General features: G+C 53.4%; 55 protein-coding genes and 1 riboswitch (1 of these 56 running past the window's edge). Of the genes, 39 read left to right on the top strand and 16 right to left on the bottom strand.

Going from position 1 to position 57,178, the window contains the following annotated elements:
- Positions 1–314 precede the first annotated feature (314 nt).
- A riboswitch (cobalamin riboswitch) is annotated at positions 315–518 on the top strand.
- A 184-nt stretch (positions 519–702) separates the two neighbouring features.
- The 11 genes from AC27N8_RS05080 (at position 703) to AC27N8_RS05030 (ending at position 12,714) form a co-directional block, all read left to right on the top strand.
- Positions 703–1,362 carry a precorrin-8X methylmutase gene (locus tag AC27N8_RS05080; RefSeq protein WP_487064603.1) on the top strand — a complete coding sequence of 220 codons (660 nt, stop codon included), beginning with the start codon at positions 703–705 and terminating at the stop codon, positions 1,360–1,362.
- A 27-nt stretch (positions 1,363–1,389) separates the two neighbouring features.
- On the top strand, positions 1,390–2,532 hold the full coding sequence (locus tag AC27N8_RS05075; protein ID WP_487064601.1) for a cobalt-precorrin-5B (C(1))-methyltransferase: 1,143 nt from the start codon (positions 1,390–1,392) through the stop codon (positions 2,530–2,532).
- Positions 2,529–3,170: a precorrin-6Y C5,15-methyltransferase (decarboxylating) subunit CbiT gene (gene cbiT / locus AC27N8_RS05070; RefSeq protein ID WP_487064599.1), complete on the top strand. Its 642-nt coding sequence runs from the start codon at positions 2,529–2,531 to the stop codon at positions 3,168–3,170. The genes AC27N8_RS05075 and cbiT overlap by 4 nt, the downstream gene beginning before the upstream one ends.
- Positions 3,167–3,940 (top strand): precorrin-2 C(20)-methyltransferase, encoded by a 774-nt coding sequence (cobI, locus tag AC27N8_RS05065; protein ID WP_487064597.1) that lies wholly within the window; start codon positions 3,167–3,169, stop codon positions 3,938–3,940. Before cbiT ends, cobI begins: the two co-directional genes overlap by 4 nt.
- Positions 3,921–4,754, top strand: coding sequence for a precorrin-4 C(11)-methyltransferase (gene cobM, locus AC27N8_RS05060; protein ID WP_487064595.1), 834 nt, complete (start codon positions 3,921–3,923; stop codon positions 4,752–4,754). Before cobI ends, cobM begins: the two co-directional genes overlap by 20 nt.
- Before the next feature lie 12 nt (positions 4,755–4,766).
- Entirely contained in the window at positions 4,767–5,915 is a 1,149-nt protein-coding gene (locus AC27N8_RS05055) for a cobalt-precorrin 5A hydrolase (RefSeq protein WP_487064593.1), read from the top strand.
- Positions 5,905–6,687, top strand: a complete 783-nt coding sequence (gene cobJ / locus AC27N8_RS05050) for a precorrin-3B C(17)-methyltransferase (RefSeq protein ID WP_487064591.1) — start codon at positions 5,905–5,907, stop codon at positions 6,685–6,687. Before AC27N8_RS05055 ends, cobJ begins: the two co-directional genes overlap by 11 nt.
- Before the next feature lie 192 nt (positions 6,688–6,879).
- Positions 6,880–8,421: a sirohydrochlorin chelatase gene (locus AC27N8_RS05045; RefSeq protein ID WP_487064589.1), complete on the top strand. Its 1,542-nt coding sequence runs from the start codon at positions 6,880–6,882 to the stop codon at positions 8,419–8,421.
- Positions 8,422–8,460: 39 nt separating this feature from the next.
- Complete coding sequence (locus tag AC27N8_RS05040; RefSeq protein WP_487064587.1) at positions 8,461–10,602, top strand: magnesium chelatase subunit D family protein; 2,142 nt, start codon at positions 8,461–8,463, stop codon at positions 10,600–10,602.
- Positions 10,603–10,621: 19 nt separating this feature from the next.
- Positions 10,622–11,305, top strand: coding sequence for a precorrin-6y C5,15-methyltransferase (decarboxylating) subunit CbiE (gene cbiE / locus AC27N8_RS05035; protein ID WP_487064585.1), 684 nt, complete (start codon positions 10,622–10,624; stop codon positions 11,303–11,305).
- Positions 11,306–11,331: 26 nt separating this feature from the next.
- A complete protein-coding gene (locus tag AC27N8_RS05030) occupies positions 11,332–12,714 on the top strand; it encodes a cobyrinic acid a,c-diamide synthase CobB (RefSeq protein WP_487064583.1) in 1,383 nt (460 codons plus the stop codon).
- Here the strand turns inward: AC27N8_RS05030 and AC27N8_RS05025 are convergent.
- A complete protein-coding gene (locus AC27N8_RS05025; protein ID WP_487064581.1) occupies positions 12,706–13,416 on the bottom strand; it encodes a restriction endonuclease in 711 nt (236 codons plus the stop codon). The two genes, AC27N8_RS05030 and AC27N8_RS05025, sit on opposite strands and share 9 nt — an antisense overlap.
- A gap of 249 nt (positions 13,417–13,665) precedes the next feature.
- Between AC27N8_RS05025 and AC27N8_RS05020 the strand changes: the two genes are divergently transcribed.
- The 3 genes from AC27N8_RS05020 (at position 13,666) to AC27N8_RS05010 (ending at position 15,622) form a co-directional block, all read left to right on the top strand.
- Positions 13,666–13,992 carry an ArsR/SmtB family transcription factor gene (locus tag AC27N8_RS05020; protein ID WP_487064579.1) on the top strand — a complete coding sequence of 109 codons (327 nt, stop codon included), beginning with the start codon at positions 13,666–13,668 and terminating at the stop codon, positions 13,990–13,992.
- Positions 13,993–13,997: 5 nt separating this feature from the next.
- The gene (locus tag AC27N8_RS05015) at positions 13,998–14,561 is read left to right on the top strand and encodes an SRPBCC family protein (protein ID WP_487064577.1); all 564 of its coding nucleotides are present in this window, start codon (positions 13,998–14,000) and stop codon (positions 14,559–14,561) included.
- 242 nt (positions 14,562–14,803) lie between these two features.
- The gene (locus tag AC27N8_RS05010) at positions 14,804–15,622 is read left to right on the top strand and encodes a hypothetical protein (RefSeq protein WP_487064576.1); all 819 of its coding nucleotides are present in this window, start codon (positions 14,804–14,806) and stop codon (positions 15,620–15,622) included.
- Between the two features lie 215 nt (positions 15,623–15,837).
- Here the strand turns inward: AC27N8_RS05010 and AC27N8_RS05005 are convergent, their stop codons facing one another.
- The 9 genes from AC27N8_RS05005 to AC27N8_RS04965 all read right to left on the bottom strand — a co-directional run bounded on the left by AC27N8_RS05005 (position 15,838) and on the right by AC27N8_RS04965 (position 27,508).
- Positions 15,838–16,590 carry an SDR family NAD(P)-dependent oxidoreductase gene (locus AC27N8_RS05005; RefSeq protein WP_487064574.1) on the bottom strand — a complete coding sequence of 251 codons (753 nt, stop codon included), beginning with the start codon at positions 16,588–16,590 and terminating at the stop codon, positions 15,838–15,840.
- A 22-nt stretch (positions 16,591–16,612) separates the two neighbouring features.
- Positions 16,613–17,077 carry a MerR family transcriptional regulator gene (locus tag AC27N8_RS05000; protein ID WP_487064572.1) on the bottom strand — a complete coding sequence of 155 codons (465 nt, stop codon included), beginning with the start codon at positions 17,075–17,077 and terminating at the stop codon, positions 16,613–16,615.
- Positions 17,078–17,273: 196 nt separating this feature from the next.
- Positions 17,274–18,311 (bottom strand): aldo/keto reductase, encoded by a 1,038-nt coding sequence (locus tag AC27N8_RS04995; RefSeq protein WP_487064570.1) that lies wholly within the window; start codon positions 18,309–18,311, stop codon positions 17,274–17,276.
- 351 nt (positions 18,312–18,662) lie between these two features.
- The gene (locus AC27N8_RS04990) at positions 18,663–19,163 is read right to left on the bottom strand and encodes a DUF2690 domain-containing protein (protein ID WP_487064568.1); all 501 of its coding nucleotides are present in this window, start codon (positions 19,161–19,163) and stop codon (positions 18,663–18,665) included.
- 97 nt (positions 19,164–19,260) lie between these two features.
- Complete coding sequence (locus AC27N8_RS04985) at positions 19,261–23,043, bottom strand: leucine-rich repeat domain-containing protein (protein WP_487064566.1); 3,783 nt, start codon at positions 23,041–23,043, stop codon at positions 19,261–19,263.
- 140 nt (positions 23,044–23,183) lie between these two features.
- Positions 23,184–25,688, bottom strand: a complete 2,505-nt coding sequence (locus AC27N8_RS04980; RefSeq protein WP_487064564.1) for a family 78 glycoside hydrolase catalytic domain — start codon at positions 25,686–25,688, stop codon at positions 23,184–23,186.
- Positions 25,679–25,804 (bottom strand): hypothetical protein, encoded by a 126-nt coding sequence (locus tag AC27N8_RS04975; RefSeq protein ID WP_487064562.1) that lies wholly within the window; start codon positions 25,802–25,804, stop codon positions 25,679–25,681. The genes AC27N8_RS04980 and AC27N8_RS04975 overlap by 10 nt, the downstream gene beginning before the upstream one ends.
- A gap of 113 nt (positions 25,805–25,917) precedes the next feature.
- Positions 25,918–26,178, bottom strand: coding sequence for a hypothetical protein (locus AC27N8_RS04970; protein ID WP_487064560.1), 261 nt, complete (start codon positions 26,176–26,178; stop codon positions 25,918–25,920).
- Between the two features lie 7 nt (positions 26,179–26,185).
- Positions 26,186–27,508 (bottom strand): MFS transporter, encoded by a 1,323-nt coding sequence (locus tag AC27N8_RS04965; protein ID WP_487064558.1) that lies wholly within the window; start codon positions 27,506–27,508, stop codon positions 26,186–26,188.
- A gap of 254 nt (positions 27,509–27,762) precedes the next feature.
- Here AC27N8_RS04965 and AC27N8_RS04960 point away from each other — a divergent pair, with 254 nt between their 5' ends.
- The 5 genes from AC27N8_RS04960 to AC27N8_RS04940 all read left to right on the top strand — a co-directional run bounded on the left by AC27N8_RS04960 (position 27,763) and on the right by AC27N8_RS04940 (position 32,151).
- Entirely contained in the window at positions 27,763–28,821 is a 1,059-nt protein-coding gene (locus AC27N8_RS04960; protein ID WP_487064557.1) for a LacI family DNA-binding transcriptional regulator, read from the top strand.
- A 47-nt stretch (positions 28,822–28,868) separates the two neighbouring features.
- Positions 28,869–29,570, top strand: coding sequence for a DUF998 domain-containing protein (locus tag AC27N8_RS04955; RefSeq protein ID WP_487064556.1), 702 nt, complete (start codon positions 28,869–28,871; stop codon positions 29,568–29,570).
- 25 nt (positions 29,571–29,595) lie between these two features.
- Positions 29,596–30,528 carry an alpha/beta hydrolase gene (locus tag AC27N8_RS04950; RefSeq protein WP_487064554.1) on the top strand — a complete coding sequence of 311 codons (933 nt, stop codon included), beginning with the start codon at positions 29,596–29,598 and terminating at the stop codon, positions 30,526–30,528.
- 97 nt (positions 30,529–30,625) lie between these two features.
- Positions 30,626–31,147, top strand: a complete 522-nt coding sequence (locus AC27N8_RS04945; RefSeq protein ID WP_487064552.1) for a MarR family winged helix-turn-helix transcriptional regulator — start codon at positions 30,626–30,628, stop codon at positions 31,145–31,147.
- Positions 31,148–31,203: 56 nt separating this feature from the next.
- The gene (locus AC27N8_RS04940; protein ID WP_487064550.1) at positions 31,204–32,151 is read left to right on the top strand and encodes an oxidoreductase; all 948 of its coding nucleotides are present in this window, start codon (positions 31,204–31,206) and stop codon (positions 32,149–32,151) included.
- Positions 32,152–32,340: 189 nt separating this feature from the next.
- Here the strand turns inward: AC27N8_RS04940 and AC27N8_RS04935 are convergent, their stop codons facing one another.
- Positions 32,341–33,444: a WD40 repeat domain-containing protein gene (locus tag AC27N8_RS04935; RefSeq protein ID WP_487064548.1), complete on the bottom strand. Its 1,104-nt coding sequence runs from the start codon at positions 33,442–33,444 to the stop codon at positions 32,341–32,343.
- Between the two features lie 186 nt (positions 33,445–33,630).
- Entirely contained in the window at positions 33,631–34,248 is a 618-nt protein-coding gene (locus tag AC27N8_RS04930) for a TetR/AcrR family transcriptional regulator (protein WP_487064546.1), read from the bottom strand.
- Between the two features lie 125 nt (positions 34,249–34,373).
- Between AC27N8_RS04930 and AC27N8_RS04925 the strand changes: the two genes are divergently transcribed.
- Together AC27N8_RS04925 and AC27N8_RS04920 are read left to right on the top strand one after the other, a co-directional pair.
- Positions 34,374–35,291, top strand: a complete 918-nt coding sequence (locus AC27N8_RS04925; RefSeq protein ID WP_487064544.1) for an SDR family oxidoreductase — start codon at positions 34,374–34,376, stop codon at positions 35,289–35,291.
- A 174-nt stretch (positions 35,292–35,465) separates the two neighbouring features.
- Complete coding sequence (locus tag AC27N8_RS04920) at positions 35,466–35,975, top strand: GNAT family N-acetyltransferase (RefSeq protein ID WP_487064542.1); 510 nt, start codon at positions 35,466–35,468, stop codon at positions 35,973–35,975.
- A 20-nt stretch (positions 35,976–35,995) separates the two neighbouring features.
- Here the strand turns inward: AC27N8_RS04920 and AC27N8_RS04915 are convergent, their stop codons facing one another.
- Positions 35,996–36,757, bottom strand: coding sequence for an alpha/beta hydrolase family protein (locus AC27N8_RS04915; protein WP_487064540.1), 762 nt, complete (start codon positions 36,755–36,757; stop codon positions 35,996–35,998).
- 186 nt (positions 36,758–36,943) lie between these two features.
- Here AC27N8_RS04915 and AC27N8_RS04910 point away from each other — a divergent pair, with 186 nt between their 5' ends.
- A complete protein-coding gene (locus AC27N8_RS04910) occupies positions 36,944–37,297 on the top strand; it encodes a hypothetical protein (protein WP_487064538.1) in 354 nt (117 codons plus the stop codon).
- A 54-nt stretch (positions 37,298–37,351) separates the two neighbouring features.
- Here the strand turns inward: AC27N8_RS04910 and AC27N8_RS04905 are convergent, their stop codons facing one another.
- Complete coding sequence (locus tag AC27N8_RS04905; RefSeq protein ID WP_487064536.1) at positions 37,352–37,948, bottom strand: TetR/AcrR family transcriptional regulator; 597 nt, start codon at positions 37,946–37,948, stop codon at positions 37,352–37,354.
- 419 nt (positions 37,949–38,367) lie between these two features.
- Here AC27N8_RS04905 and AC27N8_RS04900 point away from each other — a divergent pair, with 419 nt between their 5' ends.
- Positions 38,368–38,784: a TIGR03618 family F420-dependent PPOX class oxidoreductase gene (locus AC27N8_RS04900; RefSeq protein ID WP_487064534.1), complete on the top strand. Its 417-nt coding sequence runs from the start codon at positions 38,368–38,370 to the stop codon at positions 38,782–38,784.
- Positions 38,785–39,038: 254 nt separating this feature from the next.
- On the opposite strand, the gene AC27N8_RS04895 is transcribed toward AC27N8_RS04900, so the two are convergent.
- Together AC27N8_RS04895 and AC27N8_RS04890 are read right to left on the bottom strand one after the other, a co-directional pair.
- Positions 39,039–40,304 carry an MFS transporter gene (locus tag AC27N8_RS04895; protein ID WP_487064532.1) on the bottom strand — a complete coding sequence of 422 codons (1,266 nt, stop codon included), beginning with the start codon at positions 40,302–40,304 and terminating at the stop codon, positions 39,039–39,041.
- A gap of 332 nt (positions 40,305–40,636) precedes the next feature.
- Positions 40,637–41,446 (bottom strand): hypothetical protein, encoded by an 810-nt coding sequence (locus AC27N8_RS04890; protein WP_487064530.1) that lies wholly within the window; start codon positions 41,444–41,446, stop codon positions 40,637–40,639.
- Between the two features lie 533 nt (positions 41,447–41,979).
- Between AC27N8_RS04890 and AC27N8_RS04885 the strand changes: the two genes are divergently transcribed.
- From AC27N8_RS04885 to AC27N8_RS04810, 16 genes are all read left to right on the top strand, one after another.
- Positions 41,980–42,657 (top strand): carboxypeptidase-like regulatory domain-containing protein, encoded by a 678-nt coding sequence (locus tag AC27N8_RS04885; RefSeq protein WP_487064528.1) that lies wholly within the window; start codon positions 41,980–41,982, stop codon positions 42,655–42,657.
- 19 nt (positions 42,658–42,676) lie between these two features.
- Positions 42,677–43,900 (top strand): phage tail sheath family protein, encoded by a 1,224-nt coding sequence (locus AC27N8_RS04880; RefSeq protein ID WP_487064526.1) that lies wholly within the window; start codon positions 42,677–42,679, stop codon positions 43,898–43,900.
- Positions 43,893–44,375, top strand: a complete 483-nt coding sequence (locus tag AC27N8_RS04875) for a phage tail protein (protein WP_487064524.1) — start codon at positions 43,893–43,895, stop codon at positions 44,373–44,375. Before AC27N8_RS04880 ends, AC27N8_RS04875 begins: the two co-directional genes overlap by 8 nt.
- Position 44,376: 1 nt before the next feature.
- On the top strand, positions 44,377–45,255 hold the full coding sequence (locus AC27N8_RS04870; protein WP_487064522.1) for a hypothetical protein: 879 nt from the start codon (positions 44,377–44,379) through the stop codon (positions 45,253–45,255).
- Complete coding sequence (locus AC27N8_RS04865; protein WP_487064520.1) at positions 45,243–45,998, top strand: CIS tube protein; 756 nt, start codon at positions 45,243–45,245, stop codon at positions 45,996–45,998. The genes AC27N8_RS04870 and AC27N8_RS04865 overlap by 13 nt, the downstream gene beginning before the upstream one ends.
- The gene (locus AC27N8_RS04860; protein WP_487064518.1) at positions 45,995–47,515 is read left to right on the top strand and encodes a phage baseplate assembly protein V; all 1,521 of its coding nucleotides are present in this window, start codon (positions 45,995–45,997) and stop codon (positions 47,513–47,515) included. The genes AC27N8_RS04865 and AC27N8_RS04860 overlap by 4 nt, the downstream gene beginning before the upstream one ends.
- Positions 47,516–47,520: 5 nt before the next feature.
- Entirely contained in the window at positions 47,521–47,865 is a 345-nt protein-coding gene (locus tag AC27N8_RS04855; RefSeq protein ID WP_487064516.1) for a hypothetical protein, read from the top strand.
- Positions 47,862–48,293, top strand: a complete 432-nt coding sequence (locus AC27N8_RS04850; protein WP_487064515.1) for a GPW/gp25 family protein — start codon at positions 47,862–47,864, stop codon at positions 48,291–48,293. Before AC27N8_RS04855 ends, AC27N8_RS04850 begins: the two co-directional genes overlap by 4 nt.
- Positions 48,293–50,884 carry a hypothetical protein gene (locus AC27N8_RS04845; RefSeq protein ID WP_487064513.1) on the top strand — a complete coding sequence of 864 codons (2,592 nt, stop codon included), beginning with the start codon at positions 48,293–48,295 and terminating at the stop codon, positions 50,882–50,884. The genes AC27N8_RS04850 and AC27N8_RS04845 overlap by 1 nt, the downstream gene beginning before the upstream one ends.
- Entirely contained in the window at positions 50,871–51,440 is a 570-nt protein-coding gene (locus tag AC27N8_RS04840; protein ID WP_487064511.1) for a phage tail protein, read from the top strand. The genes AC27N8_RS04845 and AC27N8_RS04840 overlap by 14 nt, the downstream gene beginning before the upstream one ends.
- A 42-nt stretch (positions 51,441–51,482) precedes the next feature.
- Positions 51,483–51,965, top strand: coding sequence for a hypothetical protein (locus tag AC27N8_RS04835; protein ID WP_487064509.1), 483 nt, complete (start codon positions 51,483–51,485; stop codon positions 51,963–51,965).
- A gap of 39 nt (positions 51,966–52,004) precedes the next feature.
- Positions 52,005–52,910 (top strand): hypothetical protein, encoded by a 906-nt coding sequence (locus tag AC27N8_RS04830; RefSeq protein WP_487064507.1) that lies wholly within the window; start codon positions 52,005–52,007, stop codon positions 52,908–52,910.
- Positions 52,911–53,230: 320 nt separating this feature from the next.
- The gene (locus AC27N8_RS04825; protein ID WP_487064505.1) at positions 53,231–54,148 is read left to right on the top strand and encodes a COG1470 family protein; all 918 of its coding nucleotides are present in this window, start codon (positions 53,231–53,233) and stop codon (positions 54,146–54,148) included.
- Between the two features lie 82 nt (positions 54,149–54,230).
- A complete protein-coding gene (locus AC27N8_RS04820) occupies positions 54,231–55,583 on the top strand; it encodes a GAF domain-containing sensor histidine kinase (RefSeq protein ID WP_487064503.1) in 1,353 nt (450 codons plus the stop codon).
- A complete protein-coding gene (locus AC27N8_RS04815; RefSeq protein ID WP_487064501.1) occupies positions 55,580–56,227 on the top strand; it encodes a response regulator in 648 nt (215 codons plus the stop codon). The genes AC27N8_RS04820 and AC27N8_RS04815 overlap by 4 nt, the downstream gene beginning before the upstream one ends.
- Positions 56,228–56,338: 111 nt before the next feature.
- Positions 56,339–57,178 carry the 5' portion of an FAD binding domain-containing protein gene (locus AC27N8_RS04810; RefSeq protein ID WP_487064499.1) on the top strand. It continues 72 nt past the right edge of the window, so the window shows 840 of its 912 coding nt (coding positions 1–840); its start codon is at positions 56,339–56,341; the stop codon falls past the right edge of the window.

The following is a 57,178-nucleotide window of genomic DNA, read 5'->3' as shown; positions in this document are numbered from 1 at the left end:
AGGAAGTCTTCTGTCCATTGTATCTCTATGCTTTCTTTAGTTGTCTGTCGTGGTATTCTGCTAGTTACTTGTCATAAACAGATCTGATCTATTTTATAGCAATGCTGCGAAATCTTGTCTATCCGCTTTTATCCCTCACATCTATCAGGATGGAGATCAGACTATGCTGATTGCTTGATCTTTATTTTTCATGACTATATAAGAGCTTATCCATAAACACAAGAATTTAGTTTCTGACTAGTCAATATTTACTACTTTTCTTGAGTTGACAAAAAAAAACCTGCTGGTTATACTTGACTGAGGAAATGATCTTATAGATCATATGATTGCCAGGTGGCTCTTATCGAAGAGCAGAATAGGGAAGTTGGTGAAAATCCAACGCAGTCGCGCTACTGTAACCAGTGTTATTGTTTCTCATTGCATTAATCGCATGCCACTGTCTGTCAGGGATGGGAAGGCCAGAGAAAACAATCTTTGTCGCTGGAAGTCAGGAGACCTGCCTGGTCGATATTGCTTATGGTCCTTCGCGTCAGAGGAACAAGCGCCGAAAATATGCATGTGCACTTTACCCTATTGCGACAATCTGTCTTCGGTTTCTGCCCCTTTAACTCGACAAGACCATAGCACCAGCTAGAAATGGTTTTGTATGCATCCAATGTTCTCACATCTATTGACGACAGAAAGCTCGGCGCAATGAGCCTGATGCAACAATATGCTCTGCTGCCCGACGAGATTTATCGGCGTAGCTTTGCTACCGTCGATGCTCTGCTTCCCAAAGATAGCTGGTCTCCTGCCGAACGAGCAATCGTCACGCGCATCGTTCATGCGACCGGCGATGTGCAGCTATCCGAGCACGTGCTTTTCAAAACGGATGCGATTGCTCAAGGGATGGCTGCTATCGCCGCTCATGCCAGAATTTTTACCGATGTCTCGATGGTTGCGGCAGGCATCAACAAAGCGCTGGTGCACTTCCATCAATGTGCTATCGAGAGCCTGCTCGATCAGCCAGGACTGGACAAGCAGGCAGCGACACAGCAGATGACGCGCTCGGCGGCGGCTGTGCTGGCGGCGCTACCGCTTCTGGGCGGGAACATCATCGTGATTGGCAACGCTCCGACTGCCCTGCTGGCCCTGCTCGACGCGCTGGACGAGGGTCGTTGTGAACCTCCTGCTTTGATTATTGGCATGCCCGTGGGATTTATTGCGACCAGAGAAGCAAAAGAAGCGCTCTGGCAACGATCGTATCCAGCGATCACGATCGACGGGACACGCGGAGGCAGTCCGGCGGCGGCGGCCACCATCAACGCCTTACTGGCACTTGTCAGGAAGCAGGCAGAGGCTCACGTCTCGGTCGGCGATTGATGATTTCACGTGGATAGAGGTATCGTCATGAGCAGAGAACCAGATGCATCAGGCCAGAGCATGATGGCGCTACGTGGGCGTAAGCGCGGTATGCGCACTGGATATACGACCGGGAGCTGTGCGACTGCGGCTACCCGCATCGCTCTCTTATGCCTGCTTGGCGAGCCGAGACCTGAGCATGTGACGATCTCTTTGCCGATTGGGGAGCAGGCGACCTTTGAGGTGCATCATCAGGAATATCACGCTGATGGCAGCAGCTCGGCCAGCGTGATCAAAGATGCTGGCGATGATCCCGATGTGACGCATGGAGCGCAGATCTGTGCGACCGTCCGCTGGAGCGAGCGGCCGGGGATTGAGATCGATGGCGGAGTGGGCGTTGGACGTGTTACAAAGCCCGGCTTAGGTCTGGACGTGGGGACGGCCGCGATCAATGCCGTCCCACGCTTGATGATCGAAGGCGTGGCTCGTGAGCTTCTCAGTGAGCACGGCGAGACACGAGGAGTACACATCCTTATCGCGGTCCCTGATGGACTGGAGCGTTCTCGTAAGACGCTGAATGCGCGTCTGGGTGTGATTGGCGGGATTTCTATTCTGGGGACAACCGGGATCGTCAAACCGTACTCGACGGCCGCTTATAAGGCCAGTATCAGTAAGGCGGTCGACGTCGCTGTAGCTTGCGGACATGCCCGGCATATCGTGCTCACGACCGGGAGTCGGAGCGAGAAGTTTGCGCGTCGCTATATCAGCCTGGCCGAAGAGGCGTACATCCAGATGGGCGAGTTTACGGGACACGGCTTGAAGGATTGCGTGAGCAAAGGTGTGGAGGAGATTACGCTGGTGGGCATGATCGGCAAGCTTTCGAAGATCGGCGATGGACGCATGCAAACGCACGTCGCCGGAGCCGAAGTCAATCTGCGTAGCCTGGCCGCCGTCGCGCAGTCCTGTGGAGGAGACGCCACCGTTGTTGATCAGGTCCTGCACGCCAATACGGCCCGTCATTTTCAGGAGCTGATGATGGAACATCACCTGCTGAGTGTCTTTCCCACCATCTGCGAGCGTGCGCGTCAGGTGTCAGCAGCATATATCCAGCATAAAGCCGAGGTGGATGTCCTGATGTGCGATTTTGATGGCAGTTTTCTCGGTTATGCGGGTGAAAGAGATATCAATTGAAGGAACTACATGCATCGTCTGAGCCAGCCGGTCTGGTTCTGGGTATACCCGATGAGGAGTTTGTTCCTTGTCGTGAAGGGCGTCAGGTGATCACGAAAAGCGAGGTGAGAGCCATCTCGCTCTCCCAACTCGGGCTGCATTATGACAGCGTGCTCTGGGACGTTGGTAGCGGCACGGGATCGGTAGCGATTGAAGCGGCTCGTCTCGCCCGCGAGGGTCAGGTCTTTGCTATCGAGGATGATAGTCGGTCTCTTCAGGCGCTTGAGCAGAACTGCCAGCGCTTCGCAGCATACAACGTCACGATCGTGGCACAGCGTGCTCCCGATGCTTTGTCGCTGCTGCCTGATCCTGATGCGGTCTTCATTGGAGGCAGTGGAGGCGAGCTGGTTCAGATCCTGCATCACACCATGACGCGCTTACGACCAGATGGACGTATCGTGATCAATCTGGCCAGCCTGGAGCATCTGACCGAAGCCATGCGTATTTTGCAGCAAGCACAATGGATCACTGCTTGCACGCTGGTGAGCATTGCCCGCTCCAAAGAATTGCTGGACCTGACGCGTTTTGCCGCACTCAATCCTGTCTTTGTGATCATGGCTCGACGACCTTTGATATCGGGAGAAGAGGCATCGTTATGATGTCAGATGCAGTGCCGCAGCAGCGTCATGGAACGTTGTACGGGATCGGTGTTGGTCCAGGTGCCCCTGATCTGTTGACGCTGCGAGCGGAGCGTATCTTGAAGCAAGCTCAGGTTATCTGCCTGCCTGCCAGTATAGGACGTCGTAGCTATGCAGGGACGATCATTGATGCCTGTATAGATCCTGACCGGCAGGAGATTATCTCGGTAAAATTTCCGATGCAAAACGTCTGGGAGCAGGCAGTGCCAGCGCGTAACGCAGCGGTTACAACCTTACTCGGCTATTTGCAGGCCGGTCGCGATGTGGCCTTTGTCACCGAGGGTGATCCATTGCTCTACAGCACCTTTGGCTACGTACTTGAAGCTATCAGGCAAAGTGAGCAGGAGATCCCGATTGAAGTGATACCGGGCATCACATCGATCACTGCGGCTGCCGCCTCGGCGCGACTACCTCTGGCGGCCTGGGATGAGCGTCTGGCGGTCCTGCCCGCCTTTCACGTATTGGAGCAGAGCAGCTTCGCTGTAGAGAATCCTTTGCGCAGTATTTTTCAACTCTTTGACACTGTCGTACTGCTCAAGATAAACAAAGTTTTTGATCCTCTGCTTGATCTGCTGGAAGAGCTGGAGTTAGTGCAGCACGCGGTCTTTGTGCGTCGCTGTAGTACAGATCAGGAAGAGGTTATTTTTGACATTCAGCGCCTACGTGGTCAGACCCTGGACTACTTCTCGCTGTTGATTGTGAGGAAGACGCATGCCATTTATCACAGATGAAGCCTCCGCGCAGGTCGCCTTTATCGGAGCTGGCCCAGGAGATCCAGACTTACTGACCATCAAAGCGATGAGGCTCATCGGTCGCGCAGATTGTATTATCTACGCTGACTCGTTAGTCAATCCTGAAGTTTGTCAGTACGCCAAAGCGGGAGCGCAGATCCACGGCAGCTCCACGCTGACGCTGGAAGCGATGATGGAGCTGATGCTCAACGCTGCCGCACAAAACCAATTTGTGGTGCGTTTGCAGAGTGGAGATCCAGGCATCTATGGCGCCATGCACGAGCAACGACGTATCCTGGATCAAGCCGGTGTGAGTTATATCATCGTGCCGGGAGTCTCATCAGTCTTTGCCGCCGCCGCCGTCGCGGGAGTAGAGTTGACCGTTCCCGATGTGGCGCAATCGCTGATTCTTACGCGCCGCGAGGGACGAGTCGAGATGCCGGAAAAGGAGACGCTCCGAGCCTTTGCCAGTCATGGAACCACACTGGCTATCTTTATGAGTATCACGCGTGTGCGCCAGGTAGTCGAGGACCTGCTGGCGGGTGGCTATACGGAAGATACGCCCGCAATGGTGGTCTATCGTGCGACCTGGCCGGAGCAGCAGATTATTCGTGCGCCCCTGGCGACCCTGGTCCAGGCAGTCAAACAAGCGCGTATCTCGCGTCAGGCATTGATCATCGTCGGGCGAGCATTAGCCTCTTCTGCAGACGTACAGGATGCCGAGATTATGCATCGCTCGCATCTCTACTCTCCCGATTACAAGCACCTCTTCCGGGGTGGTGTCTCGGATGCTCAAAAAGCGCCGCCAGCATGAGAGGTTGAGGAAATGTCAGTGCCAGGAGCGGGAAAGATCGGCTGTATTGTCATCACGCATGCGGGCCTGGATATTGCCTTGCGCCTGCGTATGGTGCTGCCCATGTCAATGGATATTTATGTATGCGAGCGGGTTGCACAGCGGCTTGCCGAGCAGGATAGCACTGCTGATTTGCATATAGTCAAGAATGTAGCCGAAGCGCTGCATCGTGGTTGGGATACCAGCGAGCAGCTGATTTTCTGTCTGGCTTTAGGGGCGGTGGTGCGTTTGATTGCGCCGTTCTTGCGGGACAAGCATCATGATCCCGGCGTCGTGGTGATTGACGATGCCGCTACATTTGTGATCAGTCTTCTGTCAGGACATGCTGGAGGAGCCAACGCACTGACATACTCTGCGGCTCGCATTTTGGACGCTATCCCGGTGGTTACCACGGCTTCAGATGTTCACGCCACGCTGGCGATAGATCTATTGGGAATTGAGCAGCACTGGAGGCTTGATCCGGTGTCTGATCTGACCCGCGTGGCCGCCGCGATCGTCAATGACGAGCCGGTTGCGATCCTCCAGGAGGCGGGAGCTCGAGATTGGTGGATGCAATATGCAGGGCGAAAAGCTCATCTTTTCTATAGCGAAGACCGACAGGCTCATCGTAGTCAAGGAGCTTTCGCCGCTCAGGTGCTCATCACCGATCGTCTGACCGAAGATCTGGATCTCTCGGACATACCTACCGTCCTCTATCGCCCTGCGACACTGGTGCTAGGCATAGGATGTCGGCGGGGAGTCGCTTTTGCCGAGCTTGCAGCGTTTGTGCGGACGGCCTTAGTGGAACATAGATTGTCCATCGAGAGCGTGGCCACGCTGGCTACCGCCGATATCAAGGGGGACGAGCCAGCAATCCTGGAGCTAATTCAGCGTTACGGTTGGACGCTAGAGACACATACAGTTGAGGAACTAAGCGCCGTAAAAGACATTCCATCGCCATCGGAGCGTGTCCGGCATCTGATTGGAACCGCGAGTGTCAGCGAAGCCTCGGCATTGCTCTCCTCTGCCGATGGAGAACTGCTGGTGTGTAAGCAGAAGGGAGTGGGAATGACTATTGCCATCGCTCGTCGCAGTGGCGTAGCGGATCACTCAGGGAAGGATCGTGAGAAAAATGAAGACTGATGCCCGGGCAGGCACGCTAATCATTGTTGGTCTGGGACCAGGAGATCATGAGCTGCTGGCACCGATGGCGCTCCAGGCGCTCCAGACCAGCGACATCGTGATTGGATATCGCTACTACATCGAGCAGATTCAAGATCTCTTAAATGGACAGGAGATCCACACCTCGGAGTTATCGCAGGAAGTTGAACGGGCCAGGCAAGCGGTCGATCTGGCCTGGCAAGGTGCTACCGTCTGCATGATCTCCAGTGGAGATGCGGGTATCTATGCCATGGCGGGCCTGGTCCTTGACATATTTACGCAGAGCATCGAGCAGATGGCTACAACTTCTGATGCTGTGCGCATTGAACCAGACATCAGGATCATCCCTGGGATCTCTGCACTCAACGCTGCCGCCGCCTTGCTGGGAGCGCCGTTAATGCACGATTTCGCAGTGATCAGCCTGAGCGACCTGCTCACGCCCTGGGAGACCATCACTCGACGCCTCGCCGCAGCAGCGGCGGCGGACTTCGTCATCGTGATCTACAATCCAACCAGCCGCAAAAGGAACTGGCAACTGCCAGCCGCCTTTCAACTCATCGGAGAGCAGCGCTCGCCCCAGACGCCGGTCGGATTTGTACGCAACGCCTATCGACCAGAGCAGACCGTGATCAGAACAACGCTAGAGCACGCGCTCACATACGAGGTCGACATGTTTACCACCGTCATCATCGGCAACTCGCAGACCAGCCTGCGCCATAATCTCATGATCACCCCGCGTGGTTATGGAGTGTAATTCATTTTTACCATTGCATAAGTGTCGAGCGCAGCGAGGACACCGTAGCGTCGCACGCTCGCGTGCGATGTCCCAGTGACTCGTACGAGACGGCAGGATTTCGGCGCACTACGCTGACCTGCCTGATCGTACGTCGAGTGGGACATCGCACGCGAGCGTGCAACGCTACGGTGTGATAAAAAGGAGGACGCATTGAGAGATCAGATACACATCACCAGCGTAGCGCCGTTATTGAAGATACCTGAGGATGAGGCCATTGTCCTGATGGGACATGGTTCCCGTGATAAGAAGGGAGCTGAAGAATTTCTTGCCTTCGCGCAACGCCTCTCCTCCCGTCTGGGCTGTCCCGTCTATCCGGGCTTTCTGGAACTGGCCGATCCTCCGCTGGCCCGGGCGATCGATGACGCTGTCGCAGGCGGAGCCAGAACCATTATTGCGCTGCCCTGGCTGCTGCTCAGTGCTGGCCACGCCAAGAATGATATGCCAGTGGCGTTGGACTGGGCCAGACAGCGTCATCCAGAGGTAACGATACGCTATGGGACTCCAATTGAGCTCCAGTCAGAGATCCTGGATGTGCTTGGAGATCGGCTTGCAGCCATTGATCCAAACCGTGGCATGGGATCTCCAGATACCGCCGTACTCTTGATCCAGCGTGGCAGTAGTGATCCACAGGCGAACGCGGACGTCTATCGTGTGGCGCGCTTTTTGTGGGAGGGGAGAAACTTCAGCACGGTCGAGGTTGGATTTTCAGGCGTGACGCATCCCACAGTCGAAGAAGGCATCGAGCGCTGTTTGAAATATAACGCCCGCCACGTTTTGGTCGTGCCATATTATCTTTATCCAGGCATCCTGGTGGATCGCATCTCCAGCGTGGTCGAGACATTTGCAGCGGCCCATCCAGAGATCAACTTTCGAGTTGCGCCTCACCTTGGACTTGATCCGCGCCTGGAAGTATTAGCGCAACGTATGATCCAGCAGACCCAGATCGGCAAGGCCCCAATGAACTGCGACCTCTGCCAATATCGTGTGGCGCTCTTTGGACGTCAATCGCGGGTCGGCATGCCCCAGATGTCGGATCAGTCGCACGGACTGCGCGGCATGGATACCTCTCATGACGAGCATACGCACGATCATGAGCATCACCACACGCACGACGAGCACAGTCACAGCCATGATCATGGAGCCGGACACGAACATCATCACCATCAGCCCGCTGATCCATTGGACGAGCTGCGGCAGAGCGTGATCAACGCTGGCATCATGACCTCTCAAGAGATTGAGTCCGCCTTGCAGGATTGGTATCAGAAGCGCAAAGCCTGGAGCAATCTGCCGCCTCCGTATCTACTGACTGCCCTGCCCGGACAAGCGGCTACGGCCGCGCTCCGCTGGGATTGGCAGCAGCAAAATGTGCAGGAGTTCATCGCCTGGAGTCGTCAGGCGTTGTGCGAGCGCTTTGGGATTGAGCTACAGATTGTGGTCGAGGCAGAGACCGATGAAGCTGCTACGCCACGCTATCTACGCATACAGTTAGGCGAGCAGCAGGAGCGTTGTGACTGGCAATATCTCAATCAGAATCGCTGGATGGGAGCATTTTGCACGATCATCGAGCGTCTGTTATTGCCTCGGGGCGTGACTGCGCTGAGTCTGGACACTGGCTGGTTCGATACCGTCCTGGCCTTTTGTCACACTGCGCATGTGGAAGAGATTACGCGCTTCTTTCCAGAAGTTGAATAGTTGTCAGAGAGAGTAATCCAGGAGCGAGAGGAACAAATCATGGCATCATTTGCGTCGCAGAAGCATGGGCTGCGTGCGATCTACCCATTTAGTGCTCTGGTCGGTCAGGATGAAATGCGGCTGGCGCTACTGCTTAACGCGGTCTCGCCGCATATTTCGGGAGTCCTTATCCGTGGAGAGAAAGGGACAGCTAAATCGACGGCGGTACGTGCGCTACAACATCTGCTGCCGGATATCGCCGTTGTCGAGGGCTGTCCTTTTGCCTGTGATCCGGAGCAGCCCGAGCAGATGTGTGATGCCTGCGCTGCACGAGATACCCATACGATCCAGCGGCGTCCTGTCCGCCTGGTCGAGTTGCCGCTGGGAGCGACCGAAGATCGCTTACTGGGGACGCTTGATCTAGAGCGTGCCATCAAGGATGGTGAGCGTCATTTTGAGCCCGGCCTGTTAGCGGCGGCGCATCGAGGCATCCTCTACATCGACGAAGTCAACCTGCTGCCCGACCATCTGGTCGATGCGCTCCTCGACGTGGCAGCATCGCGTGTCAACGTGATCGAGCGTGAAGGCATCTCATTTGCGCATCCGGCCGATTTTATCCTGATCGGAACCATGAATCCGGAGGAAGGAGACCTGCGTCCGCAGCTACTGGATCGTTTTGGTTTGTCGGTAGAGATACAGGGGATGAAAGATCCAGCCTTGCGAGCCGAGATTGTGCGTCGCAACATCGCTTTTGAAGCTGATCCCGCTCGTTTTGCTGCGCAATGGAGTGAGGCCGGCGCCGCGCTGCGCGTCCAGATCGTGCAAGCGCGTCAGCTCCTCACCGACGTGACAATCTCGGAAGCCATACTGGGATTGATTACACATATCTGCGCGTCGCTCGACATCGATGGACTGCGTGCGGACATAACCATCTACAAGGCGGCGGCGGCCCTGGCGGCTCTGGAGCAGCGCCTGATCGTCACCGAAGATGATGTCAGGCGTGTGGCGATGCTTGTGCTCCCGCATCGGCGCAGGCGGCAACCATTTGAGCAGCCCGGACTGGATCGACAAGAGTTGGAACAAGTCATGCACGAGTATCAGCCTCCGCAGGTAGTGCCGCCTCAAAATGAACCGGCTCAGACATCCTCAGAGCGGCCATCGACGGCTGGCCCAACTGATGAACTACCAGATAATAACGACGGCTCCGAGACAGAGAGACTGCATAACTCACCGCCGCCGCAAAGCGCAGGCGGCCAGCCTCAGGAAAAAGAAGAGATGATCCCTCCAGGCCGCCCGACTGCTCTTGCGACGCTTGATCCGCAGCAATCCGTACGAGTGCCGAGGCAGAAAACCTCCTCGAAACAGTGGATGCCGCTTGCCTCACGTGCCATGCGGCGAGCCTCGCAGACACTGCAACTCAGAGGCTGTCGCGTCGGGACACGACGAGGATCGCTTCATACACAGGCGCTGGCGCTCTCTGCCACGATCCATGCCGCCGCCCCTTATCAGAGGCAGCGCAAGCAGAGAGCGGTTCGGGCAGGATCGTCACTGGGCAAGGAGAAGCGTCTCTGGCTGGAGCGTTGGGATATCTTTGAAGTTGTGCGACAGCAAAAGAAGAGTGCCCTCATCCTCTTTGTCGTCGACGCCAGCGGATCGATGTCCGCCCGCCAGCGGATGGCGAGCGCAAAAAGTGCCGTCCTGGTGCTCCTCCAGCGAGCCTATCAGGAACGCGATCGGATCGGCTTCGTGCAATTTCGAGGCCCGCAAGCGACACTCTTGCTGCCGCCCACCAACAGCACCAGTCTGGCTGCACAGCTCCTGACGCATCTCCCGACCGGCGGACGGACTCCGCTGGCATCGGGTCTGCGCCTGGCGTTGCGTACCTTCCAGATCTCTCAACGCCGAGATCCTGGCTTACAACCGATGCTCGTGCTGGTAACCGACGGCCGAGCGAATGTCCACGATCCCGACCGTCGCGCTTCGCCAGAGCACAGTCCCGTCCAGGATGCGATCGAAGTCGCGCACCTGTTGCGTGACGCTGGCATTAGCGCATTGGTGATCGGCACCGAAGAGGGAGTAGTGCGTACCGGATTGGCTCAGACCATGTCCGAAGAACTCAATGGAACATACATCGAGCTATCCGAGCTCGAAGGAACATCGATCGAGCGTACCGTGCGGAATGCATTGGAAGATTTACGATAAATGAAAAGGTATGTATAAAATGACATTGCAAGAGAGAGCGCGTCCCGTTATATTGGTTGGCGTTGGCCCAGGAGATCCGGAGTATGTCACGGCGCGTGTCGCCCGCGAGATCGCGGAGGCCGATGTGGTCGCTGGCTTTGCGACCGTGCTGGCTGTCGTCGATCAACATATCAAGGGTGAACGTGTCGTGCTCACCTATCGCAATCAGGAAGAGCAACTGGCTGAAGTGGGCAAAGCGTATGCAGCCGGCAAGCGTTGTGTGGTGTGTTGTTATGGAGATCTCAATTTTTCGGCGCAAGAATTGATCACGCGTGTTGAGAGGCATTGTGGAAAGGGTGAGCGCATCCCGGGTATCAGCTCTGTCCAGGTTGCCAGTGCGCGTGCGGGTCTGGCGATGGAGGAAACCTTATTTTTTACCCTGCATGCTCGCGGTGGCATTGAGGCTTCTCAGGTAGAGATTGTCTCTGCGGCGCTTGAGAATAAGCGCAATCTGATCGTTTTGCCGCTGCCCTGGTCGTTTATGCCTGCCGCTATGGGAGCTATGTTCCTGCATGGAGGTGTCGCGGAGCAGCGTCCAGTGATCGTTTATCAAAAACTGACCCTGGCGGGAGAGTCTGCCCTGCATACGACGGTCGGAGAACTGGCGGCGACGACGCAGGAGTTCAGTGATCTCTCGATCGTTGTTTTGCCGCGTGCCGAGTAATGGCGAAAGTGAGCAGCGAGAGCATCATGAGAACAGATCAACTATGTATTATGATTGCAGGAGTGTCCAGTGGTGTTGGCAAGACAACCGTCGCTACCGGCCTGATGTATGCTCTGGTGGCGCGAGGATTGCGTGTCCAGGGATTTAAGGTCGGTCCCGATTATATCGATCCGACGCATCATCGTCATGCCACCGGACGCCCATCTTATAATCTGGACACCTGGCTGAATGGGTCGGAGGATGTTCTGCGCTGCTTCGCGTCCGCTATGCACGCTGCTGATGTGGCGATCGTTGAGGGAGTAATGGGTCTCTTCGATGGTCGTAAGCAGACCCGCGACGAGTCCAGTACCGCCGAGATGGCTCGTCTGCTGGATGTGCCTGTTTTTCTGGTCGTTGATGCTTCTCGGATGGGGCAAAGTGTGGCGGCAGTGATCCATGGTTACCAAACGCTCGACCCTCGTGTGCGCCTTGCAGGCGTAATCTTGAATCAGGTCGCCAGCGAGAGCCACGAAAACACGCTACGCCACGCGATCGCCGCATGGACCAATGTGCCAGTAGTCGGAGTAATCCGTCGAGGCGAGATGCCATCCTTGCCTGAAAGACATCTTGGACTGGTACCCAACTCTGAGCATCAACTTGATCTTAAGCAGCTAGGCAGTGCCATTGAGCGCACGATCCAGATAGATCTGCTTTTGACCATGGCCCACCAGATCGCCAGCCAGCGAGCGCCTATAAACGTCATGGCAGAAGAGATAGTGGAACCGCTTCATCCTCTCGTGCGCAAGGATCGTCCATATCGGCTTGGACTGGCTTTAGACCGCGCATTTTCCTTTTATTATCCCGAAGTCCTGGAGCACTTCACTGCGCGAGGGATTGAAGTTATCCCTTTTAGTCCTTTAGAAGACGATGCTCCTCCCAAGGATATCGACGTTTGCTATCTGGGAGGAGGATTCCCAGAGCTATTCGCGGCCCAGCTATCCGCCAACGCAGGGATGCTGACTGGCTTGCGCTCGATGATTGCTAATGGTACACGCATCTATGGAGAGTGTGGCGGCTATATGTATTTAGGCCAGGCGTGTATTGATCAGGAAGGAAGATCGCATCCGCTACTGGGAGTCGTGCCCTATGAATTCCGCATGGGCAAGCAGCGTGCGCAGCTTGGATATCGCGAGGTTGTGACGCGACGCAAAACGTTGTTAGGACCAGCCAATCTGCGCTTGCGTGGACACGAATTCCACTGGTCCTATATCCAGGAGCCCTTGCTTACCGAGCACAGCATCTATGAGGTCCAGGACGAGCAAGGATACACTGAAGAAGGCTTTGCCAATCACGCCATCGTGGCTTCCTATATTCATTTACCCTTTAGATCGTTTGCCACCGTGCTCACCAACCTGTTGCGCTCATTGTGACTTGCTTAATCGATCAGGTATGAAGAGGACATCATTCTCTTTGTTGGCCTGTACCTCAACCCAGGCCAGTGCAATCTCACGATAGCGCAACCGCACATAGGTCCCAAGGCGATTTCCATCGATGGGACGAATTTGCCAATTCGCATGTGCAAGCACACGTTCAGCCTCGCGAGAGAACGTCGATGTGGTGACAAAATAGCCGTAAGCGGCATTGTAGATGCGTATAGAGGACCAGAAGTCGCGAACTTCTTCGGATCCAACTGGATTGTTGGTATACCGTTTACATTGCACGACAACTCTCTGATTCCGTTCGTTGAGCAAAAGAACATCTGTACCTTGATCGTTTGTACCTCCACAGCGCCGTAAAAAGCGATGCCCCAGACCAAGCCCCATAATGACGGCCGCCGTAAAAAGTTCAAACTCTGTTGGATCTTGCGTCGCCAGGATTTCTGGCACCGAGCGTGGTATCGCAGGCAAATTCTCCCCACGGGGCATCGCCAGTGACGGCGAACTGACACTTGTATGGGGTGTATATCTGTAGGCATGGGCCGATTCGGTAACATAAAAGGAGAGTGCTGTAAGAAAACCAAAGATGTCGACAACTATTAACACAAAGGCTAGAGTTTGAAAATATACACTGAACACAAGTAATACTGGTAGTGCTATCATTGAAGCCAATAGCCAGAGTAAAGAGCTCCTCATGTAAAATCCCTCCTTTATATGTTTCTACTGATATATTGACACCTATCCTCTCAATTTATTAAAAATCGGTAGCAACTGACTTGTATTTTCAATCCAGGTAGTAGCATATCTTCGCTGGCAGTAGAAGAATATCTGCCATGACACCACACATTTTCATTTGCCTGCTGAAGCTTTAGCCAGACGACGCGTTGGGGATTTAATAGTTATATGCCTTGACGGTTATATAACTTATATGGTATATTCATTATTATGATGACAACCTTTGATGCCTTAGCCGAGCCGCTGCGTCGGCGTATCCTGGATTTGCTACGCGAGCGTCCCCGTCTGGTTGGCGAACTGGTCGTATTACTTGACATGAGCCAGCCAGGTATCTCGAAGCATCTACGTGTGTTGCGCGAGGTGGGGCTGGTTAAAGTGCGTCAGGATGCGCAGCGGCACTGGTATGAACTGCGTTCCGAGCCGCTTGTCGAGATCGACAGCTGGCTGGAGCCTTATCGCCAGCTCTGGGGAGAGCGCCTGGATGCCCTGGAGCGTCACTTGAACGAAAAGAGCGAAAAGGACGAAGAGAAGGAGTAGCTTTGATGTCCACACCGTACCAAGCACAACCAACCGATGATAGTTCCGCCGATGGCACTGTCGAAAAACATGCTGACTCTTATGTTCTGCGTTTCGAGCGCCATCTTGCTCATCCCATCGAACGCGTCTGGGCGGCGCTCACCGAGCCAGAGCAGCTCGTCACCTGGCTGGCCGAAGCCGAGATCGATCTCCGTATGGGGGGACGCGTGCGGTTACACTGGCTCAATACTGACGCCGATGGGAATGGCGCCACTATGAATGCGCTTATCACACAAATTGATCCACCTCGGCTGCTGGAATACGTAGGCGACATTCATGGAACTCTTCGTTGGGAGTTGAGCGAGGAAGCTTCTGGCTGCCTGCTGACTTTCAGTAGTACATTTCCTGCTCCCAACCGTTACATACTGCTCTCGCTGGCTGGCTGGCACATCCATCTTGACTTTCTGGCGGAAGCTCTCGATGGACAGGCTGTTGACTGGCCTCACTGGCCGCTGGATCGCTGGACCAAACATCATGAGCGTTATGTGCAGCGACAGCGTGAAAATCCCTCGACAATTTACTCCACCTGACTGACATTTTAGGTAAACCAAAAGGATGACATTTCCAATGGAACTTGACAGGGATTATTCACTATGATATGAAATCTATGAATATTTTGATTGTAGAAACAGGAACGCCCATACTGATAGATTTTGGCATCAGGTTGTACATCTTCATCTTTGTGTGTTGTATAGCTGTGGTGAGTTTTACGTTTCTGTCTACTTGAGATTTAAGATGGATTCAAATTGTTGACAAAGAAAGCGGACCTTTTGTGGAAAAACGTCGTGCGGATCAAGAAATAAACAGCAATCGAGGGTCTAAAAGGGTAGAGCGTAGGGAATCGGACTCTTCTTTGCATCGAGAGATATATGGTACCTTAAACCAAGGTGATAGGGTTTCTCATCGGGAAGAGTCACCAGAAGCAATCACTCAAAAAATGCGAGAAATCGAGAAAGAACGTCCTAGAACTGAGCATGAAAGAATCAGTACCAATGCCGCAATTCTTACAGAATATGATGCGCGCTATACGACAGAGGTAAACTTTCTCAGAAAAGATGAGAATGGGCATACTCATTGGCAGTTGGAGAGTGTCGTAAAGGATGGATCACAGCAAAATAAGCCTTATAAGAATGAGATTGTTCCAGAATCTGGAACATTTGTAGGATGTAACAACTATAGAGATTCTGATGCGAATTGTTTTGTTGCGGGCACCAGTCCTCTCCATCTTTCCAAAGTTCTCTATGGCCAGATTGAAACGTCCCGAGCAAAGATTAGCGAGAAAGCTTCTAAGATGCCGGAATTAAAAGATCACACTATCCCCGAATTTGACCTGAAACGGTACGTAGGCAGGGAAATTTTCCATCCACCGACACATGAAAAAATAAATGAGGCACTTGGGGATGCTGATTCTCGTACACTTAAAGCAGGCACCCATGAATTTGAGCATTACGCAGTTTTTGGTACGATGCAAAGCAAATTGCGCCTGGCTCATAATTATAATAAAGATTGTAAGACACTTACATTCACTCAAGGTGATCTTTTCCCTGCTACTGAGCACACCTTTTCGGATCGAGGTCCTTTATCTGAGTAATACAGCATAAAGTTGTGTGGCCTATTATTGCTCGAAAAAATGTTACAGAGAATTGGTTTTAAAATTGAAGAAGTAGTGTCACGGGCTTGTTTTTATGTAGGAACGTTTGCCTTGTAAGAAGCATTAATTATATGGCCAGCCAAAAGACGTGACGATAAAGTAGCGTCGTACGCTCAGTGTACGACGCTACTTTATCTATATCAACGGGCATGACGTTACAGACCGATACCGCCTGAAACTTCGATTCTCTGTCCGTTAACCCAGTGCATCTCATCGGATAGTAAGGAAGCCACGACACCACCAATATCTTCTGCCTGACCGACGCGACCAAGTGCTGTCTGCGAGGCAATCGTCTGGTTTACTTGTGGGTTATCACGAACCATGCCTCCACTGAAGTCTGTGGCGATGGCTCCGGGAGCGACGGCATTGACTGTAATGTGTCGTTGACCGAGCTCAAGTGCCATATAACGTGTGAGTACATCTATGGCTCCCTTTAACGCACCATAAACACTAGAGCCCGGAGCTGAGAAGCGTGCCAGTCCTGACGAGATATTGATAATGTGCCCACCATCTACTATGAGCGGAAGAAGAGCTTGTGTCAGGAAGAAGACTCCCTTGAAATTGGTATTTACCACGTGGTCAAATTGCTCTTCAGTTGTCTCGGTGATTGCTACATGCATACTGGTGCCAGCGTTATTGACGAGGAAGTCAAAATTATCTCTATTCCATGTCTGCTTGAGTGTCTCTTTAATGGTTGTCACAAAGGCCGGAAAGGACTTTATGTCAGATGTATCAAGTTGTAGCGCGACTGCTTTGCGACCACTTTTCTCGATCGATGCAACCACCTCTTCGGCTTCTCTCTTTTTAGAATGATAGGTTAGAATAACGTCAGTGCCTTTGGCGGCGATGTTAAGCGCCATTGATTTTCCCAGTCCACGGCTCCCGCCAGTGATAATTGCAACTGTCATGACAAATCCTTTCAAGAATACCTTATTCGTTTAACTTTATAATGTGCTTGGCCATGCCCTGAGCGATCTTGCCCAATTCCTTTGCCTGGTTTTCATCACCCTTCTGTACAGCCTTCCAAAATGCCACCTTCTGCTCAAGGTAGCGTAGATGTTCTTGCTTCCTGGCCAGTTCTTGCTCCAGTGCTTGCCTGTGAGCTTCGAAGAGCTCAAGCTGTTGATCAGCAGCGGCCACGCCATTTTTAGCATTCGCTAAATATTTCCGCATATCATCGATCGACATACCGGTTGTCCTCAAACAAGCCAGTGTCTCAATCATGAAGACATCTTCAGCGCTATACCTGCGATGGCTACTGCTTCTGTCGCGATCGACTTTGTCGATCAGGCCGATACGTTCATAGTAGCGAAGCGTGTGTTCGCTCAGACCACTTCTCTCTACCACTTCCTGAAGCGTGAAGTGGAGGGTGGTTTTTAAATTATCTTGTAACATAGAGATATTATTCCATACCTAGAGTGCTCTAGGTCAAGAGATTCGTCGCCCAATTTTTGAAATGTCGTGCATGAATGAGAGGTTGAAATCTGATCATCTTTTCACTCTAACATTTTTAACGAAAACGGAAGATCCCAAAGCGTTCACGCTCTGGGATCTTCCATAGTGACAGATAATCTGGATTGTTTATTGATCTCTATTCGTATGTGGGGACGGCTAGAGGATTGCGCTCGGCGTAGGGGCGCTGATGCCAGTATGGATAAATGGTTGGGATCTCGCTGGCTCGATCGAGCTTCTCGACCTGCTCGGCGGTAAGATTCCAATCGACCGCGCCGAGATTGTGTTTGAGTTGCTCCTCGTCGCGTGCGCCAACGATGACGCTGGACACTGTTGGACGTTGCAGCAGCCAGTTCAAGGAGATCTGAGCGACCGACTTGCCAGTCTCTTCGGCGATCGCATCGATCGCATCCACGATTTCGTAGACCTTCTCGTACGGAATATGCAATCCCTCGGAGCCGATCTGTCCCACGCGACTGCCATCGGGGGCCGGCTGATTGCGACGCACCTTGCCCGAAAGCACGCCTGCGGCCAGAGGACTCCAGACGATTGTGCCGACCTTCTGATCGAGGGCGAGTGGCATCAGTTCCCACTCGTACTCGCGTCCGACCAGCGAATAAAACGCCTGATGGGCCACATAACGTGTCCAGCCATAGCTCTGCGCGGTTGCCAGCGACTTCATCAGATGCCAGCCCGAGAAGTTTGAGCAGGCGATATAGCGGACTTTGCCGCTTTGTACCAGCGTATCGAGTGTACGCATCACCTCTTCGACCGGTGTGAGCGCGTCGAAGCCATGCATCGTATAGATATCGATATGATCTGTATTCAGCCTGCGCAGACTATCCTCGCAAGCCTTGATCAGATGATAGCGTGAGGAGCCCAGGTCGTTGGGACCATCGCCCATGCGGAAATTTGTCTTGGTTGAAATCAGCAACTGATCGCGCCTACCAGCGATCGCCTTGCCAAGCACCTCCTCCGATAAGCCTCTGGAGTAGGCATCCGCCGTATCGAACAGATTGATACCCGCTTCCAGACAAATATCGACCAGTCGACTCGCCCCGGCGATATCGGTATTCCCCCACGCCTTAAAGAAATCGTTGCCACCACCGAAGGTTGCCGTCCCAAAGCTGAGCGCAGAAACTTTCAGACCAGAACCGCCTAGTTGCCTATATTCCATCGTATTCTTCCTCTCTTCTACTAATTCCAATCATGTCATTAAGCTTGAGAATGATAAGAAATCTTTTCATAGGCCCTTCTGAGAGATAAAAAAACATGCCAAAAACCCATTGAGTGATAACAATGGGCAATGTGCTCTTCCTCATGAAAATGTGCGCGGGTGCGCGGAGGATGAATATCTCCCTGGACCTTTATCTTACAATAAAATGCAGCCTCATTGCTCAAAGTAGCGTCGTGCCCTCGGGCACGATGTCCCACTCGACGTACGATCAGGCACGCCAGCGTAGCTCGCCGCGATTGAGCTGTCTCGTACGAGGTACTGGGACATCGCACGCAAGCGTGCGACGCTACTTTAGGCGCACAGGCCGCTTGAGCCGGCATAGACTGCTCCTGCTTTGATTACGGCTCCGAAAGCGCACGTGATATTTTGTCCATCGACCATATCTGTCCAGGAGGGAGATAAGCCTCCGATGTACCAGCTACTGGTGGAGCAATCTGTGGGATAACATTTTCGATTTGTGGCATCGGCATATTCCCACACGTCGACTTGCGTTCCGAGTGCAGATCCGCTATCCCACTTGATGAGGCTCCAGTTGGTCACGCAGCTACTTGAATACCACATCTGGACCGTCGCTAACACGTTTCCATGTTCATCATACACATTGCTGTTCCTGACAACATACGAATTCTGACTGCATCCGCTCGTATAGGGATCTTCTCCCAGGTGAGAGCTCTTGTGTGAATAGCCTGCATTTCCATAATTATGAGCACGAACGGCTCCTGTCACGGGCACCACAATCAAGATGGATGCCACAATGAGTGCAAGCAAAAAAGTAATAGATTGGCTCTTCATCTTCTGTCCTTTCGATAGTACTAGATAGCCAGAAAAACGTTCCAGTACTATGAAAAGAGACAAAGGGATGCCAGATTTTTTGTCTATGAGGCGTTGATCACTTGATCTGTAGCGGTCGTACCTCATAGGTAAGCGCATGTTTGGCGCAGAGCCAGAGGATATTGCCATCGGGCGTCACCACGCGCTGCAAGCCGCCCCAATGATGTTGTTTATCGACGGTTTCGAGAAAGCTATGCAGGCCGCGCAACGCAGGTCCTACCAATTGTTCCTGCGTATACTGACTATTGTCAGCAGGGCTCAATGCATCGCTTTCGACCTCGATTTCTGGCAAGTTTTCTGTGATCTGTTCCAGGAGCTTGATCTGGTTTTCAATGTTTTTGAAGTCGATCTCGTCGACGATAGGCCCGAGGGCTTCTCCGAAGGGGACGCCGAATTTGAGGAACATGATGATGTATTTGAGCCAGGGAGCCATACTAATCCACCAATCTTTGGCCACCTTGAGCTCATAGCCTCGCTGCTGATCGACGAGGTGGGGGCCGGATGGATGCTGACAGACTAAGAAGAGCCGGTAGGTGTGATTGATCCACTGTCTGGGATGAAATGGCGTACGGCGATCGGGAATCAGGAAGAAGGTATTGGGGCACTCGGCCTCCATCTTACTCATCTCCAGGTTCCACAGGCGCGTGAAGTTGCGTATATTCCACTCGGTGAGCTGTCCGATTCTTTGCAGCATGAGATCATCTTTCTGCTGCAAGATAGCCAGGCGGCGCAAGATTTCCTGATATTCTACGACGGTTGCCTGTACCTGCGGAGCTGTGTCGATGTGGATGCCGTAGAGCAGTTCAAGCACGGAGACGCTTTCAAAGCTCGCCGGACATTCAATGGAACGTTTGTTATGCTGGTAGCGGCGTACCAGATCTTCCTCGTAGCGATACATCTCGTGACACGGCTGAGTCGCGTGTGTCTGTCGCTGACAAATGCAGGGAACTTCGCGCCTGACCTGCAAGCCTTTGAAGCGGTTGAGGATCAGATCGAGCGTTTCTTTAAGGATGACAAAAAATGTGTATGGCTGCACACCCCACACAACAATGCGGAGCTCGCGCTTCATCGGGATCAGTTCGATGCGTGCGGTATGTCCTTCGTAGGTGAGGAGAGCTCCATCGCGCCAATGGATATTCTGGGTATAGCGATGCGTGCGTACAATGAACCAGCTCATAATGCCCGAGGGGACAAAGTCGAAGCGATAGACCATCTCGACATGCATCACATCGGATTGGGAAGCTGTGGGAATGCTGATCTGTTGCGCCTGGAGGGGTTCGTCGTAGGGGAGCAGTTGTGGGATGAGGCTGTGCGTTGGATATGATCCTGCAATAGGAGGCTCGATCTGATAGCTCAAATCGAAGCGCTCCATCAGGCGCAAGAAAAGTGGATAGAGCGAGCGATCATAGGGATTTCCCTCCTCATCCACGGACCAGATCAGGGCCAGATCATCATGTGTCAGGATGCCATTGGCTTTTCTGGTTACTTCATCTTCGAGTACGAGGCTGATGGCTTTGGTGACCCAGTTCGGTTTGAGGATGACAATGTTGCTCAAGATGTGATCATCGCGGAAATATAGGATCTTACCCAGGTCATGCAGATAACTCCCCAGTGTCCCTTGAGCCATCTCTGCCTGCACACCTTTGCTTATACACAGGTCTATATATTCTTGATTACTGATATGGTGATCGGGACGAGTTAATAACTCTTCTTCTACCTCAACCCAGGAGGTCGGCCAGGGTTGTCCCATCAGAGGGAGAGCAGTCGCATGCGTTGCGAGGAGCGACTTCAGCCCCTCAATCCCCTCGCCCGTTTTGTTGCTGATCGCGACCACGTCGACGATCTGTGTATACGTCTCGCGATATTGCTGGATGTTGAGATCTGGTGCCCGCTGATCGATATGCGTGGATATCAAGATAACGGGTGCATTCGGAGCAAGGATGCGAATTGTTTCGAGCCAGTAGTCAAGTTTGCCGTCGATCGAGCCTGTACGCGCATTCCATACGACCAGATAGAGCGACCGCCTGGTGAGAAAGAATTGATGCGTGGCGTGATAGATATCCTGACCGCCGAAGTCCCAGGTGTGGAGCGTCAGGGATTGTCCCGGCAACTCTGGATGATCCAGGTGCAGATGCCCAATCTGGATGCCGTGTGTCGTGGTGAGCTGATTATCCAGATTGAGATGATGTAATGATCGTAGTAGCGAGGATTTTCCTGTCCCTCCCTGGCCGACGAGTAGTAACTTGGCCTCATAGCGTATCACGCTGGAACGCTGTAAATCGCGCAGGAAAGACAACGTCTCCTGGCGACCTTGCATCACAATCTCGGGTGGAGGCGTCAGCAGATCGGGATTCTCTTGCAGGTCGAACTGGATCAGTTGAGACAACTGTCCAATTTCCGGTGGGATGTATTTGAGCCGATTAGAACTGAGATCGAGTCGTTTGAGTCCGGATATCTGCCCCAATGCGGCTGGTAGCTGCGTGAGTTGATTGTGGCTGAGGCTGAGGCGACTCAGTTTCACCAACTGTCCGAGCTCGGCCGGTATGGAGGTGAGTTGATTGCGGTCGAGTGACAGGCTGAGCAAGGAGGATAATTGTCCCAATTCAGTCGGAAGCTGCACGAGTTGATTGTTATCCAGGGCGAGGTTTTGTAGTTGAGACAGGTGTCCAATCTCAGGAGGGAGGTGGGAAAGTCGATTGTGGCGTAAAAAGAGGATGCGTAATTTGTCGAGTTGTCCGAGCTCGGCCGGGATCTGTTTGAGCTGATTTTCTGGTAGAAAGAGGGCCTCCAGCTTCGTCAAGCGTCCAATCTCAGAGGGTATTTCTGCAATCTTATTGTTGCGTAGATCCAACTCGACAAGCTCAGATAAGTGTCCCAGCTCAGGAGTAATCTGCGTGATTTCATTGCTACGTACTACCAGTTTCTGTAGCCTGGAAAGTTTTCCCAATTCAACCGGAACGCATGTGAGGTTGTTGTAGCTGATGTCCAGTTCAAGCAAGTTTGCCAATTGTCCCAGCTCAGGAGGCAGATTGGAGACGCGATTATTGCGTAGATAAAGGACTTCCAGCTTTGATAATTGTCCCAACTCAGGTGGAATCTGCGAGAATGCATTGTTGCTGAGAAAAAGCACGACGAGTTCGCTTAAGTGTCCCAGCTCGGCGGGGATCTGTGAGATGTGATTGTTATACAGAAATAAATGGTGCAGGCTGGATAATTGTCCAAGCTCAGCCGGAATGTCGACCAGCTGATTATTATACAGATCGAGTCGGATCAGGTTGGATAGCTGTCCGATCTCAGGAGGCAAGTGCGTAAGGTAATTATTTTGCAGATCGAGCCGTGTCAGATCGGATAACTGTCCGATCTCGGCGGCCACATCGGATAGTTGGTTATTACTGAGATCGAAGCGTGTTAGGCTGGCTAATTGCTGTATTTCAGCAGGGATATGAGCAAGTTGATTACTATTGATATCAAGCCATTTCAGCCTGGTTAATGGTAGCAGTGCGGATGGAAATTCTACGAACTGATTGCTATACAGACTAATTCGATGCAAATTGGCTAGCTGTCCAATCTCAGGAGGCAGGGTAGTGAGTTGATTGTTATGCAACGAGAGCGACTGCAGATTGGATAAAGTCCCAATCTCGGGCGGGATACGCGTAAGCCGATTTTTGCTTAAGGAGAGTTGTCTCAGGCTGGATAATTGACTTAGCTCGGCTGGAAGCTCGGTAAGTTGTAACTCTGACAGACCTAGCTTGATCAGCCTCCCTTGATTGTCGTATACTGCGCTCCTGATCTTTTTCCCAATCGTAGCAGCTATAGCAGCAACAATAGCCTTATCATCCATGAAAACACCCTACCTTCTTCGAACCTTACTGAGATTGAGCACAAAAACAAGATTTTGTGCTCTGGATATTGGTTGAACTGAGGGAGAGTATAGCATACCTGGCATGAATAATCTATGAAGCTAGTATCGCTTAAGCCCGCTTAAATCCTCCCTTTAGCGCGTTTTCTGATGACGTGGATGTTAAGTACATAATGGCCCCCATCGATTTCGCCTCGGGGAAGCTGACAGTCGACAAATTCCAGTTGCGCTACTATGCCTGATGGAATAATGATGAAGCCTCCCTCGCGTGTCAGGTCGAGCTTGATAAAGCCGTAGGGAGTGGGTACCTGTCCCGCCAGACGATGTAGCGAGCCAAAGTAGGGACGTATCGTTGTCTGCGTGAAGCCAGGTGTGCGTGGCTGCACGCCGAGCAGGTGCGTCGTGAGATCATAGGTCGGTGTGGCTGACCAGGCATGAGCGCGACTGGCTTTCCCCACAGGAGCATCCCAGAACTCCTCAATCGACGTGTTCCCGCGCTCAATTTGAGCGTCCCAGCGCAAGCAAAGCTTTGTCAGTAAGTCATGCCTGCCTGCCTGCGCCACTGCCTGATGTACGAAATGCGAGAAGAAAGGCTGTGCCCCAATCACCTGCGTTTCAGGATCAAATGTGGTCCCCTGGATAGGATCGATGCCCTGGGCGAGTGGCGCGATATCTCCCAGCGTCGAGAGATACGTCACGCGTTGCTCATCCAGGATATAGGCGAGGATGCGTTCGTGACGCTCTGGTGGTGCGCAGCCGGCAATGATCGCCATGGCATTGGTCTGCTGGCTGATCCGTCGCCGTGGTCCTTGCGCATCGGCGGCATCGACATAGACTCCGCGCTCCTCGTCCCAGAGAGCCTCAAAAGCTATGCGGGTACGCTCCATCTGACCACGCGCCATGGTAGCTCCACGTGTATCGGTCAGCACCGTTTCTAATAGCCATGCATAATCAGCTAACGTCGCCGCATAAAGAGCATCCAGAGCCGCAATCACCTCTCCGCGCTCCATCATCGCCCAATCTATGAAGATCCAGTTGGGAACACTGTGCAATAGTCCATCGTCGCCACGATAACGCTCAAAGGCGGCGATAATATCCATCGCCGCAGGTAGCATCTGACGCACGGATCGAAAGTCGCCAGCATATTGTAGATAGCGGGCGAGTGCGCGTATCCAGTGCAGCGAGTAGTCGGGGATGGTGATGGCGGCCAGCGAAGCGTCGCCAGCGGCCACCATTGATAGGAGCCCGTCGTTCCGGCGGGACTGCACGCACAGTTGGAGGTGATGCCGTACCAGACGCCAATCGGTGGCTGTCGTGTAGCTCAGGAGCGCATGCATGTATGCATCCCCGACCCAGGCCCGCTGCTCACGGCCGGGACAATCCAGGAACGCATCGGCCGAACATAGATCAAGCGTCCGCGCCCCAACCTGCCAGATCCGATTGAGTTTTTCATCGTCGCAGGAGAATGTCGCCATACTGTTGCGTGGATAGCGACGCTCGACCGCTCCAAGCGCTGTGATCTGTGCCTGACCACGTATTGCTACCGCGACATAGCGAAAGCCGACTGCATGAAATCCCTCGAAGTGCGCTTCATGATTGCCATCTGACCCATCCAGAAGGCAGCGCAAGGCATAAAAGCGCGGCTCAACCTCGACCATGCCATCCGAGCGTAGATCTTCACCGACATAGAGATCGACCACCGTACCCGTGCTGCCCTGCAGCTTGAGCCACGGAGTTGCCAGGACCATCTGACCGGCATCATAAACAGCTACCGTGGATGTCGTGTGAGTGTCATCGACGCGGATTGTTTGCTCATAAAGCGTGACCGGATCATCGTTCTCAACATCTGAGATGGCGTAGGTGCTCAAGTGCTTGAGCTCTATCGGAAGCGCGGTCAGGGGAGCAATGTCGATGAGTTCTGGCGTCGCGTACGCTGACGTTGGTAGGTGTGATGTGAACCGCGAGAGAGGACCCGCCTTTAATATCGTTGCCTGCTCCCAGGACGTATCATCGAAATCGGGACTATTCCATCCCTCTGCGAGACCGCGACCATCGATGATTTCCGGCGGACCTGCAATCTCGCGTGCGGCATTGGCCTCATTGGGGATAAGTGTACAGAACGGGGCAGAACGTCCCTTCCAGGAATCATCCGAGAAGACATCGAGTGCCGGAGCCTCGAAAATAAAGGACCCGTAGCCCATCTGATAATCCAGCGCCGCCGGAATCCACCACGGCATCGGACGCCCATAGTAGCCGACCAGAGCCGCAATCACATTCTCCCCCTGATGCAGGTAGGGAGTCAGATCGACCTCCAGATACGCCAGACGCTCAGGAACCGAGCGGGCCGGCCCTCTTGTCACCTCGACCCCATTAACATAGAGAATAAAACGTGAATCAGCCGTCAGACGTGCCCGCGCCTGAGCTGGCACGCTCTGGAGCGTCAGCGTCTTGCGCAGATAGCAATAGCGATTCCACGCCTGAGTAGGTACACCATTGTTGGAGAACGTCACCAATGGAGTCGGGACCGGCGGCTCTCCCGCCCAGATCAAAGCACCCCGCCAGCCGATAGGCCAGGCATGCAGCGCCCCACTCTGGAAAAACGCCACTTGATCTTTGTCTATTGACATGCTTGTATCCTTTCTTTGAGAGCGAAAGGAGGATTTCGCTCACGGTGTAAACGCTCGCCAATGTAGCGGCGCGGCTCCGCCGTGCTGTCTGTGACTCGTCCGACAATGCTCCCCATGGAGGTTCCTTTGAGAGACACACCCGAGCCGAATCATACGAGCCACAGACAGCACGGCGGAGCCGCGCCGCTACGTCTGGTTGCTTGACCACTTCGGTGGAGAAGTATCTCTCTCAGGGCGATGGGGTGTGATGCCCACCGACGTAGCGGCGCGGCTCCGCCGTGCTGTCTGTGACTCGTCCGACCACGCTCCCTATGGGGTTCCATTGCGTGATCTTCCCACCGTGGATCGTCTCGTCTGCGTTGCTTTCAGATGCACATAGGACGTATTCGTGCGGGAAGTGACAGCACGGCGGAGCCGCGCCGCTACGTCTGGTTGCTTGACCACTTCGGTGGAGAAGTATCTCTCTCAGAGGTGTTGGGCATAAGGCCACGGTGCTCCTAGCGGACACTTTTGACCGCCTGTATCACAAAAGAGCCGACGAGTGTGACGCAACCTCCCAGGATGAAGAGCAGCAGATAGCTGTGCGTGTGGAGCAGAATCGGAGCTGCGATCACTGGTCCGAGCGATCCAGGCAGCGTGTTTGCGATCCCGATGATCCCCATATCCTTGGCGCGATCGGAGGCGTTGGGCAGTACTTCGATGGCCAGTGCTTGATCCACGGACAGGTAGACGCCGACGCCGAGTCCGACCAGGATCAGGGCTAGGATAGCGCCAATCCAGCTTGGAAAGAGGGCTAGCAGGAACAGGCCGAGCGCGGAGACGGCACTGGCGGTGATGACAAACGGTTTGCGTCGTTTGAAGCGATCGGAAAGGATGCCGCCGATCGGGGTGGCGATCAGGATCGCGATGGTTGAGCAGATTGTCAACGTGGCGACACCTTGCGTCACGGATTGTCCTGGGAAAAGTTTGCTATAGTGGAGACTATCCTGGAGGTAATACAGGAGATAGCCAATGGCGATGTTATAGCCGAGAAACGTGCCGAAGCGTGCCAGCCAGACGAGTCCGAAGTCTGGATGTCGGCGCGGACTGATCCAGAAGCTTTTGAAGAAGTTGCCGGCGTGAAAGGGTGGTAGATAGCCTGTGGGTAGTTGCTTGTCTGGTACGAGTAGCGCGTATGGAATGAGGATGGCTGGTACGACGAGGATGACGGTAAGATAGCGGATCGTCATATCTTGCAGCAGCGTGCCGATCACGATCGAGCCTGTGAGCGAGACGAGTGGTACGACAAGACCTATGACGGCACTGACCAGTCCAAGCTGCGCGGCCGGAACCTGATCTGGAAGAATGGCGGCCAGCGTTGAGAAGGCGAAGTTGGCGAAAATCTGCAATCCGAGCGCACCGATGAGGAGGACTATGATGTTGTGCGCTGTCATCATCAGTAGCATCGACGTTGGCGCAAAGATGGCTCCCGCCAGGAGCCAGGGACGTCTGCGACCGAAACGCGACGTCGTGCGATCTGACAGCGCTCCTACGATTGGATTGGTGATGACTGCGACCAGCGCACTTAGTCCCGAGATCAAGCCCAGCAGAGCGATTTTGTTGGCTGCATCCAGCTCCTGAATTTGCAGCGGCATCAGGATCGATGGGATGGGAGCGACGCTGAAAAAGATGGCCGCCGTTGCCAGTGCCAGTCCGATAATGAAACGCAGGCTGACACGCTTGTCTGGAGCTTGCAATGCCTCTGGAAGCGCGTCCTGGCTGTCAGTTGCGGATGTGGTCGCTGACGCGGCATCCACAAGAGAGAATGGTTGATCTGCCATGATGTTCTTCTTCCTGTTGCCTCTCCTGGGAAACAACGAAGATAATCTTCAATCTATAAACTATCCTGACGAGAAGCCTCAACAGGATTATTGGGCGGGTGCAATGTGAAGCGGTTCACACTGTTTGACAAAGTATGCCATGATGGGTATACTCCTGTCAAGTGAAGCGGTTCACATAGGAAGATCACATTCAGATGACAGATGAGTGCATAGATGAAGAGGTGGAACCATCCCCTTTTCGCAGAGGAAAGAAGATGACTGAAAAGAAACGGAAGCGACCAGCGCGTTCCTCGCTGACCCTCGATGATATCGCACTGAAGGCAGGAGTCTCGCGCACCGCAGTATCGTATGTCCTCAACGAACAAGGGCAACCGAACAAGCATGTCAGTGAAGAGACGCGAGCGAAAGTCTTGCAGGCGCTCCAGGAGACGAACTTTCGCCCGCACGTGCTGGCGCAAGCGCTCAGCAAGGGACGCAGCCAGGAGCTTGTGATGATCATGGATCTGGAATTTACCAATCTGGCGATGGAGATGACTGCCTCTTTTCAGGAGCAGGCACTCAGGCGTGGTTATACGCCGGTCTGGTATCTCACGCGAGGCTTTTCAAGGGAGCAGAAGAGTGAGCTATATCAGACGATTTTTGCCCGGCATCCAGTTGGTATCTTTGCCAGTCCAATGACATTCACACCTGAAGATATTGCGCAGTCGCAGCAGATGGGAGGCCATCGGATCATTTTTTTCGGCCTCTATCCAGAGCCAATCGAGCAGACGTATTCGATTATTTTTCCCAGTCGGGATCTTGGTTATCTGGCGGCACAGCATCTGCTGGCCCGAGGTTATCGGCATCTGGCTCTCGTGGAGCCGGGAGAGGAGATCCATCAACCGGGCTTCTTGCAACGCTTGGAAGGGATGAGAGCGGCTTTTGCAGAGGTCTCTGACGGAACTGATCTCCCTTTGGACATTTTACCTCTACCTCTCAATACCGCCGCTGCCTATGCACTGGCCGAGTCCACCTGTGCTGGCCTGGGACATCCGCTGGGGATCTACGCCTTTAATGATGAGCATGCCTTGGTCCTGCTGAGCGCTCTGATGCGCCTTGGCATACGCGTGCCTCAAGATGTCGCTCTGGTTGGGACCGATAATCTGGCGTTGTGTGAATACGTCTGGCCGTCTCTGACCTCGATCAGCTTCGATTCTCTGGATATTGGCAAGCGAGCGGTCGAGATGTTTTTCCTTCTGGATCAGGGGCTGGCATTACCAGAAGAACTGACGCGTCCGCTTGTTCCCTATCTGATCGCCCGTGCATCGAGTTGAGGCAGGCTTTTCATCTGGAGAGCAAAACATAAGAAGGGATTTTTATCATGATGAAGCAACAATGGATGTCTCACTATCTTTCCCGGCCCACGGGGAGAGTGGCTCAGCGGCAATGGCTGTCTGCTCTGGCGGGCGTGATTGCACCATTCTTTTTTGTGATTGTGTATACAATTGACGGCTTTCTCCGTCCCGGCTATTCCGCCTTTCATCAGGTCGTCAGCGACCTTGGCAGGGGAGAGCGTCCTTGGATTCTCACGCTGGATCTGATTATCTTCGGTCTTTTGCTGATCATCTTCGCCTGGGGCTTTTCGCAGTTCCTGTCGACCCTGCTCAGTCGGGCGAGCGTGATGACTGGAACTATCTTTCTCGTTCTCACGGGCGTTGCTGCGATAAGTACGGGCATTTTTGCCGAAGCTGTGAGCGGAGATCCAACAACCTATGCCAGTGGTATCGGTCATGCGATCAGTGCCATGACCATGTTCTTGTCGGTGAGCGTGGCCTGCATAGTGATTGGCTCAAAGCTGCGCAAACAGGTTGGCTGGCGTGGATATGGTCTCTATACATTGCTTGCCGGTCTCTTTACGATCTTTATGATTCTGGCCCTTTTTGTGATTGTAGGCAACTTCCCTGCGACCGCAGGCTTTGTCGAAAGAATCTTGATCATGGAGAGCTTCTCCTGGTACGTCGTGATGGGATTGAGGATGCTTGTCATCACACATCCATCTGCGCTCAGCGCCAGCGAGGAATGAGCAGGGAGCCCTGAAAGGAATAGTCATGGCCTTTTCTGTTACTGAACATCGTGTGGTGCCAGTGAAGCCGAGCTTGCAAGGAAGATGCTTATATCTGCTGATGCGCATCTTTCTCAAAATTCATCCGATCAATACTCTGGAGCAACTCCACATGCAGCCACCTGAAAAAGCAGTGAGCTTACCTGCTGGAGTCACGCTGGAAAACGTAGATGCCTCAGGCGTTCCTGCGCAACTCATCTGCGCTGAGGGCGCGGCGCGAAATCGCATGATCCTGTACATTCACGGAGGAGCCTTTACTCTCCCGCTCACCAATGCCTACCGCCTGTTAGCTGCAAAGCTCTCACTTGCCACCGGAGCCTGCGTCCTCTTGCCTGAATACTGCCTGACACCTGATCATCCTTTCCCGGCGGGCCTGCAAGACTGCGTGACTGCTTATCGCTGGCTGCGCGATCAGGGGGCCGCAGATGTCCAGATTGTGCTGGCTGGCGATTCCGCTGGAGGTAATCTGGCTCTGTCCACCGTGCTCTCTTTGCGCGAGAGCGGAGATGTTTTACCGGTCGCTTTAGTGGCGCTCTCGGCGGCAACCGATCTGACGATGGAAGGCGAGACATATCGCTCTCACGCGCAGGCTGATCCTTTCCTTGCCAACGGACTGGCGAAAAATGCCTTTGAAGCTTACACCAACCACGGCGTCATCGACGTTCACGATCCGCTTGTCTCCCCATTATTTGCTTCGCTGGCGAGATTGCCTCCCACACTATTGCAGGTAGGTACGCAGGAGGTTTTGCTCAGCGATACTACGCGCCTGGCTGACAAGTTGCGCTCTGCTGGCGTGGAGGTGGATCTTGAGGTCTGGCCCGGCATGTGGCATGTCTGGCAGTTAACCGGCGACATCTTACCTGAGGCACGACTTGCTATCCAGCGCATCGCAGACTACATCTGCTCATGGATGCCATAGAGACAATCCTTTTTTATGAATTACATAAGCATAACTCATTATATTTACAAAAGTAAATAAGTGAGTTATGCTTATGTAATGAAAAGGAGGACGATGAATGAGTAGCGATGATCATGAAGAGCTTCTTGGAGAAGCGCAACGCCTGCACAAGTTGGTCAGGTGGCTGGTCTTTCAGGAAGTGGTCCTGCCCTCCTGGCGAGAAATCCACATCAGCATGGCTCAATTGAAGGGAGTGCTTGCTCTTGCCTCCTTGAATCAATCGACGATTCGCAACTTCGCCGAGATGCTCGATATTAGCCCTTCGGCGGGGAGCTTGCTGGTCGATCGCCTGGTCCAGGATGGACTCGTTGAACGCACGGAGGACCCGGAGGATCGGCGGCGTATGGTGATTCGTCTCAGCGAGGCAGGCGTGGAATTGGTTACCCGTCTCTATCAGGAGAAGGCAGAACACGATCGGTTTCCGACCTGGTTCGGTCGGCTCAGCACCAGCGACCTTCAGGCGATCGTCCAGGGATTAGGGGCGCTGGTCACCGAGGCTCAGTCCGATCTCGAACGACCTTTACCCCGGCACATTCTCAAAGAATTTGAAAAGAGAGACAACTCCCAGATTGACAAGTAGATAATCATGGATTCATGACCTTCATCATTTTTCCTAGATAAGGAAAGGATATTTCTATGGTATCGTATGCAACGGATGGACAGAGAAATCTCCCGGCGGCAGCCGCCGGAACGTTTACCATGGCTGAAGATCTGATGGTCACGCGGATGGGATACGGTGCAATGCAACTGGCTCGTCCGCACCGGTCAGGCATGCCGACCGGTCGCGCATCTTTCGCAGCCGTGAAGCAGATGGACCCGCAACCAGCCGAACTCGACGCCGCTTTTGCGCTTGTGCGCGAGGTGGTGGAACTGGGGATCACGCACATCGACACTGCCGACTTCTACGGCTATGGCCCATATCTCGCCAACCAGATGATTAAAGAAGCCCTGCACCCCTATCCTGACTCTTTGCACTTTGTTACCAAAGTTGGTGCATTGCGAGACGCCAACGGCGGTCTGGTGCGTGGATACTCTCCGGAGCACCTGTGTCAGGCTGTCTCTGATAACCTCAGAAACCTCGGACTCGATGTCCTTGACGTTGTCAATCTGCGTGTTGGAGGAATCGACCGCCCTACTCCTGGCTCGCTTGCCGAACCGTTCACCGCGCTCGCGCAACTCCAGCAAGAAGGGCTGATCAAGCACCTCGGCCTGAGCACCGTCAACGCCGAGCAGATCGCCGAGGCCCAATCCATAGCGCCGATCGTGTGTGTGCAGAACTTCTACAACCTCGCCAACCGGGACGATGACGATCTGATCGACTCGCTTGCCGCGCAGAATATTGCCTACGTTCCCTACTTCCCGATAGGTGGCTTCTCCCCGCTTCAGTCCGACAAACTGAACGCCGTCGCAACTCGCCTGGGAACTTCACCGCTGGCAGTCTCGTTGGCGTGGCTGCTCCAGCGCTCACCGAACATCCTGCTCATCCCGGGGACCTCATCCATCGAGCATCTGCGCGACAACGTTGCCGCTGGATCGCTGATCCTTTCTGACAACGATCTAACCGCGTTGAACGATGTGGCCTAGCGCTCCCAAGACCAGTGTCAAGCGAAGCGAGGACACCGTAGCGTCGCACGCTCGCGTGCGATGTCCCAGGAACTCGTACGATCAGGCCGGCCAGCGTGGTGCCCCGAGAGCCAGCAATCTCGTACGTCGAGTGGGACATCGCACGCAAGCGTGCGACGCTACACGGTCTGGCAGCTTAATGAAGTGCACTTACATAGGAGCTTGCCACACACGGACAGTCTTATCATCCGAGCATGACGCGATGCGTGAGCCATTGGGTGACCAGGAGACGTTACGAACGTTTGGCTGATGACCCGTATAGGTCAGTTTGTAAGAGGAACCGTTGCTAGCGGAATACACTTCAACACGAGAGGTAGGAATCAACGCCTGATAGCTACCAATCGCGAGTGCAACATATTTGTTATTGGGCGACCAGACAATTTTCTCAACCTCATCTCTTTGTATGGCGAAAGCATGACCATGACCATTTTGAGGGGTCCAGATGTGTACCTCCTCTTTGCCATTGACGTACTCTTCAGAAGCGATAAATTTTCCATTCGGTGACCAGGCAACCGAATTCGCCTGCCGTTTTGGGGTCAGAACATAGGTATCTTTGCCTGTGGTGGTATCCCAGACTTTGGTGCCCGTCAGCGTATTAAGCCCAGCCCCTCCAAGAAAGCTGACACTGGAAACCATATGCCTTCCATCGGGTGACCAGGAAAGAGAGGCCACAGATATGCCATTTACAATATTGTGTCCATTATAGGTCAGGAGATGTGCACCAGTGGTGGTGGACCAAATCTGTACCGTTTTATCATAGGAACCTGTTGCTATACGCTGGCTACCAGGAGAAAATGCCAGTGCCCTCACGCCTGCTGATTGCGCTTGAATTTTGCGCATGAGGGTACCGTGATAAGCATCCCAGATGAATATGCGTGAATCAACGGCCGCAGCAATATATCTTCCGTTTGTAGACCAGACTAAACCAGACAAAAAACCTGCTGTGGGTGCGATTGGCAGCTTGAATTTCAACTTCCCGGTCGAAGCTTCCCAGACATGAACCGCTCCTGTATATCCACTGGATGCAATAAATTTGCTATCAGGAGACCAGACCGCGGCAATAACCGTAGAAGTATGTCCTTTATATATCGTGAATGTTGTGCCTGGCCGTGCTGACAAGACACTCGCAGGCTTCGCCTGATTACCAGAAGCATAGGTTGTACTACCGCCAACAGCGATAAGTCCTGCTGTGCTGACAATACTCAAAAGAGCAGTGCGACGTGATATGCTACCCGTAGAAACGTCCGATTGCATATTTTTAAATCCTTTTTCATATAAACATGTAAACATAAAATTGAGAGGCATAAAAAGTTGGATATAAACCAAAATTTAAGTAGCAATACAAAATGACTTCCATATACATATATTATAATTCACTGATTATCAAAAAAATGTGAATTATTTCACATTTCGGGAAAGAATTGGATGTCAATCTTCTCACTATGCTAAATCCTCCGGTAGTGTTTCTCCTGCTCGCACCAGCACCGCACGCAAATAGCTTAACAATGCCAGTTTGATCTCAGATCGTGCCAGAGAAGATGGCACTTTATATGGTGGCTCGGTGAGCTGCATGATACCTCTGTTGATCCCCAGCCAAACCAGCGCCGTCTGCCAGCATAGATCCGCATTCAGCGCTGGGAAACATCCTCCGATGATTGTATTGATCAACTGGATAATCACGTCGTGGATACGGTGTTCAACGTTCACATCAAGGAATAAGAAGCGAAATCCGGCATGAGACTCGTGAAAGCTGTCCAGTTGGTCAAGAAACTGGTCCAGGAGACTCGTAATTGGCAGATTCTTCTCCATCACGAACACCACTTGCTGAAGCTCATCCAGGTAGCGCTCGACGAGGGCATCCATGATGGCTTCTTTATTGGGGAAAAATTGGTACAACGAGCCAATCGATACTCCGGCGTGGGCTGCGATGGTGTTGGTTGTGGCTGTTGCATAGCCGACCTCCTCAAATATCAGCGCGGCTACATCCAGCAGGTGATCGACCCGCTGTTGGCTCCGCGTCTGCTTGGGTTGGCGGCGCATCCTGGTTTTTTCGGGCATCTTTTCTGTTTCCTCTTGACATATGTGAGTAATAGCTCATATAATTCAAATATGTGAGTGGTTGCTCACATATTTATGATAGCACACATAAAGGCAAGAGGAAACAGAATGATGGAGAATTTGCTATGAAAGTTTTTGTTACCGGCGCAACCGGTTTTATTGGCTCGGCCATCGTTCGTGAGTTGATCGAGGCAGGCCATCAGGTCCTTGGCCTCGCACGCACCGATGCTGCTGCCGAGTGGCTCACAACTGTGGGTGCACAAGTGCATCGTGGCACACTTGTTGATCTCGATAGTCTAAGCAGCGGAGCAGCGGCAACGGATGGTGTGATTCACACGGCCTTTATGAGCGAGTCTTTCGCTGGTGGTCCTTCCGCGTTTGCGGAGGCAGCACAGGTAGAGCAGCGTGCCATCGAAGCGATTGGCGCGGTCCTTGTTGGGTCCGGTCGTCCGTTTGTCGTAACATCGGTTGGACACCCTCCCACATCTGGTCGTTTTTTGACGGAGGAGGATACACGAGATACCAGTTCGGCTGCGGTGAAGTCTGTCCCGCGTAACCCAGAGGCGGCATTGGAGCTTTCCACCCGTGATGTACGCGTATCGGCCGTGCGACTTCCACCGTCGGTGCATGGTGAGGGCGACCGTGGTTTTGTCCCGGACCTGATCGACATTGCTCGCAAACGGGGAGTGTCAGCGTATCCAGGGGATGGATCGAATCGCTGGCCCGCCGTGCATCGACTCGACGCAGCACATCTGTTCCGGTTGGCTCTGGAAAACGCAAAAGCGGGCTCAGTGTTGCATGCGATTGCTGATGAAGGGGTACCTGTACGTGATATCGCAGGAGTTATCGGTCGCCGCCTGGACGTTCCGGTCGTGGCTCTACCTGCCGAGAAAGCAGGAGAACACTTCGGCCTCATCCTCGGAAACTTTTTCTCGATGGACGGTCCAACATCAAGTATGCTGACCCAAAAGTGGTTGGGATGGCATCCTGTCCAACCTTCCCTTCTGGAGGATCTCGATCGAGATCACTACTTCAAACGATGATTCACATAGCCTAAACATCGTTGATCGTTTTTTCTGACGAAAAGATACGATGTACCATATAATTGGCCCAGATCCTTTCTTGCGTGGAGAGGACTGAGGTATTCCCGACTTCCGTTTTCGCTCATGCGAAGCAGAATAGCTAAGGAGAAGCGACGAAAGGAAGGTATCAATAAAATGAGCAAGCACATCCCAAATTCCATTCCTCCGCAAATTCTCCTGCGAGACGTGGTCGCAGACGACCTGCCTATTTTTTACGAGCAGTGTCTCGATCCTGAGGCCAACTATATGGCGGCCTTTACAGCCAAAGATCCAACTGACCGCGCAGCCTTTATGCATCATTGGCAGAAGATTCTCAATGATGAGAGCACCACGAATAAGACGATTATTTTTGGGGAACAGGTGGCAGGAAGCGTCTCAAGCTATCGAGATGAAGAGCTGGAGGGACCGGAGGTCACCTACTGGCTTGGCAAGTCCTACTGGGGACAGGGCATCGCCACCCAGGCGCTCAGAGCCTTGCTGGATATTGTGCAAGCGCGCCCCATCTTTGGCCGTACAGCAAAGGATAACCTGGCCTCGCGCCGCATCCTGGAGAAATGCGGCTTCACTGTCTGCGGCGAAGGACGAGGCTACGCCAACGCCCGTGGCACGGAAATCGAGGAGTTTATCCTTCGCCGCGATGCTTGAGAACGGACCTTTCCCATGCATTAGAGCCAGTGTTTCAAAAAACGTTCCACGTCTGTGTACCACCACTCCACCCCTCCTCCAAAGAGACCATGTCCCTCCATTGGAGTTGTTCCAAGTGGTGGATAAATACGTGTCTCGTGAGGTTTATTTAGTCGAGCTAGCTCCATTCCAAGCGTATAAGTGGGCATCAGGCTATGATCATTTTGAGCCTGGATGAGAAAGAAGGGAATCGTTGTAGACTGGATTGCCGTGAACATGGCTTCTTGAAGAGCAGGAGCGTCAGGCCATGTCTGCGAAGGTCCTGCAAAGCTGATTCCTGCCTGGAAACGATTAGTATGCCTTGCTGCAAGAACTGTTACAGCTCCACCGAAGGAATGACCAACGATGGCAATACGCTCAGGATCGATCTGAGGCTGTGAGTGTAGCCAGTCGAGGGCAGCTAAAACATCCTCTGTCTCACTATCAAGAGCCTTCATGAGTTGCTTGCCCATTTGTGAGCTTCCCCAGGGAGCGGTGATAAGGGAAAGCCAGTGAGAACCTGGATTTCCATTGTGACCACGGCGCAACGCGACAAAGACAGCATATCCCATGCGCTTCAGGGCCTCAACTCCTGCTCTGTTTGAGGGCAGCAATCCTGAACTGCCATGCTGAAAAATGACTGCTGGGAACGGTCCTGACCCTTCGGGAAGTAGCAAATATCCTCGGAGAAGAGTACCATGACCAGGATAGGTGACGGCGAATGGCTCAAAGAAGCTGAGTTTATTAACATCAGGAGTATTCAAGATCAACTTTCCTTACTTACTAGATGAGAAAATGTATCAATCGATTCCCCTCATCTACTGTACCTCAATCAGAATATTTGCTCTAAAAATACGAACTATCTTGTATATTTAGAGTGATTTTATAGATGTTTCTATACTAGAATAAATAAAAATTGATAATAGATCGTTTCTAGATGAGGCTGTATTATGTATAACAAAATTACGTTGATCGGCACACTTGTCGATCACCCTCAGGATATGTATGATACTGATGCCCATAGATCCATGTATTTTTCGCTCAATGTTTCCCCTCCTCCTGATGCTCCACCCACTTATTGGGGGCTCCATTATGATTTGCGTCTTCGTGATTGGCCAAGAGGTGATGATACATTTCTCATTATCAGCCGCGATCTTTTATTAGTTGAGCGGTATGTGCATTCACTCCAAAAAGGTGATATGGTCTGTGTTGAAGGGCACTTGGTGCTGACACCACTACGTGTCCATGGAGAGCTTGTACCACTTGCGGAAATTCTCGCCACTGAGATTATTCTGCTTTCTTAACAGAGTATATAGGTTATCGCGATTCCAGCAATAGTTATGTTGCCTCCGAAGCTTTCAAGGAACGATGATGAGAGGTGACAGGCCAGCAACGACGACTTGTAAGACTTGCTGGGCCATCACCTCTTTTGAGATACACTGATCGCCACGACTCCATTGTGCGGCGGGACCGAAGATGGCCCAGCTGAGGGTCTGCGCTGTGATTGCTATGGTCTCTTCTGTCAGGGTAGATGTTGCTGGAACCTGCTGGAGCCAGTGCAGAAGGAGATCATGGAGCTCCTGCTGGATCGCCATCTCATAGAATGGCTCAAACTGCCTGTTGGATAGCCTGCAATTCTGACGTGTCAGGACCATAAAGTCGAAGACGGCCAGGATCATGCGGTGCAAGGTCTCTCTCTGTAAGATGGCAGAGGGGGGAAGCTTGCTGGCGAGGGAGCGTTGAAACTTCTCGCGTGACCAGCCCGTCACCAGTGCATGTTTGTCCTCGAAGTGAGCATAAAATGTGGCTCGGTTGACGGCGGCACAGGTGGCAATCTCCTGTATGGAGATCGAGTGGATCGTGCGTTTCTCCCGGAGCAGGGTAGTGAACGCTTGAAGCAGCAACTGGCGCGTTCGCTGCACGCGCGGGTCTTTGGTATTGACGACTCTGGACATTTTCTTGCCTCTTGTGATCATTCTTTGCACTCGTTTGTTTCACTCACTCTTCAGTCTGCATGCTTCTGAGCGCATGTTTACTTCGCGTGGTTTCCACTCTTGATGGAGCAGGCATCAGCTTACAGATGCTGCAAAGCAGGCACGCTCTGAGAAAACCCGACATGTTCCCCTGACTGTTGTCTATGCGACGATTTGCATGTTTTGCTGATTGCTCAAGCGGGTGGGTACGCCTTATCCTTATTGCAGTGTAGTATACACGAATATGTGGTTTACACAACACTCTGGTCAGACCTCTCTGAAAAGAGGTTTTCATGATTAGTTATGGACATCCGTTCATGAGAGTTCCCTGTAAAAAGGACATCCGTGTCGGGTGATATAGCTCTTTTATGAATATCTATAAAACAAGGAGATACTTTATCATGGATGCAGAAGCATTACAGGCGTTTTTTACACAACCTCATGAAGCGATCATTGCGACAAATCGGGTGGGGAAAGGACCTCAACTCGTGCCAGTCTGGTTTATATGGGATGGTGAGTCGTTCCTCATTTCCACGCAGAAAGGGAGCGCCAAATATGCCAATATCACGCGTGATCCCAATATCTCTTTGATCATCAATGATCCTGTTACACATAGCTATGTGACCGCCTATGGACGAGCTGAGTTTGTTGAGCCGGAGCGTTATCCTGAGCTTTGGGACGCGCTCGGGGATAAATATGTGCCCATAGGAAGGCGTGAGCAATTCATTGTGGGGATGCAGACCATTGAGCGGTCTGCTCGCGTGGACATTGTGCTCAAGCCTGAACAGGTGATTGGTAGAACCCTGCCTGCTTTTTAAGTAGGGCTCTCTGAGATATTGTTGGCTTAAACCAAAGACATCAAGTTCTCCAATATAAGCTCGGTTTTTGATCTCGCCAACAATATCACTAAACGGTGATGGGGCATAAAGCCCCACCGCGTCGATTTCGAGAGCTCATGTTCTCATTGCGCTTAATCCCGGGAATCCCTTCCGGGCACTAAAAAGAAGACCATTCATATTTCCCAATGTAACTTTTCAGGTGTTAACAAATCGCATCATGTAAGCAAGCAGTATTAACTGCTTTTTATGCTTGATTCTTGTTCATGCCGTCTTTGGAGAAGCGGGAAAGCTATCCAGAGGCAGAGGATGGCGAGGACTGTCAGAAACGAAGCTGAAGCATAGGCTTGAAAAGGTCCCCAGGTGGTGTACACGAAACCGCCAACCAGTGGTCCGACCACCCATCCAAGCGATTGCAACGCTTGTGTGACTCCACTCACACGACCTTGTTCTTGCTGTCCCACCATTTCAGAGAGGAGTCCTCGTACAGCGTTTTCGACGAGGCTCCCCGAACCTGCGAAAAGGATGAGACCGATAAACAAGAGGAGCGGTATGGCAAGTAACGCGATGGAACCAAGCACGATATAGCTGATACCGACCAGCACCAGGGCGATGAGACCGAGCCTGATCTTACCTAAGAGCGCGAGGAACCAGCCGACCAGCACTCCCTGTACGAGAATGTCTACTGCTCCGACCAGAGTCACAACAAGACCGGCCTGCGTTGCATTGAAGCCAAGACTATCCTTCATCAGGACCGTGAGCGTTGTCTGCAACATGCTAACCGGGAGCGCATACAGGAACCAGGCTAGCAAGATCCAGCGCACGTTTGTCCAACGAAATGCGGACGCCAGTTGTTTCAATGGATTGAGCTCGCTCACCGAAATGGAGGTGATGCGGTGCTCTTTGTCCAGACTTTCTGGGAGCCAGAAGTATCCCCAGATGAGCGTCAGCAGGAGAAGGCTCGCAGAGACAAGAAAGGGGACGCGATAGTTGATCGTTGCCAGCAGTCCACCAAGAGCCGGGCCAATGAGAGAACCGACTCCAGCCGCGGCACCCAGCTGACCGAAGTACTTGCCACGCTCATCTGGTTCGGTAATGTCAGCGATGTAGCCGAACAAGACGCTGATATTGCCGCCTGTCAGGCCATCGATGATGCGTCCAAGGAAGAGCAGCCAGAGCGCACCTCCAAGACCGAAGATGAGATAGCCGCACGCGGAACCGAGGAGACAGATGAAAAGAATTGGACGTCGTCCGAAACGATCGCTCAGGGCACCCAAAACTGGCGCGGCGATTAGCTGACAGAGACCATAGGAGGCAGTGAGCCATCCCACGATGGCTGCCAGATTCGTTGGCTGAGACAGGTACTGTAATGTGAGAAACGGAACAAGAGGGACAATGATCGTCATCCCCATGGTGTTCAGAAGGGCGATAACGAGAAGAAGCACGAAAGACGTGCGTCCTACCGATGTGTGCAAGGTCGTAGGACCTGCTGATTTGTTCATAGAGAAGCTCTACCTTTGCAAAAAAGTTTATCCTACTACTTCCAGGCGGAGTAGTAGCATGAACCTTTTCAAACAAGTTTGAGCTGTCTCGCGTGATGATACGCTGCACACCTGTTTACGAATATATTGGCAGAGAAGAAGAGAGCATGTCTCTGCTCTTCATTCTCGCTGTGCGCCGCATGCGGCGCGAACATATTCGCACGATGAGCAAGCATGCTGACAATAGATGTTCATTGGAGGGGGTGTCAACATTCCATCCTTGCTTCATCGAAATATTTACTGTTTGCTTTTTGAAAAGACGTAGCGATCGTATCACAAGACGTTTTTGTTTGTCAAGCGTTGTTCCCTCTGCTCATTTTGAGTGGATGTCCGAGCCGTAGAATTTTAATGATCGCGATGATGGCTCCGATGAGCAGGATAACTGCCCAGATAATGGCAATTATCCCCAGGATAATTGCCCCCAGGGCATCTGTGATACTCACCAGGAAGCTGGGCACGAGTCCGATGAGGAAGCTGACAATAATATTGCTCAGCAGCGACGTGAGTATGATCAGGATCAGCCCAATATTTTCCAGGTTACGCTGCTGTGACAGAAAGAGACAGATAGCGATCCCGAACTTCAGCAGCATCAGCAGCCCCAACACGATATCCACGCCCCCCCGATTGAATGATCCATAAATGATCAGATAGATAATGGTGCCAAAGGGCACGGCCAGGAGAAGCGAGATCATCAGCAGCAGCAGGGCCAGCGTGATGAATATCTGTCGTATGGCTGCCAGGATAAGTAAGATCGAGAAGATCAACGTGGCGATGCCTTGCACTCTCCCTAATAAGCGTTGCGGAATGAGCAGAGCACTGCCCATCAAAGCGATCGTGAAAAGTACAATGATGTCGATCAGAGCCAGAGCGGGCGCACTTTGTCCCGGAGGGCGCTCCTGCTTGCTCACCTGATCGACGACACTTTGCTGATCACTGCTGAGTTTGGCCGTAGCTGAACTGATCTGTGCAGGTAACTGAAAACTCTGCACCGGAACAGGAGTACTTCTCAGGATGCCTGGTAGTGCTGTTCCGGTCTCCATACATACGGCTATAAGCGCTAGTACGATAGCTATAATCAAGAACGGACTACGTAAGCGATCCATCGGCTATTGCCCACTTTCTCGGGTTTCTACCTGATTAAGACATGAGTGTCAAAGCTCTATTGTTTATATCTCTTGTTAGCAATAATTATAGTAATACCACTGCCTGTAAATCCTAAAAAAAGAAATAGTAAAGTGAATATTATGAATCTGCTTCCTGATAAGGGATATATAAGAGTAAGGTTTACAAACATCAAGAGACCCAGAAAAAGTAAGACAATTGGCAAAATATTTCTCATTGAAAAGCGCCTTTCTACTATTTATACTTTTATGCCTTGCTTTTAGGGAAGGTATTAATTATGATACTATTTAAGCAGATAGGTTGTAATTAGTATAGCTGACTATTATATGGCTGGTCAAGTAAAGTGTAGCTTTTATGGTGCTATGAGAGTAGCCGGTAAGGTTGAGTATGAATCTGCTGAGAAGTATTTACGGGGAAATTGATATGTAAAAACCTGGGCGGTGGGACGTTCTTAATTATAGCTGGACGACAAAAAGGAGATATCGAGTTCTCCGTTTGCTAAGAGAGGTTTGCGTTGATTGATCAAGCGGATAGGGACCTGCGTGATTGGGCGAAGGGCGTGATCACCGATGTAGATGTTCTGCTCTGTCCACCGCATCAGCTGGATGGGAAGCAAGGGATCAGTCTGTATCTTTTCTCGTTAGTCGATCCGCCGCCAGCATGGATGAATCGCGTATCCGCGACGCCGATTGCGCTTCAGTATCTGGTCACCAGCTGGTCTGATGATGATGAGAAGGCTCATCAGGCGCTGGGAAAGCTTGCTCTGGCCTGTCTGGAGAAGCGTGAATATGAACTGAATCTGACTGAACTGCCTATCACGCTCTGGACCGCTTTTGGCATTGCTCCGCGCCCCGCCTTGATGCTACGTGTCCCCTTCTATGTTCAGCGTCCGGCCCCGGTAGTGAAGCTGGTGCGGGGACCTCTGGAGGTGCGTGGTGCTCCCATTGTTAGCCTCCGCGGAACGGTTCTGGGACCTGGCAACGTTCCGCTCTCGGGGGCCAGCGTGGAAATACCTGCTCTTCAACTGACTGACTATACCAATGCGCGAGGACAGTTTCACTTCTCAACTGTTCCGAGCGAGCCACATGCTATCCAACTGGTCGCGAAAGCGCGAGGGCGCATCCAGACAGTCCTGATTGATCTTCCTGTTTCAGACCAGGAGCCCCTGGAGATACGTTTTGATTTATTTTGAGGTGAGGTGATCAATACATATGGCAACGTATTCAGCACCAGACATCTACATTGAGGAAGTCTCTGGCGGTGCACGACCGATTCAAGCGGTCGGTACCAGTACGGCAGGTTTCGTTGGCGAGGCACCAGATCCCACCAGATCCGTCAACGAGGCAGTAGCTATCAATAACTGGTCACAATTCGTACGCTTTTTTATCGCGGAAGGAAGCAAAAGCACAGCGCTCTCCCAGGCCGTCTACGGTTTTTTTCAGAATGGTGGAAGTCGCTGCTTCGTAGTGAATGTCGGGAAAGGCGGAGCAATTACCGGTGGAGGGCGTACCCGCACGGGCCTGGATGTCTTTGAACAAGTTGATGAAATTGCTATCGTGGCCGCTCCTGGTTACACTGATGCGGCATCCTACGAGGCTGTCCTGGCGCACTGCGAAAAGCTGGGCGACCGTGTCGCCATCCTGGATGCTCCTGACGGAGTCACGAATATCTCCCTGTTAACGCAAGTTGCCACGGCGACATCTTCAGCCAAAGCGAGCGATAAAACCGACGCTCCCAAAGATGCCGCTACTGGTCTGCGTCCGCGCCAGTCGGATAGCGGCTTTGGAGCCTTCTATTTCCCCTGGATTACTATCTCTGACCCACTGGCTGCCGGTACCCTTGTCGACGTGCCACCCTCGGGTCATATTGCGGGCATCTGGGCTCGCACGGATGCCACACGTGGAGTGCACAAAGCGCCAGCGAACGAGGCTGTGCGAGGAGCCCTCAATCTGAGCTATCAGCTCACACGCGAAGAACAAGGATTGTTGAATCAGCATGGAGTCAACTGTATTCGCTCGTTTGCGCGTGAAGGGATTCGCGTCTGGGGAGCACGTACGGTCGCCGATGGCAGTAGCGAATGGCGCTATCTGAACGTGCGCCGTCTGTTCAATATGATCGAAGAATCGATTGCGACCAGTACGCGCTGGATTGTCTTCGAGCCGAACGATCGTACCTTATGGAAGTCGATTCGCCGAGATATCTCCGCCTTCTTGACGCGTCTCTGGCGTGATGGAGCCCTCATGGGACGCACGCCGCAAGAAGCGTTCTTCGTCAAATGCGACGAGGAGACGAATCCCCCCGACGTGATTGACGCTGGCTCAGTGATCACGCTGATTGGAATTGCGCCAGTCAAACCGGCGGAATTTATTGTTTTCCGCATTAGTCAGTATGAGAGTGGTATTGAGACCGAGACGGTAGGAGGTTCCAATGGCTGATGCTGGTAGCGCTGCACCAGATGCAGGGCAGTCGGGTGCACAACCCGGTGTATTCAACGATCCCTATCGTGCCTACAATTTCAAGCTGGTGATTCAGGGCGTGACCGAGGGACACTTCACGGCGTGCAGTGGACTGGGCATCAAAGTGCAGGTGATTAAATATCGCGAAGGAGGGACGAGCCAGATCGTCCACTGTATCCCAGGACCGGTAGAATACGCCGACATCACGCTACGCTATGGCCTGACCGCCTCGCACGAGATCTGGGATTGGCTTTTGGATGCCGTCGCCGGCAAAGTCGTACGCAAAAACGTCTCGATCCTGATCCTGGATAGCGATGGCGTAAGCGAAGTGATGCGCTGGGACCTGATCAACGCCTGGCCAAGCGAGTGGCGCGGCGCGCCTCTGGACGCTTTGAGCCGCGAAGTCGCCATCGAAACGCTGACATTAGTATATGAGACGCTCCAGCGAGCCTGAGATGAAGAAGCAAGCATTAAAGACCACCGTCGTACGCGCCTTCGCACATTCATTATACAGGCTAGCTGATAGCATGCTCATAAGCATTGGCGAAGAGCCACTAGCTGCCCGCGCCTTACAAAGCGAACGTGCAAAACGGGATGCTAATAACCAACCAGCATCCCAGATCACCTATCTGGACACCGATCAGCCGCCCGCGCACTGGCTAGAGCGCGTCCAAAAAGATGCCCCCGACCTCTTACAACCTGCACGCCCCCACCCCAAAAGTAGCGTCGGACGCTCGCGTCCGATGTCCAGTTCATCGTACGAGATCGCCCAACCGCAGCCTCTCCCGTTCTCATCCGGAACAGCACAATCGCAGCCTGCAAAGCCCACCGACGTAGCGGCGCGGCTCCGCCGTGCTGTCAGCATCTCGTACGACAATATTCCACGCATCACTGGAAGCAACGCAGACGAGACGATCTCTCAATGGAACCCCACGAGATACGCAACGAAAATAGGCCATCTCGTTGCGCATCTTACGCGTCGAAGAGTCACGTTCAATCACGTAGCGTCAGGTCTTGGGCCTGATGTCCCACTCGACGCACGACCGGAACGGCAGCTGGCAAGCGCCACGCCCACGTCCAACGGCGATCTTTTCGCACCACAGGAGGAAGAGTTCGAACCCCAACCGAACAGGTCGGCACACGTGCAGCGGCACCTGCCACCTGCCTTCGGTCGTACGTCGAGTGGATATCAGGCCCAAGACCTGACGCTACGTTGGCCGTCGCTCCCTGAAGTCGAAGCGGGAGATGTTCAGGATTGGGAAGCGATGCGACGTCTCTGGTCGCGGCAGCAGCGTCTCGATGAGGAGCAGCGAGGTGTGTCATGGAGCGGGTAGCATTCTTATTGGAAGAGACTAATGAGCGGCTAGGCTGTCTGCTGAACCCCAACAGTCTGGTGATGCGTCGCGAAGCAGGAGTGGCGTCGCGTCGAGCGTCCGGCGGATCGCTCACGGGAGCCGGATTGCGTGACGATCCGCTGCTCTATACTGGCGGAGGCAAGACCGAATTGGATTTAAACCTGCTCTTTGACGTCTCTCTGGCAGGCTCCTCGATTCAGACCGATGATGTCCGTGACCTCACGATGCCGCTCTGGAATCTGGCCGAAAATACACGTGGCACTGGCGCATCCCAGCGACCGCCGCTGATCCGTTTTGTCTGGGGAAAATCGTGGAATATCCCGGGCATCGTCGTTGCCGTGGCCGAATATCTCGAACAATTTAACGCGAACGGAGCGCCGCAGCGCTCGTGGTTGAGCCTGCGGCTCTGGCGCGTCAACGAGCCCTTAAAGGGAACCACCGCGAGCGACCCCTCGCTTGTATCCACGCAGCCGTTGACGCCTCAGGACATGGAGATCCCGGCCACGAGCGCGGCAGAGGATCGCGTGCGTGTCCATGTTGTGAGTCAGGGCGAGCGCCTTGACGCCATCGCCGCGCAATATTATCCCAACGTTTCTGCGGCTGATGTGCCTGCACTCTGGCGACTCCTTGCCTCATTCAATACGATTCAGGACCCTCTGCACATTCCGGCAGGCTCTATACTGCGTATACCGCCGCTCTCGGTGCTGGGAGGGACGATATGAATCATGTACACTCCCTGCCAGCTGTCCTGGTAGAAGCGGATGGAGTCTCCATTCCTGCTCAAGATCTGCAAGCGCTGCAAGAGGTACGGGTGCAGCAGCAGCTATCGCTTCCGACGCTCTGTGAGCTCACCTTCGCAGATCCGCCCGGCTCACTCATGGGAGTCTCTCATCTTGTCCCGGGAAACATGCTGCGGATAGCGATTGAGGAGAGCCGTGAGCCTTTATTTGTTGGTCAGGTGACCGCCGTCGAGCATTTTTACGGACCGACGCGTCGGCACGAGTTGCGTGTACGTGGCTACGATGTCCTGCACCAACTGCGCAAGCGACAGTCGGTACGGGCGCGTGTCCAGGTGACAGCCCGTGATCTGGCGCAGGAACTGGTGGCGGATGTGGGACTGACTGTGCAGGCTGTCGAGCCTGGACCATTATGGCCCTGGCTTATCCAGCATCGGCAGACGGATCTGGAGCTGCTTCAGGAGGTCACCGAGCGCTGTGGACTTTATTTGGCGGTGCGAGGTAACATCTTACACCTCCTGACGCTGCAAGGGATCGGTGAGTCTCTACCGCTCGCGCTGGGTGAGACGCTTTTGCAGGCTCGTCTTGAGATAAACACTGATGTGCTCTGCCGCTCTGTCAGCGCGACCGGCTGGGATACTTCTCGGATCGAGAAGCATGAGAGTCTGGTCTCGCAGGCGCGTGTCGGACGTGAGGTGAGTGCCAGGATTGAGCCTGCCAGCGTGAAGGCGAGCGATCAGCGTGCGCTTGTGAACGAGGGAGCCATCAATGATGAGCATGCAGCCGGCCTGGCTCAGGCGGATTTAGATCAGCGGGTAGCGCGTGAAGTGACGCTTTGGGGCATCGCAGAAGGAGATCCTCGGCTGCATCCGGGCACGCCCGTCGTCGTGGCAGGAGTGGCCGATACGCTGGCCGGACGCTATATCCTCTCCAAAGTTATCCATACGATCGATGCGCAGAACGGCTTTATCTCTGAAATTTCCAGCGTGCCTCCACAGCCGAGGGTTCGTGCGCGTGGCAGTGTAGCCACGTTTGGCGTGGTGACGCAGATCGATGATCCCGAGAAGTTGGGACGTGTGCGCGTTTCGCTCTCGACCTATGGCGATGTCGAGACGGATTGGATGGGTGTCCTCAGCGCTGGAGCAGGTGTTGGGAAGGGTTTGATGGCTCTGCCCGATATCGGTGATCACGTGCTGATTCTCTTTGCGCATGAAGATCCAGCGCAGGGGATTGTCCTGGGCGGCCTCTATGGGACGCATGAGCCACCTGATACGGGCATCGACGGTGGTGAGGTGCGCCGTTTTACGCTGCTTACTCCAGGCGGCCAGCGCATCCGCCTGGATGATGGACAACAGACGCTGCGTCTGGAGAATAGCGTGGGCAGTTTCTACGAACTCTCGCCCCAGAAAGTACGCGTCCACGCTGCCACCGATCTGGAGATCGAGGCTCCGGGACAAAGAGTCGTGATTCGTGGCAAAAACATCGATTTTGAGAGGGGATAACGCGTATGAAGTGGCTCACTGAGGATGCGGTTCTTATTTGTCAGCACGAGCTAGGGGTTGTCAAGATTATTCCTGTCCAGCAGAGTCTGGTGACGATTGGACGGCGCAACGTGCTGGTGGAACATGATCCAGAATTGAAGCTGATTGTCGGCTGTCCCAATATCGGAGCGACCATCAAACCGTGCACGCTGACGCAAAAGGTCAATGCGGGCTATTCAGATTTTATGCGCATCGATGGCCTGCGCATCTGTCTCGATACCGTGACCGGGCTCACCGATGGCACGCCGCCAGGAGTTGTGAAATACACGGTGCAGGCTCCCGGCCAGGAGTTAGTGACGGGGGATGCATGATTACACCACGTTATCGGGCCTGGAAATTTATCCATCCCGACCTGGACACGGCAGAAGGAGCGCCGGGACTCAAGCTTTCTCCTCAGGGCAGCATTGCGCTGGTCGATGATAGAGCATCGGTGCGTCAGGCTATCTTGCTGCTGCTCTCCACCATCCCGGGCGAGCGTGTCATGCGACCGAGTTATGGCTGTCAACTGCATCGTCTCGTTTTCTCTCCGAACGATCAGACGACGGCTGGACTGGCTATTCATTATGTCCGTCAGGCCATTGATCTGTGGGAGCCGCGTGTTGAGGTGTTGCATCTGGACGCCGAGTACAATGCAGAGACGCCGGAGCAACTCATCATCAGCCTTGAATATCGAGTGATTGCGACGCAGCAGCTCGATACAACCACCTATTCCTTCAATCTTGCAGGAGGAGATCGCTAATGCCACTTGTATCACCTAATCTGGACGATCGCGACTTTCGCCAATTAATGGAAGAAGCGCGTCGTCGCATCAGCCAATCCTGCCCGAGCTGGACTGATCTTTCACCGGGTGATCCTGGCCTGATGCTGCTGGAGCTTTTCGCCTATCTCACCGAAACGATGATCTATCGACTCAATCGCGTGCCGGAGAAGATGTACATCGAGTTTCTGCGCCTGATCGGGACACATCTTCAGCCGTCGGCGGCGGCGAGCGTGACGCTCCTCTTTACGCGCTCGCGAGCAGACGAGCAACCGCTTCAGATTCCACGCGGCACGCGTGTCACGCTCTCGCGCTCGGATAGCTCTGGGGACGCCCTTATTTTTACGACGGCTGAACATGCGACGATTCCGGCGGGCGAGACTCAGATTGAAGTACTGGCGCACCATTGCGATCTGATTGAAGGGGAACTGGCGGGTGTAGGGACTGGTCTCCCGGGCCTGGTTATCAATGCGCAGCGCCCGCCGATTGTGGCCGCCACGGGCGACGCTCTGGATCTGGTGGTCGGTGTCGAGGCGCAAGCGAACGAATTAGGTGAGCGTATTCCCGCGATCGAGTATGCCGGTAAAACATATCGCATCTGGCGTGAAGTCGAAAATTTCACGGATGCCAATGTGGGCGATGATACGTACGTCTATCTCGTCGATCGCATGTCAGGGATGATTATCTTCGCGCCCGCTGCTCGCCTGGAGCAAAAAGATGGACAGTTAGCAGCGGTCCCTGAAGCGTTGGCGGCTATCCCAGCTATCGGCCGAGAGATCCGCCTGTGGTATCGACGCGGCGGAGGTCCAGAGGGCAACGTTGAAGCGAATACCCTGATCAAGCTGAAGGATGTTATCAATGGCCTTCAGGTGACGAATCCCGCTCCCGCTCTGGGAGGCCGTGCCCCCGAGACGCTGGATAATGCGATGGTGCGGGGTCCGCAGCAATTGCATTCGCTGCAACGTGCGGTGACGGCTCGTGATTTTGAACTGGTAGCTTTCTATAACTCGCAGGCTGTGGCACGGACTAAAGCCTTAACGCAGGCATCCTTGTGGACTTATGCCTTACCGGGCACGGTCGAGGTCCTGCTGGTGCCTTTTCTCCCGGACGAGATGCGTCGAGGTGGCCAGGTCACGGTGGCGGCGCTTCAGGATCATCAGACAATGGACGCCCTGAACCATGTCCAGCAGACCCTGGATGAGCGTCGTCCTCTTGGTACAACCTGTGTCGTACACTGGGCTCACTACAAGACGGTACGTGTCTCGGCGAAGATTGCTGTTCGTCGTGAAGAGGATCTTCAAGCCGTCAAGCAACGTGTGATCGAGCGCCTCTATCAGACGATTAATCCGCTGCCAACCCAATACAGTTCAACTGGCTGGCCCTTCGGTCAGGCTTTACGCGCCTCGCATGTTTACGATGTGGCTCTGGCTGAGCCTGGAGTGCGCTGGGTCGAGCAGGTCAGGCTCCTGGTGGACGAGGTTCCAGAGAGTAATGTCTCTGTGATTACTGCCGATGCAACTCAGCCGCATGTCTGGTATGCGGGCAGCGGAAGCACGCTCTTCCGCTCGTTTAACGATGGCGATGGCTGGGAACCTGCCGGTAGTTTTAGCGGCGAGGAGATCAGCGTCATCAAGACGCATCCGGGCCGGGCCGGACTGGTGGCTGTGGTGACACTCCTTCCCAACAACACAGGTTCGCGTATCTACGTCTCGCGCGATTGTGCCGAGACCTGGAATCCCACTGTCTACTCGCTTGCCTTTCAGGTGCAGGATCTGGCCTGGTACCTGCGTAACGGTGAGCCTCTTTTGCTGCTGGCGACCAATGTTGGGTTGTATGAACTGGCGATCCAGCCCAGCAGCAGCCCGGTCCAGATAGTCGTCGACAAGTCGAATCAAACGCTTGGCTTTTATGCGGTCGTTGCCAGTATGGATATTCGTGGGAGTATCAATATTGCGGTGGCGGCTCAGAACACTGCGGGTATCTATCTTTCGACCTCCAGCGGGACCACCAATGGTTTTCGCTCGATCGGACTCAAAGGGATGGATGTGCGTGAGCTGGTGGTGCAGATCGATGGTCCACGCTCGTTTCTATGGGCGGGTCTGGCGGCGCAGAGTGGTGATGATCCTGGCAAAGGCTGCTTTGTCTGGGAGTTGCTTGGATCAGAAGATCCACCGGATAAGTGGCAGGCCTTTGGTAAAAATTGGGATGGTGGGAGCTGTCACGCGATCACTTTTGCTGGAGGACAGGTGCTTGTGGCCTCCCATCGTTCCGGCGTGCTGCGCCTTGATCTCCATTCCCGCGATGCCGCCTGGCAGAAGCTGGACGTCGGCTGCGGCCTGCCGCTGCGCGATCAGGGACGCTTTCTTCCGGTGCTCACGCTGGCGACCGATCCCGGAGCGCAGCAGCTTTTGGCTGGTGGAAGCAAAGGCGTTTTACGCAGCACGAATGGGGGAGTCAATTATGTATCGATCTCTCAAAAGGAGTTTCTGGATAAAGTCACTTTGCCTGTAACCTGGTTGTTTGTCTCCGGAGCACACGATATCACGGTGGAGAGCGAAGATGAAGCGGACTGAAATTGAGCAGCTTCTTCCTGGAGTCTTCCAGCGCACGCTTCAGGAGGGTACTCCTCTATTTGCGCTGCTGGAGGTCATGGAGGCGTTGCCCGCGCCTGACGAGGCTATCCTGGATACGATTGATGCCTTTTTCGATCCGTATCGCACGCCGGATGCCTTCGTACCATTCCTGGCGAGCTGGATTGATCTGGATCGCCTCTTGTCGGAGCGTCCCGAGGGGGTCAAAAACTTTTCGCCTCCGCCCCTTCCGAGTGGCATGGGACGGTTGCGCGAACTGGTGGCCGCCGCTCCATTTTTAGCGCAGTGGCGCGGTACGGCCAAAGGGCTGCTCCGTATCCTGGAGACAGCGACGGGCATCCAGGGTTTTGTCCTGGATGAGCAGGTCGTTGGACCTGATAATCTACCCATGCCGTTTCACTTTCGGATTCGTATCCCGCAGAGTGCCGTGATCTACCGCCCCTTGATTGAACGTATTATCGAGTCGGAGAAGCCTGCCTATGATACCTATGAACTTCAAGTGCAAGACGAGCTAGAGCCAACCCAAAAATTGCATTAACAAACGCATTGAAATTCTATTTTTAGAAAGGAGGACATGGGTATGAGGAGAGCGAAAATTTTTCTCGGTATTCTATTTTTATGCGGCCTGCTCTTCATCGTAGCGATCTATCTCGGGGCGGGACACTCAGATGATCGGACGTTCCAGGTGCCAGGTTGGCTGACTGGTTTTGGAAACACGCTCACTCAGCCGCAGCCATTAAAGTTGACGGACCTCACTCCTGCAACGGCAAGTTGTCTTCAGAAAGGGACGATTGTCGTGCCGGCCGGTGCTACATGTACATTCGCGATCCAGGCATCATCATATAGTCAACGCGTCGTCTCGTTACGTCTGTCCCAGGGAGCCTCGGCCACCGTGATGCTGACAAGGCAGGAAGACATCCTGCCCGTGCAGCAAACGTTGTCCGGCGTGGGAGCACTGACCAATGCGGACCTGAAAATTTTTTCAGGCAAAGCTCATGGAGTGCTCAGCATCCAATGTCTCAACGCAGGCGGAGCCGCTGCCTGTATCTTCGCGCCGAAGTAAATCGCCAAGGATCAAGGATCTCAGAAGAGAGGAATCCATATGTCGAGTCCATTTGCAATCACGGCGTCCACGAACACCGTCACCCTGGATAATGGTCGACAGGGACAAGATGCCTTTACGGTCTCCAATACGACCGCGCAGACTATTCATAGTCGAGCTCACATAGTCGCCCAGGTGGAAAGTATCAACGCCTGGTTGACGCTCAAGGGGGAAAGCGAGCGCGATATTGACGCTTCTGGTAGCCAGCAATATACGGTTCTGATCGCCGCCCCTCCTACTGCTCCGGCGGGCGACTACACCTTTCGCCTGGATGTCGTGGATCAGGCCAATCCCGATGACAATTTTAGTCAAGGTCCAACCGTTAAATTCTCGGTTGCTGCGCCGGCCCCCGTACCAAAAGCCTTTCCGTGGTGGATCGTTGCCGTAGTGATTGGAGTCCTCATTTTGCTGATCGGAGGCTCATTTGGCATCTACAGACTCACCCAGAAAGACATTGTTCCCACACCGATAGCGGCGGTACCGACTCCATTTGATCCCGTGCTGGGAACGTGGACTGGTCAGGTTACGAATAGCACTGGAGGCTTTAGCGGCCTCTTAAGCCTGGATGTCATGCATGGCGACACGGTTGATGGAACACTCTCTCAGCGCCCTTCCTTCGTACTCAAATACACGCGCATCGTAAATGTGACTGGACGTGAAGACGTCTTGAGCCAATTTTCCGCTGTTGATCAGCAGCGCTTACAGATTGCTATCGCAGCCTATGGCAAAGGCCAGGGTGTATTTCTGACCTTCACCGAAACAACGGTCATACAGGGGAATGCTACCCAATTGAATTATCAATATTATGCGGTTCTTGATGCAGATAACAGTTTACACGGCGTCTGGTTTGCGCCTGGTTCCAAGGCGATCAGTGGCACCTTTACCTTTACATTCACAACTTCGTAATGCTCTGCCAATGGTCATCACGCCTCGGTCGCAGAGGAGATGTGCCTCCCGAACAGATCCGTGAAGCCGTGAGGTGACAGGCCAGCCAACGTAGCGCCGTGGTCTTGTGCCCGGCGGGCTCGTGACGTACGTAACTATAAATATCATTTTGCCTGTCATCCTTGCTCGAAAAGACAGACAATTGCGTATACAGAGTCTTTTATTGGACGTATTCGTGCGTGAACTGGTCGCCGGGCGCAAGACCACGGCGCTACGTTGGCTGGCGTTTGCGCCTGGTGCAAAGAGTTACGACGCTATTTTTTTAGAGGGGGAAATTCATCATGTCGGGTCCATTTGCGATTACTGCGGCCACCAATAGCATCACACTCGACGATCGTCGACAGGGACAAGATGCCTTTACAGTCTCAAATACGACTGCGAAGACCATTCACAGCCGAGCTCATCTCGTCTCTCAGCCGGAGAGCATTATCTCCTGGTTGACCCTGCAAGGAGAAGCCGAGCGCGATATCGCCGCCTCTGGCAGCCAACAGTATACCGTCCTGATTGCTGCTCCATCGACGGCTCCGGCGGGCGACTACACTTTTCGCTTGAATGTCGTCAACCAGGCCAATCCTGATGACGATTTTAGTGAAGGCCCCACCATTCAGTTCAGCGTCGCGGCCCCGCCTCCGGCACCCAAACCGTTTCCCTGGTGGATCGTTGCCGTGGCAGTAGGAGCCCTGATCCTGTTGATAGGGGGCTCATTTGGTATCTACAAACTCACCCAGAAAGATGTCGTACCTACACCCACCGCCGTGGTTCCCACACCTACACTTGTACCTACACCCACTGCGACGCCATTTGTTGCCCTTGGAGGAGCGTGGAGTGGGCAGTTTACCTATAGTATAGGCGGAAGTTTTCGTGGTGTCTTAAGCCTGAATCCTCAGGGCAATGGATCTATTGAAGGTACTCTTGCCGAATTAGATTACAATAGCGTGGTGGGCGTGACCGGCACCGAAAATACGCTGGATCATTTCTCGCCTGCTGATCAGAAGCGCCTCCAACTAGTCACTGCGGCCTATGGAAATGGTAAGGGAATTTTTCTGGCGTTTACTGATCCGACCGCCTTGCAAGGGAATGCAGTTATCTTAAACTGCCAGTATGATGCTGTACTTTATCCAGATAATAGTTGGCATGGCATCTGGTCCTATCCGGGCGTTGATACGGCCAGCGGAACCTTTTTGCTGACGAAATCGTAGCCAACAGATTTCATCTGCATATGGTACTATAGTGAGTATCGATTAACGTGTCTCAACTGTTCAGTGTGAAACGCTTAAGCATATGGCTCAAAGTATCGACGATGGTCGTGCACAGCTTATTGCGCATCTGCAACGACAGGCAGAAGAGCTTGCACAGTTGGATAAGATCGCGATGGCCTTAACTTCTGAGTTTGATTTGCAGCGCCTGCTCCAGATGATGACTGATGCGGCCCGCAAATTGACCTCAGCGGAATATGCTGCCTTTTTTCTGGTACCAGAGATCACCGGCGTCGAACTGCCTGCTAACAAAGTGGTGTTCACGCTGGCAGCCATCTCAGGTGCCACTACTCATATCGTTGAGCACTTCCGTACTTTGGGACCCGTTGAAGGTATTGGACTTCTTCATCCAGTCTTCTGGGGAGATACCTCGATGCTCGTCGACGATGTCTTAACTGACACGCGCTATGTAGGAATACCCAGAGGCCACATTCCTGTCCGCAGTTTCCTGGGCGTACGCCTGCGTACCCGCGATGGTACCTCACTTGGTGCCTTTTTGATCGGCGATACGAAAGCGGGTCGCTTTACGACGCGTCACTTCGAGCTGGTTGAAGCTCTGGGGGCACAAGCGGCCGTTGCGATTCACAACGCGCAACTGGTGGAGCGCGAGAGAAGGGCGATGGAGGCTTATGCGGCCCAGTTGGAGAGTGAGGTACGCGAACGTACCGCCGAATTGGAGCATCGCAACGCTGAGCTCAGCCGCTTCGCCGCCGATCTGGAGCGCCTGCACAATGAGCTCACCGAGACGCAGAAGCAGCGCATGTTGATCGAGGAGCGTAGCCGCATTGCTCAGGAACTGCATGACCGTGTCCAACAGACTCTCTTCACGATTGGCCTGAAGGCCGATTGGATGAAAGATCAGCTCGCAAAAAGTTCACCTCTCTTACCCGCATTGAATACGATCCAACAACTGGCCTCACTGGGAACAGCACAGGTACGAGACGCCATCTTTGCTCTTGCATCCGCCGAACTTGCCGAAGGTGGCCTGGTAAAAATGCTGCAATCGTTGGTCAGCGATCTGCGCGAGACCGCGATCATCGAAGCTGATCTGGTGATTGCCGAATGGACGGCGGCCCTGTCGCCTCCTATCGAGCAGACGCTTCTGACCGTAGCGCAGGAAGCCCTTTTAAATGTCCAGCGCCATGCCCATGCCACTATCGTAATCGTCACCGTGCGCGTGACGTATCAGCAGTGCATGTTGGTGGTGCAGGATAATGGAATTGGCTTACCAGAACAGGCGCTGCAAAACTATAACCACAGCAGTGTCCATCTGGGACTGAAGGGCATGCAGCGCCGCATCGAGGATCTGCATGGTCAATTTCTGCTGGTGAATGGCGAGGATGGCGGATTAATTGTAAAGGTGATGATTCCACTGTGATTACTTTATTGATCATCGACGATCATGAAATGGTGCGCGAGGGACTCAAAGCTATGCTCGCAGCAGAGTCGGATTTTCGTATCGTCGGGGATGCCGCTGACGCTGAACAGGCGCTTGTACTCATCAAGGAGCAGCAGCCAGACATTGCCTTACTGGATATTCGTCTGCCGGGCATTAATGGCATCGATCTCTGTCGCATGATAACCGAGCGATATTCAGCCACCGCCGTGATCATCCTCACCACCTTCACCGAAGAAAACCTGGTCAGCCAATGTATCCAGGCGGGAGCGCGTGGCTTCATCGTCAAAGACATCGAGCGCTTCGACCTCAAACGCTCGATTCGTGCCGTGGCACGCGGCGAAGCTGCGATTGATACCAAAGTCGCCGTCTCGGTCTTCGCGCAGATCCGCCATAATCACGCGCCGGATATTCCAAAGGCGACCGTCGCTCTGGACCCGTTGAGCGCTCAGCAACTCGTGATGCTACGCTTGATTGCTCAGGGATTATCGAGCCGGGAGATCGCCACACAGCTCTACTTGAGCGAAAATACCGTTAAGGGATATGTGCAGGAGATGCTGCATAAGCTGGGGGTCAAGAACCGGACCGAGGCGGTTATGGTTGCGGTTAAACAGGGATGGCTCTGATTGGATGATAAGTTACCCTCCTTTCGTAGGCACGATTCCCTACGAAAGGAGGTACATCGTGCTAGCGCTTTCACACTATACTGCTTGCAGAGACACGATCAGACTTTTTGCATGGACGTGCTTTATAGTGCTGGAGGTGATACTTTGATTCCGGGTACCTTCGACTACGTCGTAGCGAAGACTGTTCCAGAGGCAATTGCTTTATTGGAGCAGCATGGCGATGAAGCCAAAATCCTGGCCGGTGGACATAGTCTTATCCCTGTGTTGCGTTACCGACTGGCGAGCCCATCGATCCTTATTGACATCAATCGTATCAATGATCTAGAGTATATTCAAGAAGTAGACGGCATCCTGCACATCGGTGCTCTGACCCGTGAAGCCGAATTAGATCACAATCCGCTGATCCAGGCGCGTTATCCCATTTTGCATGACACCTCAACCAGCGTTGCGGACCCTATTGTACGTAATTGGGCCACGGTCGGTGGCAATCTGGTGCATGCCGATCCAGCCAATGATCATCCCGCGACAATGCTCGCCATCGGAGCCAGCTTTGTCGTAGAGGGTCCGGCGGGCCAACGCATTATCCCCGCCTCCGAATTTTTTACCGATTCCGCTTTTGAGACCACATTACAACCCAACGAAATCTTCACAGAGATCCGCATCCCGGCCTCTACCCCTGGCAGCGGAGGCGCGTACTGCAAGCTTGAACGTAAGGTCGGCGATTATGCCATTGCGGGTGCGGCGGCTTTTCTCAGTCTGGATGCACAGGGACAGGTGAAGCAGGCGGGAATTGGTCTGACGAATGTCGGTCCCTGCCCTATTAAGGCCCGTGACGCCGAGCAATCGTTGTTGGGCAAGGTGCCAGATGATGCCGCTATCAAGCTGGCAGCAGATCTTGCAGCGGCGGCTGCTCAGCCGAGCAGCGATACCCGTGGTCCTGCGGAATACAAA

The organism is Dictyobacter sp. Z7_2 (genome assembly GCF_057551105.1).
This window is presented reverse-complemented; position numbering and strand designations above follow the sequence as displayed.

What these genes read in the sequence shown, in the direction of transcription:
- AC27N8_RS05080 (WP_487064603.1), top strand. Translation starts at nt 703, where the DNA reads ATGCAACAATATGCTCTGCTGCCCGACGAGATTTATCGGCGTAGCTTT.
- AC27N8_RS05075 (WP_487064601.1), top strand. Translation starts at nt 1,390, where the DNA reads ATGAGCAGAGAACCAGATGCATCAGGCCAGAGCATGATGGCGCTACGT.
- cobI (WP_487064597.1), top strand. Translation starts at nt 3,167, where the DNA reads ATGATGTCAGATGCAGTGCCGCAGCAGCGTCATGGAACGTTGTACGGG.
- cobM (WP_487064595.1), top strand. Translation starts at nt 3,921, where the DNA reads ATGCCATTTATCACAGATGAAGCCTCCGCGCAGGTCGCCTTTATCGGA.
- AC27N8_RS05055 (WP_487064593.1), top strand. Translation starts at nt 4,767, where the DNA reads ATGTCAGTGCCAGGAGCGGGAAAGATCGGCTGTATTGTCATCACGCAT.
- cobJ (WP_487064591.1), top strand. Translation starts at nt 5,905, where the DNA reads ATGAAGACTGATGCCCGGGCAGGCACGCTAATCATTGTTGGTCTGGGA.
- AC27N8_RS05040 (WP_487064587.1), top strand. Translation starts at nt 8,461, where the DNA reads ATGGCATCATTTGCGTCGCAGAAGCATGGGCTGCGTGCGATCTACCCA.
- cbiE (WP_487064585.1), top strand. Translation starts at nt 10,622, where the DNA reads ATGACATTGCAAGAGAGAGCGCGTCCCGTTATATTGGTTGGCGTTGGC.
- AC27N8_RS05030 (WP_487064583.1), top strand. Translation starts at nt 11,332, where the DNA reads ATGAGAACAGATCAACTATGTATTATGATTGCAGGAGTGTCCAGTGGT.
- AC27N8_RS05025 (WP_487064581.1), bottom strand. Translation starts at nt 13,416, where the DNA reads ATGAGGAGCTCTTTACTCTGGCTATTGGCTTCAATGATAGCACTACCA.
- AC27N8_RS05020 (WP_487064579.1), top strand. Translation starts at nt 13,666, where the DNA reads ATGATGACAACCTTTGATGCCTTAGCCGAGCCGCTGCGTCGGCGTATC.
- AC27N8_RS05015 (WP_487064577.1), top strand. Translation starts at nt 13,998, where the DNA reads ATGTCCACACCGTACCAAGCACAACCAACCGATGATAGTTCCGCCGAT.
- AC27N8_RS05005 (WP_487064574.1), bottom strand. Translation starts at nt 16,590, where the DNA reads ATGACAGTTGCAATTATCACTGGCGGGAGCCGTGGACTGGGAAAATCA.
- AC27N8_RS05000 (WP_487064572.1), bottom strand. Translation starts at nt 17,077, where the DNA reads ATGTTACAAGATAATTTAAAAACCACCCTCCACTTCACGCTTCAGGAA.
- AC27N8_RS04995 (WP_487064570.1), bottom strand. Translation starts at nt 18,311, where the DNA reads ATGGAATATAGGCAACTAGGCGGTTCTGGTCTGAAAGTTTCTGCGCTC.
- AC27N8_RS04990 (WP_487064568.1), bottom strand. Translation starts at nt 19,163, where the DNA reads ATGAAGAGCCAATCTATTACTTTTTTGCTTGCACTCATTGTGGCATCC.
- AC27N8_RS04985 (WP_487064566.1), bottom strand. Translation starts at nt 23,043, where the DNA reads ATGGATGATAAGGCTATTGTTGCTGCTATAGCTGCTACGATTGGGAAA.
- AC27N8_RS04980 (WP_487064564.1), bottom strand. Translation starts at nt 25,688, where the DNA reads ATGTCAATAGACAAAGATCAAGTGGCGTTTTTCCAGAGTGGGGCGCTG.
- AC27N8_RS04975 (WP_487064562.1), bottom strand. Translation starts at nt 25,804, where the DNA reads ATGGGGAGCATTGTCGGACGAGTCACAGACAGCACGGCGGAGCCGCGC.
- AC27N8_RS04965 (WP_487064558.1), bottom strand. Translation starts at nt 27,508, where the DNA reads ATGGCAGATCAACCATTCTCTCTTGTGGATGCCGCGTCAGCGACCACA.
- AC27N8_RS04960 (WP_487064557.1), top strand. Translation starts at nt 27,763, where the DNA reads ATGACTGAAAAGAAACGGAAGCGACCAGCGCGTTCCTCGCTGACCCTC.
- AC27N8_RS04955 (WP_487064556.1), top strand. Translation starts at nt 28,869, where the DNA reads ATGATGAAGCAACAATGGATGTCTCACTATCTTTCCCGGCCCACGGGG.
- AC27N8_RS04950 (WP_487064554.1), top strand. Translation starts at nt 29,596, where the DNA reads ATGGCCTTTTCTGTTACTGAACATCGTGTGGTGCCAGTGAAGCCGAGC.
- AC27N8_RS04945 (WP_487064552.1), top strand. Translation starts at nt 30,626, where the DNA reads ATGAGTAGCGATGATCATGAAGAGCTTCTTGGAGAAGCGCAACGCCTG.
- AC27N8_RS04940 (WP_487064550.1), top strand. Translation starts at nt 31,204, where the DNA reads ATGGTATCGTATGCAACGGATGGACAGAGAAATCTCCCGGCGGCAGCC.
- AC27N8_RS04935 (WP_487064548.1), bottom strand. Translation starts at nt 33,444, where the DNA reads ATGCAATCGGACGTTTCTACGGGTAGCATATCACGTCGCACTGCTCTT.
- AC27N8_RS04930 (WP_487064546.1), bottom strand. Translation starts at nt 34,248, where the DNA reads ATGCCCGAAAAAACCAGGATGCGCCGCCAACCCAAGCAGACGCGGAGC.
- AC27N8_RS04925 (WP_487064544.1), top strand. Translation starts at nt 34,374, where the DNA reads ATGAAAGTTTTTGTTACCGGCGCAACCGGTTTTATTGGCTCGGCCATC.
- AC27N8_RS04920 (WP_487064542.1), top strand. Translation starts at nt 35,466, where the DNA reads ATGAGCAAGCACATCCCAAATTCCATTCCTCCGCAAATTCTCCTGCGA.
- AC27N8_RS04910 (WP_487064538.1), top strand. Translation starts at nt 36,944, where the DNA reads ATGTATAACAAAATTACGTTGATCGGCACACTTGTCGATCACCCTCAG.
- AC27N8_RS04905 (WP_487064536.1), bottom strand. Translation starts at nt 37,948, where the DNA reads ATGTCCAGAGTCGTCAATACCAAAGACCCGCGCGTGCAGCGAACGCGC.
- AC27N8_RS04900 (WP_487064534.1), top strand. Translation starts at nt 38,368, where the DNA reads ATGGATGCAGAAGCATTACAGGCGTTTTTTACACAACCTCATGAAGCG.
- AC27N8_RS04895 (WP_487064532.1), bottom strand. Translation starts at nt 40,304, where the DNA reads ATGAACAAATCAGCAGGTCCTACGACCTTGCACACATCGGTAGGACGC.
- AC27N8_RS04890 (WP_487064530.1), bottom strand. Translation starts at nt 41,446, where the DNA reads ATGGATCGCTTACGTAGTCCGTTCTTGATTATAGCTATCGTACTAGCG.
- AC27N8_RS04880 (WP_487064526.1), top strand. Translation starts at nt 42,677, where the DNA reads ATGGCAACGTATTCAGCACCAGACATCTACATTGAGGAAGTCTCTGGC.
- AC27N8_RS04875 (WP_487064524.1), top strand. Translation starts at nt 43,893, where the DNA reads ATGGCTGATGCTGGTAGCGCTGCACCAGATGCAGGGCAGTCGGGTGCA.
- AC27N8_RS04870 (WP_487064522.1), top strand. Translation starts at nt 44,377, where the DNA reads ATGAAGAAGCAAGCATTAAAGACCACCGTCGTACGCGCCTTCGCACAT.
- AC27N8_RS04865 (WP_487064520.1), top strand. Translation starts at nt 45,243, where the DNA reads ATGGAGCGGGTAGCATTCTTATTGGAAGAGACTAATGAGCGGCTAGGC.
- AC27N8_RS04860 (WP_487064518.1), top strand. Translation starts at nt 45,995, where the DNA reads ATGAATCATGTACACTCCCTGCCAGCTGTCCTGGTAGAAGCGGATGGA.
- AC27N8_RS04855 (WP_487064516.1), top strand. Translation starts at nt 47,521, where the DNA reads ATGAAGTGGCTCACTGAGGATGCGGTTCTTATTTGTCAGCACGAGCTA.
- AC27N8_RS04850 (WP_487064515.1), top strand. Translation starts at nt 47,862, where the DNA reads ATGATTACACCACGTTATCGGGCCTGGAAATTTATCCATCCCGACCTG.
- AC27N8_RS04845 (WP_487064513.1), top strand. Translation starts at nt 48,293, where the DNA reads ATGCCACTTGTATCACCTAATCTGGACGATCGCGACTTTCGCCAATTA.
- AC27N8_RS04840 (WP_487064511.1), top strand. Translation starts at nt 50,871, where the DNA reads ATGAAGCGGACTGAAATTGAGCAGCTTCTTCCTGGAGTCTTCCAGCGC.
- AC27N8_RS04835 (WP_487064509.1), top strand. Translation starts at nt 51,483, where the DNA reads ATGAGGAGAGCGAAAATTTTTCTCGGTATTCTATTTTTATGCGGCCTG.
- AC27N8_RS04830 (WP_487064507.1), top strand. Translation starts at nt 52,005, where the DNA reads ATGTCGAGTCCATTTGCAATCACGGCGTCCACGAACACCGTCACCCTG.
- AC27N8_RS04825 (WP_487064505.1), top strand. Translation starts at nt 53,231, where the DNA reads ATGTCGGGTCCATTTGCGATTACTGCGGCCACCAATAGCATCACACTC.
- AC27N8_RS04820 (WP_487064503.1), top strand. Translation starts at nt 54,231, where the DNA reads ATGGCTCAAAGTATCGACGATGGTCGTGCACAGCTTATTGCGCATCTG.